The sequence below is a fragment of the Musicola paradisiaca NCPPB 2511 genome (genome assembly GCF_000400505.1).
GTDB classification, from domain to species: domain Bacteria; phylum Pseudomonadota; class Gammaproteobacteria; order Enterobacterales; family Enterobacteriaceae; genus Musicola; species Musicola paradisiaca.
Genome location: NZ_CM001857.1, coordinates 4463608 through 4521278, shown reverse-complemented (window position 1 = coordinate 4521278; position 57671 = coordinate 4463608). Strand labels below are relative to the sequence as shown.

Genomic DNA, 57671 nt, shown 5'->3' with positions numbered 1-57671 from the left:
ATGCGTAAAAAACGCTCGCCAGACTGATTGTTGCGCCAACGTTCGAAAATCAGGCTGCCTGCCGGCGGAATATTGCCGCGCGGATATTCCGCCTGTTTCCAGGTGAACCCCAACAGGGTGCGTAACTGGGCGATATTGGTGTCGTGCGCCACGAACAACAGCCATTTGGCGGCGGGCGGGGCGTCCGGCTGCGGTTGTGTCGACAGTGAGAGCGCGATCTGGTTGAGCACATTGGAGGCGCCGCGACGGGCGACATAGGGCAGATCGTTGGTGAAATCATAATTGACGGTCAGCAGCGACATCAGCGCGCCGACGTCGACCGCACTGCGGGCATTGCCGAAAGCTACCTGGCTGAGCGGCGCGTTGTTGCTGTACGCCAGACGGATGGTTTCCGCCATGTTGGCCAACGCCGCCGGGCCATTCAGCACCGGATAACCTTTCTTGCCGTCTTTAACGTCCCATTGGGCGCTAAAGGCCGGGCAGGGTTTATTGTCGGTCTGGCAAACCGCGCGTTGCAGGCGTTCGATATCCGGTTTGAAACCGGTCTGAAGCTGGGCTGCGGTTTTGTTCTGCATCGCTTTTTGCAAATCGGCGCGAACCTGCTCGGCATCCAGCGTGACACCGGCGTCGTCGGCGTGGAACAACGTGTCCTGTTCTTCGCTTGCCGCGCCGCGGATAGTGATGCCGCAGCCGGGGAAGACACCGTCCATCAGCGCCATGGCGGTTTCCTGCGTGCGTTGCAACGGGCTGGCCCAGACAAATACTTCGCCGGAGGCTGGGCAAGCGCCGGTCAGCAGCGCATTTTCGCGCAGATAACTGCCTTCATACTGGCCTTTCAGCACTGCGGCAGCGTAGCCGTGACCGGTCAACTCGCCATAGCGGGTCAGCCAGGTCGGCCATTCCCGACCGGTACCTTCCTGAATGGTTTTGATATTGCCTTCCGTCGGCGGGCGTACACCGTGGCGGCTGATTTCCACCACTTTTTCCAGGCTCCATGATGTGGAGGCAGCCTGGGTGGCCAGTAGCGGCAACGAGGCCAGCAGCAGACCGGTTAATACTTTGCGCGTAAGTGACATAGTGGATCCTCAGTCAACAAATTCAGTGTTGCTATAAAAAGTAAGCGAGCTCGAATCATGGATGAATGTTTTTTCTGTATAAGAGGCGCGGGATGTTTTTCATTCTGTAAGCAATATGGCGCCCGGGGCCAAGCATGACGTGGATGTTTTACGTCCGTCAATGAAAAAACAAGATATTCGCCAATGGGCGAGACGGAGCGCCTGACGCCGTCGGTGGTGCGCGGTCGGGATTGATGGCATAGTCGGGAGCATTTCTCTCATTCAGTTAACCTCGGATGCCGATATTACCGACTTCTGCGTGGAGCGGCTGGTTGGATCGCCGACAAACCGCCCTTTATTTGTCCTCCATGATCGCCGCCGCGCTGTTGGCCTGGATCTGGCCGCCCGCAGACGGGCTGGCGCAGGCCATCAATCCCGCGCTGGCGCTGATGCTGTTTGCAACCTTTCTGTCATTGCCGTTGTCCCGGCTGCGGCAAGCGCTGCGACATCGCCGTTTTTTGCTGGCGCTGTGCGTCGCCAATTTCCTTGCCGTGCCGTTGCTGGTGGCCGGATTGTTGCACTGGGCGGCGTTGACGCCGGTGGTCGCGATCGGCGTGGCGATGGTACTGCTGTGCCCCTGTGTGGATTACGTGGTGACTTTTTCCGGGCTGGGCGGCGCGGATTCGCGTTTGCTATTGGCCGCTACGCCGTTGTTGCTGTTGTTGCAAATGCTGTTGCTGCCGCTGTGGTTGACGCTGCTGTTTCATGATGCGGCGATTGCCGTCAGCGGCGCGCCGTTTCTGGCGGCGTTTCTGACGCTGATCGCGCTGCCCCTGGGGCTGGCCGGGTTGTGCCAGCGCTGGGGCGCCCGTTCGCCGACCGGCGCGCGCGTCAACATCTGGCTCGGCATGCTGCCGGTGCCCGCCACGGCCGTCGTGCTGGCGCTGGTGACAGCGTCTGTGACACCGCAGTTGGCGATGGCGGGGCAAACCGTGCGGCAGGTGCTGCCGGTCTATCTGCTGTTTGCCGTGGCGATGCCGGCGGTGGGATGGATGGTGGCGCGGGGGTTCGGCCTGGATGCGCCCGCCGGTCGCGCGGTAGTGTTCAGCGCATCGACCCGCAATGCGCTGGTGATTTTGCCGTTGGCGTTGACGGTGCCGGGGGCGATGCCGCTGATGCCTGCGGTGGTAGTGACGCAGACGCTGGTCGAGTTGCTGGCGGAGCTGGTGTATATCCGCTGGACGCCGCGGATGCGTTTTGAACGATAAAAACTGATTGGTGAGAATAACCCATGCGAGCATTTAAACCGTTACGCGGGCCGGAGCGCCTGATCCGATTGGGACAATGGGGAGTGGCGCTGCTGTTTGCCTATTTCCTGATCATGATTAGCTCCGGTGTGCTGGAAGATTTGCCGTCGCTGAACGATGAGCCGGTGCGCAGCAGCTTTGTCGATCAGGCGGCGGTTGACGTACAGAATCAGCGGATGGCGCCGTTGCAGGAGGCGCGTCAGAAGCTGGATGCCGCGCTGTCGGAAAAACAGGACGAGCGTGAAACGGCCGGCAATGATTATGCCAAGGCTCGCGCCAGTTTTGACAACTGGCGTGTGACGCGCAGCAGCACTGAGCTGACCGACCAAAACCCGGAGGTGATCAAGCGTACCCGCGAGCTTGATCGGCTGTTGGCGTTGCAAAAACAGCTTGATGGACAGCTTGGCGATTTACAGAAGCAGAAACGGCAATTGCAGGCGCAAATCAGCCCCGTGACCCAGGCGCTGGCCCAACTGCAGCAGGACGCGGACGCCCGTTATATCCAGGCGATAGATCGCGCCGCATTGCAGGCCTTTTTTATCCGGCTGGCGTTTGTCGGCCCACTGCTGGCGGCGGCGATCCTGCTGTTTCGCCGTTATCGCCGCAGCAATCAATGGCCGTTTGTCTGGGGGTTCATGCTGTTTGCGCTGTTCGGCTTTTTCGTCGAATTGGTGCCTTATTTGCCCAGCTTTGGCGGCTATATCCGCTATGGCGTCGGCGTCGTGCTGACGTTTTTCGGCGGCCGGGCGTTGTTGCACCGGTTGCAGCTTTATCTGGAGCAGAAACGGCAGGAGCAGACGGCCTCGCAGGAGGAGCGCAAGGAGTCCATCCATTACGAGGCCGCGTTGTCGGCGCTGGCGCGCAATCAGTGCCCCGGCTGCGATCGCCCTCTGATTTTGCAGAACGGCAATACGCCGACGTTTTGTATGCATTGCGGTTTGCAGTTGTTGTCGCAATGTACCGGCTGCGGTTTGAAAAAGAATGCGTTTTTCCACTTCTGCCCGGATTGCGGCACGCCGGCGAACACGGACGCTTAGCGTCTGTGAGGTAATAGCGCTCAGCACGTTGCGCGTTTGCGCATGGACGGATTCGACTCGGCGGACGATGGCGCTCAGCCGGCCCGGGCTCAGAGCGTCAGGCGCATTCTGGCCAGTTCCAGCGCATGGCCGTCGAACTGGCGGGTGGATTGTTCGACCATGTAGGTTTTAAAACCCAGCGAGCGGTAGCAATGCAGTGCGGCGTGGTTGTGGGTGAACACCGCCAGAGAAATGACGCGGGCGCCGAAGCGCTGCGCGGCCTGGCGGATCGCTTCCTGCAACATGACGCGGGCCAGACCGCGGCCGCGGTGCGCCGGGTCGATGAATACCCGGCAGAGCCGACAGTGTCTGGGCTCGACCCGGCTGATTTCGATAAAACCAACAAGTTGCCTGTGGTGTTTGAACAGGTAGGGGACAAACTGCGGGTTGGCCAGATGCGCTGCGATCTGCGCTTCCGTCAGCGGGAAATCGTAGGTCGGCCCACCCCACAGCATGTTGAGCTCGGGAGTGTTTATCCAGCGCGGCAGCCGGTAATAATCCTGGGGCGTGAAGGCCAGCAGAGGCATGATTATTTCCCGTAACAGGCGGCGCCGGCCGCCAGATACGCCGCCATTTCTTCCACCGGCACCATGCCGCCGCCGGTCGCCCAAATCACATGCGTTCCCTGCTGACAGCGCTGCGGCGTTAACGGTGATCGTTGCCGGTATCCTTGAGTTTCCTGCAGTAGCCGCACAAATCCCGGCGCGCCGGCTAGCGCCGAGGGTTCCAGCCGGATGCCCTGCGTGATGTCCATCAGATGCAGCAGCGCGTACATCTCTTCATCCGTCAGCGTGTAATAGCCATCGATCAAGTGCTGCATGGTTCGGCCGACAAAGCCGGACGGCCGACCGACCGCCAGTCCATCCGCCGCGGTGTGGTTGCTGATGCCGAAATCCTGTACCGACAGCCGGTCGTGCTGCCCGGTGTAGACGCCCAGCAGCATGCAGGGCGACTCGGTGGGTTCGGCGAAAATGCAGTGCGCATGGTCGCCGAATGCCAGCTTCAGGCCGAACGCGATACCACCGGGCGCGCCGCCTACGCCGCAAGGCAGATAAACGAACAACGGGTGCTCCTCGTCCACGACCCGTCCTTGCGCGTCAAACTGGGCTTTCAATCGTTCACCCGCGACGGCATAGCCGAGGAACAATGCGGTGGAGTTTTCATCGTCCACGAAATAGCAGGTAGGGTCGCTCTCGGCTTCACGGCGCCCCTGCGCGACGGCCTGGCCGTAGTCGCCGGCGTATTCCATAACGCGCACGCCGTGGGCGCGCAGGCGATCCTTTTTCCACTGCCGGGCATCGGCGGACATATGTACCGTGGTGTCAAAGCCGAGACGCGCGCTGGCGATACCGATTGATAACCCCAGATTGCCGGTTGAGCCAACCGCGACCCGGTGGCGACGAAACAGTTGCTGGCAGTCGGAGTCCAGCAGGCGGCGGTAGTCGTCGCTTTCGCGCAGTAAACCTTGTTGCATCGCCAGCCGCTCGGCATGAAACAGTACCTCGTAGATACCTCCGCGGGCTTTGACCGAACCGGAAACCGGCAGGTGACTGTCTTTTTTCAGTAAAACGTCAGGCGGCGTCAGCCCGTATTGCCCGGCGAGCGCATAGGCAAATGCCGGAATCGGCATCAGTTCGGATTCGATAATACCCTGGCTTGCTTCCAGCTCCGGGAACGCCTGCATGAGAAAAGGCGCAAAACGGTGCAGCCGTCGACTGGCATCGGCCACCTCCGCGGCGCTTAGCGGAATATCTTGCAACGCAACGTTCAGACGGCGCGTTGCCGGATTGAACCAATTCACCGGTTGTTTATTGATAAGGTCGGTCAGCAACGGGAAATCGGTTTTCCACTGCGTCAGCGTTTTGCCATGAATAGTGTGGGACATGATATGCATCTCGTTGTTTTTGCAGATTTCGTTTTCTGATGGATGAGCTGTTCGGCGCCAGTGTTTCATCATGCCAGCGTCGCTGGTTTTTTGCCTATAGGCGGTTGTATTGTTCGAAGAACTTTCAGTCGATTGATGAGTCTTTTTAATCTAATTAAATCAATGAATTAATTTGTTTATGGCGCAAATCTGTCAATGGATATGAAAATTTTATGTCTGAAATGGTTAATTTAACGATGGGTTTAGGGGGTGTAATGGAAGTGAGGTAGCTGAAAATTTTTCCGCATCAGCAATTAGCGCGAGTTAAAAATATTTTTGGCTGGAATTTGATTTATTACTGCTTCTCGTTAATTATTCCCTTTCTATAGGTTATACCGATCGATAAGAATTTATTGTTCAATTAAGACGATTATTTTTTAGCAATAATTACGGGTATCCTGTTTGGAATATAAAGATAACTCCCGTTTTATGGGTTTATTTTTGCGGCAGTGCCGATGGCCGGTTAAGTGTGATGAATAAATATCTGCAAACAAGAATTCATCGCCGTCTGGTATAGGGGTTTTTGTCGATTATCATGATTGTCATATCGGTTATATCCGGCAAGTCGATGTACTGACCAGGCTGCATCCCACTGATATAGAGGGTGCCTTTGGGGGGAATAACAGTACCTTTTTCATGGTCGTTCGATCTTGCTGTTTTCTTATCGTCACTCATCACCGTCGTATTCCCGACAGATTTCCCACCATAGTTGTATGAATGCGGTGAGCGTGATTGAGCGTCGTTTTCCCTGCCTGGCGTCACAGGTTGTTTTCCCTTGGTTTATAGTGAAAAGAATGATAAGGAAAACATGTTGTTAATGTGAAACGTCAAACAAAATAAGCAGAAGAAACGGTATTATCTTATGTGTTGGCGTCAATTGGGTGGTGATGTAGTGTTCGTTTTTACAGCGATAATCTCCGGTGGAGATAAGAGAGATATTCCGGCATTATTTCCAGCTCTCGGGATAAGCGGGTGATGTCGGATGCGGAGTTTTCTTATTTCGGCAGTGAACAGATTATCGATAAATGATTTTGCCTACATGGTATTTTTATAAAACACAAATAAATATTACTGATTATTAGCTATTGTTCTTATTCGGTAAGCATCATGACAAAAGCGTGATAAGTATCCAGGCAAAGAAATGAGGTCTTATTTAATCGGCCGGGACGTGGATGTATTTATCAGAATGATGGCGAATTAAACGTCTTTAGCTCAATATTGTTCATTTTTTTTTATGTTTTTAAGAGATTTTCAGACGTTAAGAGCCACAATCTATTGTGAAATAAGGATCTCACTATTAGTGGAGTGGAGGCGAAAGAATGGAATACTTAACGATTCCTGATAGTGAGCAGGTGTTACTGTCAGCGCTGGAACAGTCGATAGTCGCCGTTGTCCTTATTAATGATGCTGGCTGCGTATTGCTGTTTAATCGCGCTGCGGAAATCCTCTGGGGGTACGAGCGTCAGGAAATGCGGGGTCGTCCCGTGGTGTCTTTGCTGGCACCGGTTTGTCGTCCGGCCTACCTGGATGCTATCCGCAGTAATCAGGCCGATTCGACGGCTGGGGCGAAGACGAAGTGTGAGTGGTTGCTCGAGCGCAAAGACGGCGGCCAGTTCTGGGGCCGGCTGCCGCTGTCGAAGGTCGAGGTTAATGGCCGGACGTATCGTATGCTGATGGCCTGGGATGTTTCCCTGGATGTGGAAGCGCGTTGGCAAAATCGCCTGACTATGTTGGCGATCGATAATGCCGAACGTCCGGTGGTGCTTTTGGATAACGCCTGCCGGGTGATCAGAGTCAATTATTCGTTCAGCAGGTTGTACGGTTACGCGCTTGAAGACATCGTCGGCAACACGTTGGACGGCATCATGTCATATTCCCTGGATAGTCAGGATAGTGCCGGGAAAAAGATGTCTGTCATGTGGGGGCGGTCGAGGGTTCAGGCCGAGGTGGCGATCCGCTGTCGGGATGGCCGGGAGGCTTTTGGGCGAATGGCGAGTTCGCCGCTGATCGACGACGAAAACGACGAATTCTACGGGTATTCGATCAACGTTATCTCCGATATCACCGAGGAACAGCAGTTCCGCAGTCTGGAGCGCGATATTCTTGGTGCGCTGGTGAGTAGCCTGTCGTTTGCCGAACTGGGCGATTACATCTGTCAGCAGGTATCGGAGATTGTGCCGGATGTCATACCGTCCATCATGACTGTCGATCATCGCGGCATTCTACGGCATTGGTCGGCTCCGCAATTACCCGATGCCTACAATCAGCAGGTTTCCGGCATGGCGATCGGCGATGGCGTCGGCAGTTGCGGTACGGCCGCCTGGCGCGGCGAACCGGTCGTGGCCGCCGATATCGAGCATGATGCGAGTTGGGCGATGTTTTCCCAGATACCGCTGGCGTATGGTTTACGCGCCTGTTGGTCCTATCCGATACGGCGGCGCGACCGCAGCGTGGCGGGAACGGTTGCATTCTATTCCCGCGAACTGCGGCAGCCGACGTTGTTTCATGAACGCATCATTGATGCCTGCACGCACCTGTGCTCGCTGGCGATAGAGCAGGAAGAGAATCGACAGCGTATGGTTCAACTGGTGCAATACGACCCGCTGACCGGCCTGCCCAATCAATACCATCTGCAACGTTATCTCGATGACATCCTTTCCCAGCAGCCAACAAGAGAAGTCACCCTGTTTTCCGTCGGTCTGGATCGGTTCAAGGATATCAATGAAGCCTTTGGTCATGCCGCCGGCGATAGGGTGCTGGTGGCGGTAACACATCGTCTGCAGGCTTTTCTGCGTGCAGGCGAGTGGCTGAGCCGGCCGGAAGGCGATCGTTTCGTGATCGTGGCGCCGGACTGTTCAGCGCACCGGGCATCGCTGATGACGGAGCAGTTACGTGAAACCATCAGCCAGCCGGTCGAATTGGACGGGCACCGGTTGAGCCTGTCGGCCAGCGTGGGGATCAGCCACTATCTGGAGGGAGGGAGTAACCGCGAGACGCTGCTGGATAACGCGAAAGTCGCGATGTATCGCGCCAAAGAAGCCGGCGGCGGTTATCAGTTTTTCAGCGCCGACATGAATGTGGCCGCTAGCGAGCGGCTGCTATTGGGCGGTGCGCTTAAACGCGCCATCAATAATGGCGAGCTGGAGCTTTATTATCAGCCCCAGATTCGGTTGGACAGTGGCGAGTTGTACGGTATGGAGGCGTTAGCCCGCTGGTACGACCCCGTCTTCGGCAATGTCCCGACCAGTAAATTCATTGCGCTGGCGGAAGATATCGGCGAGATCGAAGCCCTGAGCTATTGGGCGTTGTGCGAGGCGTGCCGTCAGCTGTCGTTGTGGGATCTGGCCGGGGCGAGGGTGCCGGTGGTCTCGGTGAATTTTTCTCCGCTCTGTTTTCATCGCGATCTGCCGGAGACGATCACCACAATCCTGCAGAGTTTTTCCCTGACCGGCGAGCGCCTTACTATCGAGATTACCGAGAGCGCCGCGATGGCGCTGACGCCGGATATGTTGGCCGTGGTGCATCGTATCCGCGGCAACGGCATTGGTGTTTCGATTGATGATTTCGGTACCGGTTTTTCCAATCTCTCTAATCTGGTGAACCTGCCGGTGACTGAAGTCAAAATCGACCGTAGTTTTATCGACAAGTGTGAGTCCGAAGAGCGTCTCCAGGCGTTGGTTGAAGCGGTGGTCGGCATTGGCCGCAGCCTGAAACTGGAGGTGGTGGCGGAAGGGGTGGAAACCGAAGGACAAAGCGCGTTGATCGGCAAACTGGGCGGCCGTATTGCACAAGGTTATCTGTTCGCCCGCCCGATGAAAGCGTCGGATGTGCCGGGGTGGCTGCAGGAATATCAGGCGGGAAAACATCGCCCGGATGCCGTGCAACCCTCTGATGCGGATGCTTAAGAACAGTGGGCCGGTGGATATTTACCTTGGCGGTATCAATGCCTGCGCGCATGCCCAGGCGGAGCTCCAGGCCCACTGAAAGTTGTAGCCGCCGAGCCAGCCAGTGACGTCCACCACTTCACCAATAAAGTAGAGGCCTGGCACGTTGTTGACTTCCATGGTTTTTGACGACAGTTCGCGGGTATCCACGCCGCCCAACGTCACTTCCGCCGTCCGGTAGCCCTCGGTGCCATTGGGTTGGAACCGCCACTGTTGCAGCGTGGTTTCCACCTGCGTCAATTGCGGTTTGTTGAGCTGTTTCAATGTGATATCCGGTAGTTGCTCCAGTGCTTGCAGGCTTTCCACCAGCCGTTTGGGCAACCACTGCGCCAGGGTGTTTTTCAGGCTCTGGTTGGGATGCGCCTGGCGTTCCGCGTCCAGCAGAGCAGCTACATCCTGCCCGGGCAACAGATTAAGCGTGATGAACTCGCCCGGTTGCCAGTAACTGGAGAGTTGCAAAATGGCCGGGCCAGACAACCCGCGATGCGTGAACAGCAGGTTTTCACGGAATATTGTGCCGTCTTCGGCGCTCGCCACGGTAGGTACGGATACGCCGGAAAGCGCCTGAAGCTGCTGCAACAACGGTTTGTGCAGGGTTAACGGCACCAGCGCGGCGCGGGTTGGCAGGACATTCAATCCAAACTGCGCCGCCAGCTGATAACCGAATGGCGATGCGCCCAGCCCCGGCATAGAAAGCCCGCCGGTGGCGACAACCAGTGAAGGCGCCGCGACTTGTCCGCCGTTCAGCCCGATAAGAAATTGATCGGTTTTTTCCACCGACAGCACGTCGCTGCGCATGCGCAGCGTCACCTTGCCGACTTCGCATTCCTTTATCAACATATCGACAATTTGCTGCGCGTAGTCGTCGCAAAACAGCTGACCGAGGGTTTTTTCGTGGTAAGCGATACCGTGCCGATTCACCAGATCGATAAAATCCCACTGGGTGTAACGCGCCAACGCGGATTTGCAGAAATGCGGATTCTGCGACAGATAGGCGGCGGGTTCCGTATGGAGGTTGGTGAAGTTGCAGCGCCCGCCGCCGGACATCAGGATTTTGCGGCCCGGTTTTTACCGTTGTCGACCAGCAGTACCCGCAAACCGCGCTGGCCCGCTTGCGCCGCACAGAAAAGCCCGGCTGCGCCCGCGCCGATGACGACGACGTCGAACTGTTCCACTTCACTTCTCCCGTTGGTTGATTTTTGGCCGAACCCCGCGGTCGGCGGCCGGCCATTATAGGCGCTGTTGCGGCATTATGCGCGGCCAAACGCGCCGGGAAGCGGGCGACGCCGCGTTATGGCGCAGGCATCGGCGGGTGGTTACAAAATGCAGAATTTGGTAATAAAGAATAATGCGTTGATTTTCATTAAGTAACGAAAAGACGTTCGCGAAAATGACGTAAATTAAGTCAAAATAATGTCATATTTTGCTTTTCCAGACCCCCGCTTGTCGCGGATAATGCGCCGCGTTCATGACCACTAACTGGCCTAACACTTATGCTACATTTATTTGCCGGACTTGATTTCCACACCGGCCTGATGTTGATCCTTGCCTTGCTGTTCGTGCTGTTCTACGAAGCGATTAATGGTTTCCACGACACCGCCAACGCGGTAGCGACCGTCATTTATACCCGAGCTATGCGTGCTCAATTGGCGGTTGTCATGGCGGGGCTGTTTAATTTTCTGGGCGTATTGCTGGGTGGGTTAAGCGTTGCTTACGCCATCGTCCATCTGCTCCCCACCGATCTGCTGCTGAATGTCAGCTCCGCACATGGACTGGCGATGGTGTTTTCCATGCTGCTGGCGGCGATCCTCTGGAATCTCGGTACCTGGTATTGCGGGCTACCGGCATCCAGTTCCCACACGTTGATCGGCGCCATTATCGGCATCGGTCTGACCAACGCGCTGGTTAACCACACCTCAGTGGTGGATGCGCTCAATATTCCCAAAATGGTGAGCATTTTCCTGTCGCTGATTATTTCACCGATTGTCGGGATGATCCTGGCCGGATTGATGGTGTTTGTGTTGCGCCGTTACTGGAGCAATACCAGGAAGCGTCAGCGTATTCACCTGACGCCGGAAGAGCGTGAGAAGCAAGACGGCAAGCGTAAACCGCCGTTCTGGACACGTACCGGGCTTATCCTGTCGGCGGTGGGGGTCAGTTTTTCCCACGGCGCGAATGATGGTCAGAAAGGTATCGGCCTTATCATGCTGGTGTTGATTGGCGTGGCGCCGGCTGGGTTTGCCCTGAATATGAGTGCTTCCGGCTATGACATCAGCCGTACCCGCGATGCCGTGATCAACCTGCAAGAGTATTATCAGGCGCATGCGTCGGCGTTATCGCATGTTATCGACTTGTCTGTGCCCGCAGCGCCGGGAACGGCAACGGTAGCCGGCGCGGCGCCGGTTGTCGGCACGCCGGATTTCCATTGCGATAGTGCTCGCGTCATGGTTGCCATTGAACGCACAATGGGCCTGCTGGGCGGCATCAAAAGCTATGACGATCTTTCCGGCGACGACCGTGCGCGCTCCCGTCGACTGTTGATGTGCATCTCTGACAGCGTTGATAAAATCGCCAAACTGCCGGAAACCAACACGGACGACAAACGTCTGCTGAAAAACCTGCGCGACGATTTACTCAATACGGTGGAATACGCGCCATTATGGATTATCGTGGCTGTGGCGCTGGCTCTGTCGCTGGGCACGATGGTGGGCTGGAAACGTGTCGCCATCACCATCGGCGAGAAGATCGGCAAGAAAGGCATGACCTATGCGCAGGGCGGTGCCGCGCAGGTAACGGCGGCATTGTCCATCGGTATTGCCAGCTATACCGGCATGCCGGTATCCACAACGCACGTACTCTCCTCTGCGGTAGCCGGCACCATGATTGTTGATGGCGGTGGCGTGCAAGGGAAAACCGTAAAAAGCATTCTGCTGGCGTGGGTATTCACGCTGCCGGTTTCCATGGTGCTTTCCGGGGTACTGTACTGGATAGCCCTGAAGCTAATCTGACGTAGGTCGTGCTGTAGCGAACAAAGAAGAAAAGGCGACCTTGCGGTCGCCTTTGGCGTTTTTACAGTTATCTACGATAGAAGGCTAATGAAGGGAATCACGCCTGAATTCTGACGTCGAAGCCGTGTCATCAGTGCCAGATCGCCATAGCGATGAGACTGATAACAATCAACCCGCAAAGGGCTGAGGTCAGAATGAACTGACCGCGCACCCGTTCGCAACGGCGGATGAATTCCGGGTCGTGATGGTCAAGGTAACGTTGTGTGTAGATGTACCGCACCAGTCGAAGCTGTTTGCTGGGTTGACCGTGAGAGGTAAAGAAGCCACCACCATCGACATACTGGTACAGCAGTGGGTCACAGTCTCGCAGCACCGTGAGCAGTACGCGCAACGAAGAGTAATATCGCGCCATGTTGATGACACAGACGACACATAAGGCCCAGAAAAGCGCAAATGTATTAATCATCATGCTCCCCTCCCGGTTTTTATCCATTAGGCACATGGATGTGTCGGATCCCGTCGACAATATGCCTGTGGATATTTATGCCACACGTTGTTTACGCGATGTTATCCGGCTGTCGCCTCACGAAGGGCGAGGACGCATGCCTTATTCTCTTACCTGTATCTTCCCTTTTCCTGAAGCGTTCTGCCGGTAACGGCAGGGAAGCGCCCCAATCTTCATTGTAGAAGAGCCACGCGCCTTTTTTCCATTCAATCATCAAGGTTCGTGCAGAACTCGTTGCCTGAAGCCGGGGACGTCCTTATGCCGCATTGCCGAACTGGCGTCCCGTATTTTTCAACTACACTAATAAGACTCGCATCCGGCAATGACTGTTTCATCGAGTGATTGCGGGAGTGCGGTCTTCAGGCGGAGAATCCGTGTCGATAATGTTTTTATCGGCGCAGTATGACGGTAGCTTAAGGTTGTTGACGGCGGATACCGACGCCTTCCGGGCCAATCGCGAATATGTGCGGCGTTGTGATCTGCTGAACATAACCCTGAATTTTATGGGTGTTATGATAATTCCACCATTCGGTGTCAGATTGGCAATATGAATATCTGCTGACCCTACCAGTTAGTCGTTACAGAAGGAGCTTAACTATGGCTTACAAACACATCCTTATTGCGGTTGATCTGTCGCCGGAAAGTAAGGTGTTGGTTGAGAAGGCGGTCTCCCTGGCACGGCCATATGATGCAAAAATCTCTTTAATTCACGTGGATGTGAATTATTCGGATCTTTATACCGGGCTGATCGATGTCAATTTGGGCGATATGCAGCAACGTATTTCCGAGGAAACGCATAATGCCCTGAAAGAGCTTTCCGACAATGCCGGCTATCCGATAGCGGAAACGCTGAGTGGCAGCGGTGATTTGGGGCAGGTTCTGGTAGACGCGATCCGCAAGTATGGCGTCGATTTGGTTCTGTGCGGCCATCATCAGGATTTCTGGAGCAAGCTGATGTCTTCCGCCCGCCAGCTCATCAACACCGTACATGTTGATATGCTGATCGTTCCGTTGCGGGATGATGAGGAATAACGCTCTCAAATTGTAGACGCAGTCTCAATAATTAAAAAAGCATGGCGTAAGTCATGCTTTTTTATTGTCAGCGTCAAACCACCTCCTCGGGAGGTGGTGATGGTTGATGCCGTCGGGCGATGGTGGTGAGCCGCCGCGCGAATACCGGCGCGGCGGCTTTCCCTCATGATAGCCGGAAAACCTGCACTAACCGGGTCAACTGCCCGGCCTGATCTTCCAGCGAGGCGGCGGCGGCAGTGGCTTCCTGTACGAGCGCGGCGTTCTGCTGGGTCACGCCGTCCATTTCGTGAACCGCTTGCGTAACCTGGCTGATGCCGCGGGATTGTTCGTCGGACGCCGCGACGATCTCTTCCATAATGTCTTTAACCGATGTCACTGCCGCGAGCATGTCGCGCATAGTGACGCCAGCATTTTCCACCAGGCCGACGCCTTGCTCGACGCGCGATGCCGATTCGCTGATCAGCGTGGTGATGTCTTTCACCGCATCGGCGCTGCGCTGCGCCAGATTGCGGACTTCGCCGGCGACTACCGCAAAACCGCGTCCCTGTTCGCCGGCGCGGGCGGCTTCTACGGCAGCGTTCAGCGCCAGAATATTGGTTTGGAACGCGATACTGCTGATGATACCGGTGATTTCACTGATTTTCCGCGAGCTTTCGTTGATGCCGCCCATGATGTTGACCACCTGAGAGACGATTTCATCGCCGCGCTGGGCAATTTGCTCTGCATTATGGGTCAGACGGGTGGCGTTGTGCGCGTTGTCGGCATTTTGTTTTACCGTGGCAGTAATTTGTTCCATGCTGGCGGCGGTCTCTTCCAGCGCGGCCGCCTGCTGCTCCGTCCGGGCGGCGAGATCGACGTTACCGGCGGAAATCTCCGCCGCGCCGTGGCTGACCGATTCGCTGGAGTTAAGCAACTGCCCGGCAATCTCCTGCAACTGCTGCTGCATTACCGCCATAGCATAGAAAATGCTGCGTGTATCGCCGGGTTGTACCGGGATGGCGTGGGTCAGATCGCCTTGGGATACTCTTAGCGCGATTTCCGCCGCCAGCACTGGCTCTCCCCCCACTGGGCGCAGCACTTTGCGGGTAAAAACGAGGGAAATGACCAGCGATACCGCCACAATGCTCAGCACTGCCATGATCAACGCAATATTGCGCTGTTTGATGGCGTTCGCCATCACGACATCCACCGGTACGGTAATTCCTAACATCCAGGGCGTTCCGGTATTGCCGATATTGACCGGGCTGTAAGCGTTCATCATCCAGGTGTTGGTGAACGAGTTGAAGTGCTCGCTGTTATAGGCTTTGCCCGACGTAATGCTCTCCATCAGCGGCTGATTGCCTTCCAGTTTTTTGGTGATCCGGGTTTTGTCCGGGTGGGACAAATAGGCGCCGGAAGGGGAGAACAGGGTGGCGTAGCCCGTACCGTTAAACGGTTTGAAGTTGCCGACCATCTGTTGCAGCGTTTCCAGCGAGAAATCGGCGGTGGCGGAACCGTAGAATTTGCCGTTAATCATGATCGGCACCGCGATAGAGGTCAGCAGCACGTTAACGCCGTTGTAAGGATAGCTGTATGGCTCAAGCACCACTTCTTTTTGCAGCTTGCGCGGCAACAGATAGTAATCGCCGCTGCCTGGGGTTTCGTAATCGGTCAGATTGTGGATCGCGATGTTTCCTGCGTTGTCGCGGTCGACATATTTAACGAACCGACCTTTGGGGTCTTGATCCGGCTGTGCGGCGTATTGCTGGTCTTTACCATCAAATGCATCGGGTTCCCACGCGAGTGACATCGACAGCAGCGATGGATTGTTTTTGAGCGCATTTTTCAGCAAATTTTCGGCGGTAGCGCGGTCTGGCGATCCTTCACTGCGTAAAGTCGTCACACTTTGAACCAGGTTGCGAGCAGTGAACAAGGCGACGTCAATCTGGCCCTGTACCGCATATGCATTGGTTTTTGACATCTGTTCCAGCAGTTGTTGGACGCTGGCTTTTTGCTGCTGGCTGCTCTGCCAAATGAGAAAACCAAGCACCACGGCGAAACCGCACACGATGGTGAATATTGTGGTAATCAGCACCAGCGCTCGGGTCGAGAGCTTTTTCCTGTTGGCGGCAGATATCGACGCGGTTGCGCCGGCAGAGTAGTGGGTCAAGGCATTGGACATAAATACACTCCCGTAAGGAAGACGATTCAAATAAAGCGGCGAGTTGCGATGCAATATAACGATGTTTTATTGAAGTAATTTTAATATGTGAAATAAATCACACTTCAAGGCATCGGCATTTTGGAGGGTTTCTTTAACCAATAACTGAAATTGGTTAATCGGGTTTTTTATGGAGTTCGGCGGCGAAACTGCGCTAGCATGCGGTAAATTCATCGGGGAATGGTAAAAACGATGGCAATAAAACTGATTGCAATTGATATGGACGGCACCTTACTCACACCACAGAATCAGATATCGCCGGCGGTGAAGCACGCGATTACTGCCGCCAGGGAAAAAGGGGTGTACGTTGCGTTGGCGACCGGTCGCCCTTTCATCGGGGTCAAGCGCTACCTGAGCGAACTGGCGCTGAGACAAGACGGGCACTATTGCATCACCAATAACGGTGCGCTGGTTCAGCGTACTCTGAACGGCGACTGCATCGCGCAGACCACCCTCAACTTTAACGACTATCTCTATTTTGAAGCCATGTCCCGCGAGTTGAACGTCCATTTCCATGCGCTGGATTTCGATTACGTTTACACCGCCAACAAAGACATCAGCGCTTATACCGTATACGAATCACACCTGACCGGCATGTCGCTGAAATACCGGGCCGTTGAGGAAATGAACCCTGGCCTGCGTTTTCCCAAAGTGATGATGATTGATGAGCCTGAACGGCTGGATGCTGCCATCGCCCGCATTCCACAGCAGGCATTCGAACGCTATACCATCATGAAAAGCGCCGCTTATTACCTGGAGATTCTCGATAAGCGGGTCAACAAGGGGGAAGGCGTCAAAATGTTGGCGGAGCACCTGAACCTGAACCGCGACGAGGTCATGACGCTGGGCGATCAGGAAAATGATCTGGCGATGATTGAGTATGCCGGGTTGGGGGTTGCGATGGGGAACGCCATCGAATCGGTCAAGGCGGCCAGTCAGTTTGTGACCCGTTCCAACAGTGAAGACGGCGTAGCCTATGCGATTGAAAAGTTCGTATTGAATGCGGAGTAACCTGCTGTGCCTTTCCTCTTTGCGATAGCTCGCCGTTAGCTGGCAAACCACGGGGTTCGTGCCTCCCGTCGCCACGCTTCACATCATACAGAAATAAAAAACCCCGGTTTCGGACACAGGAAAACCGGGGTGAGGGTTGAAGCGCCGGGCGATTATTTGTAGATCACCGCATTGCCGTGCAGGGTGTCGTCGCCGCCGGCATAGGTGATGCTGTAGGCGGATGCGCCGGCTTCGGTGGCTTTACTGGCCAGCTTAGTTTCCAGTGAGCTCAGATCGTGAGCGGTCGCTGAAACGGCGCCGATTTTCTGTAATTGCTCAGCCTGTTCGTAATTTACTGATTTCGCTGCGAATGATCCGAATGAAACGGTAGCAAGTACAGCGGCGATAGCGATAGTGTTTGCAGTTTTCATATTGTCTTTCCTCATAACCGGGTTGTCGGGTGAAAGGCGTTTGTCCTTTCGATGACGCAAAGATTACGCCTGACTGGCCTTCGTGGAAAACGGAGGTTGTTGAGGCTATCTTTCTATTTTTTTGAATGAAAATACAGTCAGGTTTTGTAAACAACTCAATGATTTTTATTATTTTTATCTTTTTTTGAGCGTTTTTTTATGATGTGCCAATTAATAACGTCATATTTGGGAATCTGTTATGAATAAAGAACAACAGTTAACGTTTGATACCGTTTCACATCAGTTAACCAATATTAATATCTGGACAACTGACGGTAACTGGGTGATTTACGATGTAAGGCCGCATGGATCTTTGTTTACAGGTTTGACCATTGAGAAAGTCCATGTAGAGACTGGCCAGCAAACGGTTATCTATCGCGCCGGACAGGGGGCGCATGTGGGAGTGGCGACCGGCAGCCCGGTACTGCCGCAGCGTTATGTATTTATTCATGGGCCGGCGCATCCGGATGAACACTGGCAGTACGATTTTCACCATCGCCGCGGCGTTATGGTGCAGGAAGAGACGCCTGAGCAGGCCGTGACGCTGGATGCCTGCGTGATTACCGCGCCTTATCCGGCCGGCGCATTGCGCGGCGGAACCCATGTACATGTTTTCAGCCCGGACGGCAGCCGGTTGAGTTTTACTTACAACGATCACGTCTTGCACGAGCGCGACCCGGCGCTGGATTTGCGCAACGTCGGCGTGGCGGTGCCGCTGCGGTCGGTTGCGGCCCCCGGACGGCATCCTCGCGAGCATGACGGCAGCCATTACTGCGTACTGGTCAGTCGGACGACGCCTAAGCCACACCCCGGCAGCGACGACATCAACCGCGCGTATGAAGAGGGTTGGGTGGGCGTGCAAGGCTATCTGCGGCCGGATGGCGTGCGTCAGCGCTGGGCGCTGGCATTTATCGGCGACACGCTGTCCGCCGACGGCGAGAAAGTACCGGAGGTGTTTATCGTCGATCTGCCGGAAAATCTGGATGATTATGCCATCGCCGGCGAACAACCGCTGGGCGGCACGGCAACCGCATTGCCCGCGCCGCCGGCCGGTGTGTGTCAGCGGCGTCTGACGTTCAGCGCCGGGCGCCGTTATCCCGGCGTCGTCAATCAGCCGCGCCACTGGTTGCGCGCAGCGCCGGACGGCAGTGCGATCGCGTTTCTGATGCGGGATGACGATGGCATCGTGCAGTTGTGGATCCTCTCGCCGAATGGCGGAGAGCCCCGTCAGGTGACGCAGAGCGCCTGGCCGGTGCAATCCGCTTTCAGCTGGCATCCCGGCGGCGAATATGTGGCGTTTGTTGGCGATAACAGCATCATGGTGTGCGAAATGGCAAGCGGTCGTGTGATCCGGCAGACGCCGCGCAGCGATATCCCGCCGGTTAGCGATGCCGTCGTATTTTCTCCGGAAGGTTCCCGTATCGCCTATTTGCGGGATATTGACGGCTGCAACCAGATTTTTGTGGTGGAAGTGGTGTGGTAACGTTTTTTCTTTCTGAAAAATCAAAGTGTTATTTTCTGATCGCCAGCATCAGAGCAGACGATTTGTCCAGATTATTTCCCTGATCCGGGAGCGTGTATTCTCGCCGGATCAGCGCGAAATAAACCCCTTCTGTTTCAATCGATTGTTTTTTATTCACCGATCATCCTCACAGTTCACATCAAAAAACATTGTCACCTTAATCCTGGTTTGAATACATTGCTAACTCGAATTAGCAAAGAGGTTTAATCATGAGTGACGATTGCTTCATCGGCGTGGATGTCGGGTCGGCTAGCGTCAGAGCCGGCATTTTTGACGGCAGCGGTCGGCGTCTGGCGTTCGCGGTGCGGCCGATAGAACAGTTTCATCCCCGTACCCATGTGGTGGAGCAATCTTCTACGGATATCTGGCGAGCGGCGGGCGAATGCGTGCGGGAAGCGTTGCGTTGTGCCGACATCGCGCCAGCTCGGGTGCGTTCCATCGGGTTTGACGCGACCTGCTCGCTGGTGGCGGTAGGCGCTGACGGCCAGCCGGTCTCTGTTGCGGAACAGGACGCCGCCGAGCGGGACATCATCATGTGGATGGATCATCGCGCCGCCGTCGAAACCGCCGACATCAACGCCACCGGCGATGACGCGCTGCGCTATGTGGGCGGCGAGGTCAGCATTGAAATGGAGCTGCCCAAGATCCTGTGGCTGAAGCGCCATTTCCCGGCGCGTTATCAACAAGTGCGGCGCTTTTTCGATCTGGCGGATTATCTGGTGTGGCGTGCCACCGGTACGGATGCGGCCAGTGTCTGCACCCTGACCTGCAAATGGAACTATCTGGCGCACGAAGCGCGCTTCAGCGACAGCCTGTTGCAGGCTATCGGTCTGACGGATCTGCGGGAAAAGATCCCGGCCCGCATTTTGCCGCTGGGGGCATGCGCCGGAACGCTGGCGAAATCGGTCGCCCGCGACTGGGGGTTGCCGGAAAACGTCGCGGTTGCCAGCGGTATCATCGATGCGCACGCCGGCGGGCTGGCGCTGGTGGGCAGCCAGCCGGAAGGCAGCCTGGCCATCATCAGCGGTACCTCCAACTGCCACATGCTGGTCAGCCGGGACGCGGTGGAGGTGCCCGGCGTGTGGGGGCCGTACTGGGGCGCGATGCTGCCGCAGTGGTGGCTGAACGAAGGCGGTCAGAGTGCGGCCGGTGCGCTGATGGAGTGGACGCTGCGCCAGCATGCGCAGTGGCCGGAACTGGCGGCGTGGGCTGAACGGCAACGGCGCAGCCCGTATGAGGTGCTGAATACGTGGGTGGCGGCGCTGGAACAGCGTGAACCGCAACCGACCCGTCATCTGCATGTCCTCGCCGATCATCACGGCAACCGTTCACCGCGCGCCAATCCCCACGCTCGCGGCATGGTAATGGGGCTGACGTTGGAGCAAGGGCCGGATGCGCTGGCTCGGTTATATCTGGCGACGCTGCAAGGGATCGCCTACGGCACCCGACACATTATCGATGCCCTGAATCAGGCCGGGCACCGCATTTCCCGGCTGGTGATGTGCGGCGGCGCCACCAAGAATCCGCTATGGCTACGGGAGTACGCCGCCATCACCGGCTGCGATATCCAATTGGTGGGGGAGGAGGATGCGGTGACGCTGGGGGCGGCGTTACTCGGCGCGGTGGCCTGCGGCGCCTACGCCTCGCTGCCGGACGCGGCGGCGGCGCTGGTGCGGCCCGGCGAACGAATCCTCGCTGATCGCACCATGCAACAGTTTCATGACGACAAGTACCGGATTTATTTGCAGATGTATGACTATCAGCAGTCGGCCTTACAGCTGATGGGGCGTAGCTGATAGCCGAATTTCCTCCGGCGCGGCCGGAACGGACACCAGGAGTAAACGATGTTGACACTGAATCTACCCGCTTCTCCCCGCAGGCTGAGCGCGGATACGCACGAGGTATTGCTGGTTACTAATGCGGATCTGCGGGAATCCGCCAATGTGACCTGTTGGCCGACCCAGCAGACGTTCGAAAGCCGCTTGCAGAGCGCGCTGGAGCAGTTGGGATACCGCATGAAACGCGCCCATCCGGTGCATGCCGAGCGGGGACACGGTTTCATCAGCAGCCAGAAAGAGGGCAGCGCCGTATTCGCCGCCATCGATCCGGATGCGCCGGTGATCGTGCTGTTGACCGCCTGGCAATATTCCCACCATTTGGCGCCATCGCTGGTACATCACCGCGGGCCGGTTCTGTTGCTGGCCAATTTCGACGGTACTTGGCCGGGGCTGGTGGGCATGCTGTGTATGGCCGGTTGCCTGACCAGTCTGGGTCGTCACTACTCTCGGTTGTGGTCGGAGACCTTTGAGGACGACACGTTTCGCCAAGGGCTTGCCACCTGGCTACGGGATGGTGCCGTCAACCATAAAACCGGCTATCTCCGCCCGGTGCCATCGGCTCATCCGGTGCTGGCGACGCCGGCCGGGCAGGTCGGCCGCGAGGTGGGGGAATACATTCTGCGCCACAAGGCGATCGTCGGTCTGTTCGATACCTTCTGTATGGGCATGATTAACGGCGTGTTTCCGCAGCAGGCGATGGTCGCTATCGGGATGCCGATCGAGTCCCTGTCGCAGTCGGCGCTGCTGGTTGAAATGGCGAAAGTGCCGCATGAACTGCGCGAGCGCTGCCTGCAGTGGTATGAAGAGCGCGGCATGCGTTTCGAATTTGGTGCGGACGGCAGCCGTCAGTTAACCCGCGATCAGGTACTGGAACAGTGCGCGATGATGATCGCCATGGCGCGTTTTAGCGAGCGTTTCGGGCTGTCGGCGGTCGGCGTGCAGTATCAACAGGGCTTGAAGGATAGCTGCGCCGCATCTGATTTCGCCGAGGGCGCCATCGGCAATGCGGAGCGTTTCCCGCTGCCGGACGAACAGGGCAACCCGATTCGTCCCGGCGTGGCGATCCCGTGCATCAATGAAGTGGACATGGGCAGCGCCATTCCGCAGGTGATGCTGTGGCGGTTGCTGCAAGGGCTGGGGCTGCCGGCGGAGACCACTCTGCACGATATCCGCTGGGGCAGCGAGTATCAGGGCGTTTTCTACTGGGATTTGGAAATTTCCGGCGCGGTGCCTTTCGCGCATCTGAAAGGCGGCATTGCGGGCTCCACCGGTTATCGCCAGCCGCCGATGTTCTTCCCGTATGGCGGCTCCACCATTGCCGGCCAGGGCAAGGCCGGGCGCTTTATCTGGGCGCGGGCGCATTACGAAGGCACGCAGGTCGTGATGCATATCGGCACCGGTACGGCGGTGGAATTGCCGGCGGCGGAGTTTGAACGCCGCCGTCGTGCCACCAACTATGAGTGGCCGTTGCTTAACGCGCAGCTGGACGGCGTAAACCGGGATGATTTGATGGCGGGCCATCAGAGTAATCACCTGACGGTGGCCTACGTGGCGCAAGACATGCTGGCGGAGGTGCTGAAAGCGTTTGTCGCCCAGGCGTTGACGCAGGGCATCAACGTCTGGACGGCGGGAGCCGCTCATCAACTGCTGGCGGAGTAAATCATGGGCTACGACAACCGTGAAGATAAATACACCGGCATCTGGCCGGTGATGCTGACCCCGTTCGACGATCGCGGCGAGATCGATTATCCGTCGCTGTCGCGGCTGGTGGAGTGGTATCTGAAGGCGGGCGTGCGCGGGCTGTTCGCCGCCTGCCAGTCCAGCGAAATGTTTTCTAAGCGACGCGGAAACCCGCCAACTGGTGCGTTTTATCGTCGAGCAGGTGGACGGCCGGGTGCCGGTCGTCGCCTCCGGCCATACCGCCAGCGCCGCCAGCCAGCAGGCGGATCAGCTGGGCGGGGTGGCGGAAACCGGCGTAGACGGCGTGATCCTGATCAGCAACCGGCTGGCGTTGGCCGGGGAGTCTGACGGCAAAGCGCTCGAACGCTTGCAGGCGCTGACGGCGCAACTGCCCGCGCAGGTGGATTTGGGGATTTACGAATGCCCTTACCCTTACAAACGGCTGTTGTCGGATGACACCGTGTCATGGTGCGCCGCCAGCGGGCGCTACACCTTTATCAAGGACACCTGTTGCGATCTGCCCACGCTGCAACGTCGCGTCGCGTTGACCCAAGGGTCGCGGCTGAATCTGGCCAACGCCAACAGCCAGACGCTGCTGGCGTCGTTGCAGGCCGGGGTCAAGGCGTACAGCGGCGTGATGGCGAACTTCCATCCGCAGTTGTACGTCTGGCTGTACGAGCACTGGCGCGAACAACCGGAATCAGCCCAACAGTTGGCGGATTATCTGGGAACGGCGGCGCTGGCGGAGTTTCTTGATTATCCGGCCTGCGCCAAGCACTTCCAGCAGCAATGTGGTAACTTCACGACCCATTTTTGCCGGGTGCGCAACAGCGCGGCCTATCGCGACGGCTTCTTTCCGGAAGCGATCCGCAGCATGGTTCGGCTCGGCCAGTCGATGGAAAACGCGCTCCCTCTGTCATCGTAAGGACGGTTTTTTATGATGCTGACAACCGTAAAACAGCAATTTGTACTGCCGACGGATCACCGTTATTTCGGCAATTGTCATGCCTCGACAATCGCAGCGCTGCCCGATGGGCGGCTGCGGGCGGCCTGGTTCGCCGGCGAAAAAGAAGGTAGCGGCGATACCGCTATTTGGCTGGCGAATTATCAGCAGGGGCAGTGGCACGCGCCGGTTCGTCTCGCCTGGGAGGACGGCTTGCCGCACTGGAACCCGGTGTTACATCGGCAGGACGGGGCGTTGTGGCTGTTTTACAAAGTCGGCGCGGACGTACACCACTGGCAAACCCGGGTGATGGTGTCCGGCGACGACGGTTTGAGCTGGTCCGCACCCCGGATGCTGGTGCCCGGCGACAGCGCGCCGCGCGGGCCGGTGAAGAACAAATTGCTGGTGATGTCCAACGGCGAGTGGCTGGCGCCCGGTTCCGTCGAGGACGATCGCGACTGGGATGCCTTCGTGGATATCAGCGGCGACCGGGGCGAGCACTGGCAGGCGACGCCGATCCCGCTGGCCCATCAGGCGCCCGGCGATGGACAGCACGACGCGCTCTGGCAGGGGCTGGAGCACGCCGCCCTGTGGGAAAACGACCTGACGCGCGTTTTTCAATGGGACGGCGTTATCCAGCCCTCGGCCTGGGAGTCTGCGCCTGGGCAGGTACATGTGCTGATGCGCAGTACCCGCGGGGCGATTTACCGCAGCGATTCACCAGACTATGGGCGCCGCTGGTGTGACGCCTATGCCACTGCGCTGCCCAACAACAACAGCGGTATCGATGTGGTTCATCTCGGCGCGGGGCGTCTGGTGCTGGTCTATAACCCAGTCACCGGTAACTGGCGCAGCCGTTATCCGTTGACGGCGGCTTATTCCGCCGATAACGGTGAGCATTGGGAAAACCTTATCGATCTTGAACAGGAGCCCGGAGAATTTTCTTACCCCGCCATCATTGCCGATGGCGACACCTTGCATGTGACCTACACCTGGAATCGAAAAAATATCGTTTACTGTGCGCTGAAATTCGGCAAACAGTCGTGATAACCCGGTAATAACCCGTGCTGCGTCGCACCCTAAGGCATTCCGTCTGGCGCAGCCCGAAAAAAACTGTACCCTACACCCTCCGCCAGCCTTGAGCCGGCGGCGTCCGGATGGTTTTGCCTGAAGGACGGTAAATTATAAAGCGAGGAATATCATGTCGATTTCCGTTGAATTATCCCGGCATCAGGCGCTTCACGATAAATCTAATATTCGCCGTGTGGTGATTTCGAGTTGGATAGGCAACACCATCGAGTTTTACGACTTTCTGCTCTACGGCCTCGCCAGCGCGCTGGTGTTCGGCAAACTGTTTTTCCCGACGGTCAGTCCAATGACGGCGATGCTGGCGTCGTTCGCCACCTTTGGCGTGGGCTTTGTGGCGCGTCCGCTGGGGGGGATTTTCTTCGGCCATATGGGGGATACCCTCGGACGTAAACTGACGCTGTTGATCACCCTTGGCGGCATGGGGATGGCGACGTTCCTGATCGGTTGTCTGCCGACCTATCACCAGATTGGCGTCTGGGCGCCGATCCTGTTGGTGGTGCTGCGTTTTGTTCAGGGCTTCCTGGTGGGCGGCGAATGGGGCGGCGCGATGTTGATGGTGGTGGAAAGCGCGCCGGCCAATCGGCGCGGCCTGCTGGGCTCCATCCCGCAGACCGGCGGTTTCTCCGGACAGCTGCTGGCGACCGCCGTGTTCGCCGCGGTGTCGGTACTGCCGGAGGATCAGCTGATGTCCTGGGGATGGCGCGTGCCGTTCATGCTCAGCGTGGCGCTGGTGCTGGTGGGCCTGTATATGCGCCGCAAGGTGGATGAGACGCCGGTGTTCCAGCAGGTTCAGCAGCAACAGGCGAAAAGCGCCGAGCCGGAGCGTCGGCAAAGCCCGGTGGTGGAAGTCTTGCGTAACCAGTGGCGCAGCGTCTGTCTGATTATGGTGTTGCGTTTTGCCGAAAGCGTGCCGTTCTTCCTGGCGACCGTGTTTGCCGTTTCCTATGCGACCGGCCAGCTCGGGGTGCCGAAGCAGACCATGCTGAATGTGATTATGGCGACCTGCGTACTGGCGTTTCCGATGCATGCGTTGTTCGGGGCGTTGTCTGACCGGGTCGGCCGTCGTCCCATCTACATCTTTGGCGCGCTGTGCGCCGCCGCGATGGCGTTCCCGTTCTTCTATCTGCTGGAAAGCGGTTCCTTCTGGCTGATGGTGTTGGGGTATGTGCTGCTGATTAACATCGCGCACAACTCCATCAATTCGGTACAGCCGGCGTTCTTTACCGAGCTGTTCGGCCCGAAAGTGCGCTATAGCGGCGCGTCTATCGGGGCTCAACTGGGCGCTATCGTGGCCGGGGGCTTCACGCCGTTCATCGCCAAGGGGCTGACTTCGCTGGATAACGAATCCTGGACGCTGGTGGCCACATACGTCACCGTCGCTGCGCTGGTGGCCGCCTTCGCCGCCTGGAAAGCGCCGGAAACCTCGCGGCGCGATATGACCAAAGACCTGTGATTTATTGATCGCGGCCAGGGAACGGCCCGCTTAAGCTGCGTCGAGTTAGTTAATCAGCTACACTGGAAATCTTTCCGTTTTCTTATGGATATCCTGTTTCATGGCGAAAACAGTTGAACAGATTGCCAGTGAGCTCAACCTCTCCATCACCACCGTTCGTCTGGTACTTAATGGAAAAGCTGAACGGTACCGCATCAGCGCCAAAACCCAGCAACGTATTCACCAGTATGTGACCGAACACGGTTACACCGTTAACCATGTGGCGCGCAGCCTGAAGTTGAACAAGACCGATACGCTGGGGCTGATTGTTCCCCGTCTTTCCAACCTGTTTTTTTCCACGCTGGCGGAAAAGCTGGAAACCCGCTGCCGTGAAGTCGGTTATCAATTGATGATCAGCTGTTCCTACAGCGATCCGCAGTATGAGAACAAACTGGTGGAGGCGTTGCTGCAGCGTAATGTGGACGGGTTGTTCGTCGTGCCTTCATCTTTGCAATCGGTGCAGCACCATGCGCGGGTCGTGAAGCGTCCGCTGGTGCTGATGGATCGCGATTTCGGCATTGAACATCTGCCGCTGGTGATGAGCGATAACCTGCAGGGTGGAGCGCAGCTCACGCAGGCGATGCTGGCGGAGCAGCCCGCCGCACCGCTGTTTTTTATGGCGGGCGATGCGCGGCAACCGGCGATCCGCGACCGTTTGCTGGGCTATCAGCAGTCGGTGCAGACGGCGGGGCTGACGCCTCAGGTGCTGGAAGCCAGTCATAACCGCCGTGAAGACGGTATGGTGATGATGGAACAGTTTCTGCAACAGTACGCGGCGCCGCCACCCGCGTTTATTGCGTCGTCGCTACCGGTATTGGAAGGGATGCTGAGCGTGGTGCGGGAGCGTTATGGCTATATTCCGGTGCACATCAATATCGGCACCTTTGACGAGCATGCCATGCTGGGATTCCTGTCGAATAAAATCTGGTCGATGCGGCAGAACGAGGATGCTTGGGCAGAACAGGCTTTCGCGGCGATGCAGCAGGCATTGAACGGCGAGATGTCACCGCATAAAGCGGTTATTCCCATGACGCTGATCCACCGCCAGCAGGCGCAGCATCACTGACCACGGACGTTCTGCGTATCCGGCGGCGTGGAGTGAGGGGCATTGGCGGCCTGGCGCTGACGTTCGTACTCATCCAGACGATCCCGCGCGGACGTGGTGTGTTGTTCCCGGTTGGTTCGGTAGTAATCGTAAGGCAGCAGCATGGTGTCCAGCATCGCGGAGAAAGGCAGGTCAATCGCCAGTACCGGTTTCATCACCCAGCCGGTGGTGTCGTCTTCCAGCATGGTCATGCTGGCCCGGGTGCCGGAGTAATAACCGTGTTCACCGCCAGTGTGGGTCATTACGCTGGAACAACCGCTACAGGCGATGCAAATGACGCTGAACAGTACGAACAACAGTGACACACGTTTCAGTATGGCCATCATGTTACCCTGAGAAAAGACGCGGCCGGTTATCTCCCGGCTATTTTGCAAAAAATGCTCTGCGTTCAGTGTATGTGATTATTGTCGCATTGGGGATAGCGACTGTCAGGAATCGTGCATTTTTATTTCTGGATATTGAAAGTCGGAAATACGACGCCATTTTGATTATCAGGCCGACAAAGAGATATGCCGCATGCGGGTATTTCTTCTGGCTGAGGGCCTGTCCCGATGGAAGGCTGTAATGACAACCTCGCTGATGTTCAGGAGATGTGTATGCGTAACCCCGATTTTTCCCCGCTGTATCGTTCCGCCATTGGTTTTGATCGTCTGTTCAACCTGCTGGAAACGGGTCAGAACCAGAGTAACGGCGGTTATCCTCCGTATAACGTCGAGCTGGTCGACGAAAATCTGTACCGCATCGCCATTGCCGTCGCCGGTTTCGCCGAGAGCGAGCTGGAGATCATCGCGCATGACAACATGTTGACGATCAAGGGCGCCCACAGCGGTGACGCCACGCCACGCAATTATCTTTATCAGGGCATCGCCGAGCGTAATTTCGAACGTAAATTTCAATTGGCAGAACACATTCATATCAAAGGCGCCAATCTGGAAAACGGACTGCTGTATATCGATTTAGCGCGCGTGGTTCCGGAAACGCTGAAACCGCGCCGTATCGCAATCAAATAATGGTTTTGCGCGGCCGACGGCTGCGCGACATGTCAACGTTCGCCTAACGGGGACGGGCCCGGCCATGCGCGTCGGGATGCTATCTCGCTTCCAAGAAGGAGTCATGATTATGCGTAATTACGATTTATCCCCGCTGCTGCGTCAGTGGATTGGTTTTGAAAAATTGGCCGGCGCCATGGGTAGCCAGGACGCGGTGGAATTCCCGCCGTACAACATCGAAAAGCTCGACGACAATCACTATCGCATTACGTTGGCGTTGGCCGGTTTCCGCCAGTCCGAACTGGATATCGAAGTGGAGGGCCAGCGGTTGACGATCAAGGGCACCCCGATCCTGCCGGAGAAGAAGGTGCAGTATCTGCATCAGGGGCTGGTGTTCAAGCCGTTTACGCTGGGCTTTACGTTGGCGGAGCATCTGCATGTCGCCGAAGCGCAGTTCCAGAATGGGCTGCTGCATATTGATCTGGTACGGGAAGTGCCGCAGGCGTTACAGCCGCAGCGTATCGCTATCGGTAGCCGTTCACCCGAACAGGAAACGGTGGTGGATGCCGGGCAGGCATAATGTCTGAAACGAAAAACGGGTAGCGACTGCGCTACCCGTTTTTTATTGCCTCGCGACCGGAGCCGCTTTAGCCGATGAGAGCATCACCGGTTAGAACATCATCAGCATCCACGGATAACCGATAACGATCAGCAGTACCAGGAACAAGGTTCCGAAGATGCCGCCAAGGCGCCAGTAGTCTTTGGCCGGCAGGTAGCCACTACCGTAGTAGATCGGGCTTGGGCCGGTGCCGTAAGGGGTGATGATCCCCATCACGCCCAGCGACGTCAGCAGCATCATGCAGAAGACGGTCATGTTCATGCCGGGGATAGCGGAACCGATGGCCAGCATGGCGGGCAGCAGCGCCGTGGTGTGCGCCGTGGTGCTGGCGAACAGATAGTGCATGGCGTAGAACGCGATCAGCAGCGCAATGGTCGCGACGCTTGGGCTGATGCCGCCCAGCAGAGACGCGCCCAGTTTGCCCAGCCAAGCGATGAAGCCGACGTCGGTCAGACCGGCGGCCAGCGCAACCAGCGTGGCGAACCATACAAAGGTGTTCCAGGCCGCTTTGTTGCCGGTGATGTCTTTCCATTCCAGCACGCCGGTGAACAACATCAGCGTGATGACCAGCAGCGCCGCCATTGCTGGTTCAATCCAGGCGGTAGCAAAGATCCACAGCACCAGTGCCAGGCAGACGAAAGCCAGCAGCAGGATTTCGTTGCGGGAAAGCTTGCCCAGTTTTTCCAGCTCATTCTGCGCCCAACGCGGTACTTCATCGTTGACTTTAACTTCAGGCGGATAGAGCCAGTAAGCCAGTAAAGGTACAGTCAGAATCAGCAATACGCCCAGCGGCAGGAAAGCGATGAACCAGTTGGTCCAGGAGATGTTCATGCCGATGGAACTTTTTACCAGCGCCAGCGCCAGCAGGTTCGGCGCCAGTGCGGACAGGAACATGGAACTGGTCACGCAAGTCGCGGTGATGGCGACCCACATCAGGTAGGAACCGATCTTGCGCGCGCTGGGGTCGTTCGGCTTGGAGCCATACAGCGGCGGCAGGTTGGAGATGATCGGGTAGATGGTGCCGCCGCTACGTGCGGTGTTGGACGGCGTAAACGGCGCCAGCAGCAGGTCGGCGAAGGTAATCGCGTAGCCCAGCGTCAGTGTCCGGCGGCCGAGGTATTTCACCAGAATCAGCGCCAGACGACGGCCGAACTGGGTTTTTTCGTAACCGGCGGCAAACATGAAGGCACCGAAGATCAGCCATACGGTGGAGTTGCTAAAACCGGCGACAGCCCATTTGAACGATTGCGACGCCATCTGAAACTTGGGCGAAGCCACCTGTTCAGGGCTGAAAAGCACCCACGGGCTGAACAGAGAGATGATAACCACCGAGGCGATACCGATAACGGCGCCAGGCAGCGGTTCCAGAATTAACCCCACTATCGCGCCGACAAAGATGGCAAAGAATCGCCAGGCGTGTGGTGCCAGACCTTCTGGCGTGGGAATCAATAACAGGATAACTGCCACGATGATGGGCAGCAGTAGAGATATCCCGCGTTTCATATTGCCTCCTGATGAACGAGTCCAAAATCAGTGAAAGATTTTTGCCTTAAGATCCTGTCTCTGATTCAGATGAAACCAGTATGGATGATGTTATTCTCGATACGGAATGGTGGTTGGATGTCGTCTATTTGCATCGTTTCCGCCGTCTGAGAATAAATAATTCATAATTAATTCAATTGAATCAGAAAATTAACTAACGAATTGGTTTTGATTTACAGAAAATCGAATAAACCAATCGTATTTATTAATTACTTTTTAGTTTTTTAAGTTAAAAAACATTCCGGAGCATTTTTCGGTTTAATCAGTATTATTTTACTGTTATCTCTCGATATTCCCGACGTATTACTCCTTTTAGGTCATTATGATGCTATTTTCCCGTTGGCTACCGTTGATCTCGATCAAGGAAGCCCCAACGAGCCGTGATGAGTTATTTAAAATGGAGGTGATTCGTCATTTATTGGATAACGGATGAGCGGGTACTGATAATAGTTCATCGTTCGTATCCATCGGCTTGATATTGCCGTCGGTTTTTTCATAAACGATGACGGGATTGTGGTTAATCTCAGCGAAGCGGACGAATGAAAAGGTTAATATAGCGGGATAATAATACTATTCCGGAGCGCAACATGAGTAAGAAGAAGGCACCGCTGAAACTGGGTACTTCGATTATTCTGATGGTATCGGCCGTGATCGGTTCGGTTCTGCTGGTGGTTTATGCCCTGCTGTTTTTCCGTATCAGTGAACTGACGGAAACCCATCTCAAAGCCCGTGCTTTCGCCATTGCCCGCACGGTGGCGATGGCGCCCGTGGTGATCAATGACCTGAAGGATATCGGCGACCCGATGCGGGTTCAGCGGTTTTCGGAAGAGGTGCGGCGTCGCAACCATCTGCTGTTTGTCATCGTCACGGATATGGGTGGGATCCGGCATTCTCATCCCGAACCGGATTTGATCGGGCGTCATTTCATTGGCGACGATCTTTATCCCGCTTTGCTGGGGCTGGAGAATACGGCGGTGAACCGTGGCGTGCTGGATCCGGCGTTGCGCGTGTTCACGCCGGTGCTGGATGAGAACGGCAAACAAATCGGCGTGGTTGCCGTGGGTATTTCGTTGTCCAGCGTGCAATCGGTGATTGATGAAAACCGCTGGATCATCCCCTGGACCATCCTGTTCGGTGCGCTGGTCGGTCTGTTGGGCACCTATTTTCTGGTTAAGGCGCTCAAGCGCATCATGCTGGGGTTTGAGCCGTTTGAAATTTCGAATTTGTTTGAGCAGCGTAATGCCATGCTCAAGCAAATCAAGGAAGGGGTGGTGGCGGTGGATACCGATTTACGCATTACCATCATCAATGATGAAGCCAAACGATTGTTTAATCAGCATGATGGCGGAGAACGACTGGCGATAGGCAAAGATATCAGTCACTGGCCGGCGTTGATGAATCTGGAAAAAGTGGTGAAAGCCGGCAACCCGCAGCAAGATGAAGAGATCAATTTCAATGGCAATTTACTGCTGACCAACACCGTACCGGTGGTGGTTAATGGGGATATTATCGGCGCTATCGCCACCTTCCGCGATAAAACCGAGGTGGGGCAGCTAATACAACGCCTGACCGGCATTTCCTATTACGCGGACGCGCTGCGGGCGCAGTCCCATGAGTTCATGAATAAGTTGCATGTGATACTTGGCATGCTGCATTTAAAATATTACCCGCAGTTGGAAGAATATATTCTGAAAACCGCCAATAATTATCAGACGGAAATCGGTTCAATCATTCGCAAAGTGAAATCCCCGGTGATTGCGGGCTTTCTGTTAGGTAAAATCAACCGCGCCAGGGATCTGGGTATTACGTTGTCCATCAGTGAGGATAGCCTGCTGCCTGATACGGATGACGCGCAGGTGACGAATGAATTGATTACCGTACTGGGCAATCTGATCGAGAATGCGATGGATGCCATGGCTGGCCTGGAAAATCGGGAAATCGTCGTGACATTCCACCATCGCAATAATTGTCTGCATTGTTCGGTCAGCGATGATGGCCCCGGCATTCCATGGGATGTACAGCAGCATATTTATCAGGAAGGTTTTTCGACCAAAGGCAGCGGACGCGGTATCGGCCTGCATCTGACCAAGCAGAGTCTGGAGAAAATAGGCGGTACCATTGATTTTGAATCCGAACCGGATGTTTATACTCAGTTTTTCGTAATTATTCCTTATCAGGCAAGGCAGTTTGACCATGATTAATGTACTGATCGTAGACGATGACGCTATGGTGGCGGAGTTGAACAAGTGTTACCTGAGCCAGATCTCGGGGTTTAGCTGCTATGCGACGGTGCCCACGCTGCAGCAAGCGCGGAATCTGCTGATGCAGCCGGATTGCGAGATAGACTTGGTTCTGCTGGATATTTATATGCAGCAGGACAACGGTCTGGATCTGTTGCCGACCATCCGTGAATTCAGCGAACACACGGATGTGATCATCATTTCGTCGGCCAGCGATGTGTACACCATCAAAAAAGCGCTGCATTACGGCGTGGTGGATTATCTGATCAAGCCTTTCCAGTTCGCCCGTTTTGAACAGGCGCTGACCGCTTACCGCGAAGAAGCTAATCTGTTCAAACACCGGGACTTCGTGGCGCAGGCGGATATCGATAACCTGATCCGCCGCACCAGCGGCAGCCCGGTAGCGGAGCGCAAGAAATTACCCAAAGGGCTGACCAGCCTGACGTTGCGCACGGTATGCGAGTGGATCGAGGGCAACCAGAACACCGAGTTTTCGACCGAAATGCTGGCCAATGCGATCGGCATTTCTCGCGTGTCCTGCCGTAAATATCTGATCTATCTCGCTGAAACCGGTGTTTTGGCAACCAACATTCTCTACGGTTCCACCGGTCGCCCGGTTTATCTTTACCGGTTGCTGCCGGAAAAACAGGATGCGCTGCGCCAGTATTGCGAATAATCCCGGGGCCACGTCGCAGTGGCCCTAAAACCGTGGTTTATCCCTTCTTTGATGTCATCACCGGCGGTTACGCCGTGTTATCCGAACGCCCGTTCGGCCTGACTTTCTCGCATCTAAAAACGCGCATCGGTGTGGAACCGAAACATAGTCATCCCGGTGTTTTTCTGTCTCATCGGGCTTATGCGCCCGGCATTAAAGCCCATCCCATGCGTTGCCCCTGAATCTCCCACACGGCGTGTACGCTCCGGCTTTCGCGTGGTTCGTGTCCACCCGACGGCATCCATGGTGCTTATTGGACCGGCTCTGAGAGCAAGAACGATAGCTAATATAAATGGTTACGGTGCGGCGGAGGGTGTCGACAAGCGATGTGCGGAATGACGGTACGAGGGCTGGGAAAGGGAGGAACGTTGACGGCGGCGGTCGCCGTCAACGGGCGCGGAATCAGCGCATGATCCAGCTCATCAGCAGGGTGGCGCAGATAACGGTGGATGCACCGCCGATGCGAGTTGCGATTTGTGCAAACGGCATCAGGGACATGCGGTTGGACGCGGACAGAATCGCGACGTCGCCGGTGCCGCCCAAACCGCTGTGGCAGCTGGTGACGATAGAGGCTTCGATCGGGTACATCTTCAGGTAGGGTGCGATAAAGAAGCTAATCAGCGCCATGGACATCACGACGGACGCGCAGACTACCACATAACCGACGGAGAACACGGCCACCACACTTTCCAGCGGCACGTAAAGCATGCCGAGGCCAATCATCAGCGGCCACACCAGTGAGCTGGAAACGAATTTGTAGAAGCTGTTGGCGCCGGTTTCCATACTTTCCGGAATCACACGACCGTATTTGCACATGACCGCGATCAGGATCATCAGAACCGGGCCGGGGATGTGCACAACCTTCTCGAACAAGCCGCCGACGATGAAGAAGGTGCAGATCAACAGCAGGCCGCCGCCCATCAGGTGGAAATCGATGACTTTAGGCGCTTCTTTCACGGAGAAAATGGCGTTATCGTCGGCGTTGCGCACCAGATTGCCGTTGCCGTTCAGGTCGCGGCGTACCGTACCGAGGCGAGCCAGTACGCCCGCGCAGATGATGGCGAAAATATTACCGACAACCGCAGCCGGTGCGAGCTGGGCCACGTACACATCCGGCGTCTGGCCGAGAATGGACGAGTAAGCCAGCGAAAGCGGCAGAATGCCTTCGCCGATGCCGCCGCCGATGATCGGAACGATGATGAAGAAGAAGGTGTGGTAGAAGGTATAGCCGAACAGTTTACCGACCAGCAGGCCGGTGACGACGGCGGTAAAGGTGCCGATGACCAACGGAATGAACATACGCACCATACCCTGAATCAGGATGACGCGATTCATACCGAGAATACTGCCCACGACCAGACTGGCGATGACGAAATACAGGAAATTGGCATCCTTCATCAGTAGCTTAACCGTATCCAGCGTATTCGCATTGAACATGTGGAAATAAACCAGCACGGAAGGAACCATCAGACAAAGAATGGCTGGGCCGCCAACATCTTTAAGTACGGGAATTAACCGGCCGATGTGAGCCAGTAAAAAACCCATCGTCATAATTACGGCAAATCCGCCGATCATATTTTTAGGCAGATATCCGGCATAGGCGGCAATAAACACGACGACGCCGATAGCCAGAAAAAGAATAAACGGTACAGACCCAATCTGGATCTTATTTAGGCTAAAGCCTGTTGGTGCGGAAGCGGCGAGCATATTTTCGCTCATCATTTCAGCTTTTGCATTTTTCATTATATTCACCCTGTTGTAGCGGCATGGTACAGAGAAAAGCGATCGTCCCGGCAAGCCGTTTCATCGCGTTTACGAGCGCATAGCACAAGCAATAGAAACACAACCAATAATGAGGAATTATTTATTTTTCTATATAAAATCCATGGGTAATCTAACATGATCAAATGTTAAAAATAATAGTCATAGAATACGTAAATGAGAGATTTGTGAACCCATCGGCAATTCGTTTTTAAATAACTTAATTGCCTTTTTTCTAATTAAAGTTAATTGATTGGTTCGACGAAGAGTTATTTAAATAAAGGCGGTGTCCTGAAAGTGAGTAAGCAATACCTTAGCAAGGTAATTATCCGAATTAATTGAAACTTAAAAAACTTAATTAAATATTTTACTTGTTATTATCCCCTATTTTTTATCCTTATTTTCTTCCAATCGTTTATACCCAAAATAAAATGTACCCCACCCATTCGTCCCGTTGTTTGTTAATCCGATAACATGCGGTGACAAGGATTCACTTCATCAGCAGACCCTGGCTACGGAAATGTCTTGCTGCCATCCACTATCGGGTTTTTTTATGATGCGTAAATAGTGAGGAGGGTGTGACACGCATGGTAGAAATACATCATGAAAAAACCAATTTTGTCAGTATTTTCACCCGATTTTAACCTTTTTAACAATCAATAATGTTCATTAAATAACCGTTCAAGACAATTTTCGTATGGTTTTTTTAGGGTAGTAATCGTAATTTTTATGTGTTTTTTGGATTTTTATATCAATAAAACTTATTTTTTGGTTTTAATTTTAACTTAATGTGTTTTTTTGCCTGATTTTCCTTCTGTTTTTTTGTGATTTCGGTTTGTAAATCCTAACATGTAATATTGACGGCTTTGTGATCTGTTGACACATTGATGGCGTTTACAGGGAGGAGATTGGCGGAGTACCTGGAGTGAAAATGATTACCCAGGGACAAGGCGGCGGTCTTTTTCCACGTTGCTGCGTGTCATTCCCTCTTTCGTTATCCGCGCCTTCGGGCCGATATAAGTACAGGCCGCCTCGATAAGAACAACAGGTCTGGCTAACACACAACATCCACAATGGAGCTAACGTAGATGGCTAACTCCCTGATTAAATCAAGGGTATTGAAATTCAGCCTTGGTCTGCTGGCGCTGTCCGTAGCCGCTGGCGTACAGGCGAAAACACTGGTGTATTGCTCGGAAGGTTCGCCGGAAGGGTTTAATCCGCAGTTGTTTACTTCCGGCACCACGTTTGATGCCAGCTCGCTTCCTATTTACAACCGTTTGGTGGAATTCAAAAGCGGCACCACGGAGATTGAGCCGGGTCTGGCCGAGAAGTGGGACATCAGTGCAGATGGCAAAACCTATACTTTTCACCTGCGTAAAGGTGTGAAGTGGCAGGACGGCAAAGAATTTAAACCGAGCCGCACGCTTAACGCGGACGATGTACTGTTCTCCTTCCAGCGTCAGCTGGACGCCAACCACCCGTATCACAAGGTATCCGGCGGCAGTTACGAATACTTTGAAGGCATGGGGATGCCGGAACTGATCAGCAAGATCGAAAAAGTGGACGATGACACGGTTCGCTTCCAGCTGACCCGCGCTGAAGCGCCGTTCCTGGCCGATTTGGCGATGGACTTCGCTTCCATTCTGTCCGCTGAGTACGCCGACAAGATGCTCAAAGCCGGCACGCCGGAAAAAATCGACCTGGATCCGATCGGTACCGGCCCGTTCCAGTTGCAGCAGTACCAGAAAGATTCCCGTATCCTCTACAAGCGTTTCGACGATTTCTGGGGCACCAAACCGGGTATCGATCGTCTGGTTTTCTCCATCACGCCTGACGCCTCTGTCCGTTATGCCAAGTTGCAGAAAAACGAATGTCAGATCATGCCGTATCCGAATCCGGCGGATCTGGCCAGCATGAAGCAGGATAAAAACATCAACCTGCTGCAGAAACCGGGGCTGAACGTCGGTTATCTGTCCTACAACGTCGAGAAGAAACCGCTGGACAACGTGAAAGTGCGTCAGGCGCTGACTTACGCGGTCAACAAGCAGGCCATCATCGACGCGGTGTATCAGGGCGCCGGCCAGGCGGCCAAGAACCTGATTCCGCCGACGATGTGGGGTTATAACGACGATGTGAAGGACTACGTTTACGATCCGGTCAAGGCGAAAGCGTTGCTGAAGGAAGCCGGTCTGGAAAACGGTTTCGAGATCGACCTGTGGGCGATGCCGGTACAGCGTCCGTACAACCCGAACGCCCGTCGTATGGCGGAGATGATTCAGGCTGACTGGGCGAAAGTCGGCGTGAAAGCCACCATCGTCACCTACGAATGGGGTGAGTACCTGAAACGCGCCAAAGCCGGCGAACACCAGACCGTGCTGATGGGCTGGACGGGCGACAACGGGGATCCGGATAACTTCCTGGCCACCCTGTTCAGCTGCGACGCGGCGAAGAAAGGTTCCAACTACTCCAAGTGGTGCTACAAGCCGTTTGAGGATTTGATTCAACCGGCGCGTGCAACTTCCGATCAGGCTAAACGTATCGAGCTGTACAAACAGGCTCAGGTGGTGATGCACGATCAGGCGCCTGCGCTGATTGTGGCTCACTCCACTGTGTACGAACCGATCCGTCAAAACGTGAAGGGCTATGTCATCGAGCCGCGCGGCGTGCATAGCTTCAACCACGTATCATTAGATTAATCATCCGTCACGTTACGTTCATGGGCGATAGCCGTTGTGCTATCGCCCCTGTTGTTTCCTGAGAGCTGCGGTTTTCAGCCAATCAACGGGGGTGGTTCCTTCGCCCGATTAAGCCTTGTTTCGCAACGGCGTCTATGCAGGCAAAGACCTGCGGGCGTCGAAGAAAGCGCCGAACCAGGCTTGCCATGATGAGCAATGACAAGCCCGATGGTGTATGCCATCGGGCGTTTTATACAGAGAGTTCGGGATATGTTGCAGTTCATACTCCGACGTTTGGGGTTGGTTATCCCAACGTTTATCGGCATCACCTTGCTGACTTTCGCTTTCGTGCATCTGATCCCCGGCGACCCGGTAACGATCATGGCGGGAGAGCGCGGAATTTCGCCTGAGCGTCACGCCCAATTAATGGCGGAGCTGGGCCTGGATAAACCGCTGTGGGAACAGTATCTCCATTACATCAATGGCGTACTGCACGGCGATCTGGGGATGTCGCTCAAAAGCCGCATGCCGGTATGGGACGAGTTTGTGCCGCGTTTCAAAGCCACGCTGGAACTGGGCGTCTGCGCCATGATTTTCGCGGTGATCGTCGGGATTCCGGTCGGTGTGCTGGCGGCGGTCAAGCGTGGTTCCATTTTCGATCATACTGCGGTCAGCGTGGCGCTGACCGGCTACTCCATGCCGATTTTCTGGTGGGGCATGATGCTGATCATGCTGATGTCGGTACACTTCAACCTGACGCCGGTGTCCGGCCGTATGGGCGATACCGTGTTTTTGGACGACTCCCTGCCGCTGACCGGCTTCGTACTGGTTGATACCCTGATCTGGGGCGCTGAGGGTGATTTCAAGGACGCCGTCATGCACATGATTTTGCCGGCGATAGTGTTGGGCACCATTCCACTGGCGGTGATCGTGCGTATGACCCGTTCCGCCATGCTGGAAGTGCTGGGGGAAGACTACATTCGCACCGCCCGCGCCAAAGGGTTGAGCCGCCTGAGGGTGATCGTGGTGCATGCGCTGCGCAATGCCATGCTGCCGGTCGTGACGGTGATCGGCCTGCAGGTGGGCACCATGCTGGCGGGCGCTATTCTGACCGAAACCATTTTCTCCTGGCCGGGCTTGGGGCGCTGGCTGATCGACGCGCTGCAACGCCGTGATTACCCGGTGGTACAAGGCGGGGTGCTGCTGGTCGCCACCATGATCATCATGGTGAACCTGCTGGTTGACCTGCTGTACGGCGTGGTCAACCCGCGCATCCGGCACAAGAAATAAGGGGAGAGACGGAAATGAGTCAAGTTACAGAGCCGGTGGCCAATGCCCCGGCGCCGATGACCCCGTTGCAGGAATTCTGGCACTACTTTAAACGCAACAAAGGCGCGGTAGTCGGTCTGGTTTATGTGGCGATCATGCTGGTTTTAGCGCTGGGCGCCGGCGTGCTGGCGCCGCATTCGCCGGCCGAGCAGTTTCGTGAAGCGTTGCTGCACCCGCCGGTATGGCAGGACGGCGGCAGCTGGCAGTTTCTTCTGGGAACCGACGATGTCGGCCGCGATATTCTGTCGCGCCTGATGTACGGCGCGCGCCTGTCGCTGTTGGTCGGCTGCCTGGTGGTGGTGATGTCGTTGATCCTCGGCATCGTCTTCGGGCTGGTGGCCGGTTACTTCGGCGGCGCCGTTGACGCGGCCATTATGCGTCTGGTGGATATCATGCTGGCGTTGCCCAGCCTGTTGCTGGCGCTGGTGCTGGTGGCGATTTTCGGGCCGTCCATCGTCAATGCTTCGCTGGCGTTGACCTTCGTCTCTTTACCGCATTATGTGCGCCTGACGCGCGCGGCGGTGCTGGTGGAAGTCAATCGCGATTATGTGGTGGCATCCCGTGTGGCGGGCGCCGGCGCATTGCGCCAGATGTTCGTCAACATTTTCCCCAACTGCCTGGCGCCGCTGATCGTGCAGGCATCAATGGGCTTTTCCAACGCCATTCTCGACATGGCTGCGCTTGGGTTCCTCGGTATGGGCGCACAGCCGCCGACGCCGGAGTGGGGCACCATGCTGTCCGACGTGCTGCAGTTTGCGCAGAGCGCCTGGTGGGTGGTGACGTTCCCCGGCCTTGCCATTCTGCTGACAGTATTGGCATTCAACCTGATGGGGGATGGCTTGCGTGATGCCCTCGACCCCAAACTCAAGCAGTAACAGAGGTGGAGCGATGGCGTTACTCAATGTAGAACAATTGTCGGTGCATTTTGGCGACGACAAACTGCCGTTCAAGGCGGTGGATCGCATCAGTTATCAGGTCGAGCAGGGGCAGGTGGTCGGCATCGTCGGCGAATCCGGTTCCGGCAAATCCGTCAGTTCGCTGGCGATCATGGGGCTGATTGATTTCCCCGGCAAGGTGATGGCCGACCGGCTGGAATTTGACCGGCGCGATTTACAGACGCTGTCTGAAAAAGAGCGGCGTCAATTGGTCGGGTCGGAAGTGGCGATGATTTTCCAGGATCCGATGACCAGCCTTAACCCGTGTTACACCGTGGGCTACCAGATCATGGAAGCCATCAAGGTACATCAGGGCGGCAACCGTAAAACCCGCCGTCAACGGGCTATCGATCTGTTGAATCAGGTCGGTATCCCTGATCCGGAATCGCGGCTGGATGTGTTTCCGCATCAGCTGTCCGGGGGGATGAGCCAGCGCGTGATGATCGCCATGGCGATCGCCTGCCGGCCCAAGCTGTTGATCGCCGACGAGCCGACGACGGCGCTGGACGTGACCATTCAGGCGCAGATCATCGAACTGCTGCTGGACTTGCAGCAGAAAGAGAACATGGCGCTGATCCTGATTACCCACGATCTGGCGCTGGTGGCGGAAGCGGCGCAGCACATCATCGTGATGTACGCCGGTCAGGTGGTGGAATCGGGCCGGGCGGAGGATATTTTCCATGCGCCGCGTCACCCTTACACCCAGGCGTTATTGCGCGCATTGCCGGAGTTTGCGGTGGATAAATCCCGTCTGGCGTCGCTGCCGGGCGTGGTGCCGGGCAAGTATGACCGGCCGAACGGCTGCCTGCTGAATCCACGCTGTCCGTATGCCAGCGATCGTTGCCGTCAGGAAGAACCTGCGCTGCGGGATATCCCCGGTCGTCAGGTGAAATGTCACACACCGCTGGATGATGCGGGGAGGCCAACCGTATGAGCCAGACCATGAATGACGCCGGGCAGCCCTGGTTGCTGCAGGCGATTGATTTAAAGAAATATTACCCGGTTAAAAAGGGCATGTTCGCCCCGGAGCGGCTGGTGAAGGCGCTGGACGGCGTGTCTTTCACGCTTGAGCGCGGCAAAACGCTGGCGGTGGTGGGGGAATCCGGTTGCGGCAAATCGACGCTCGGCCGTTTGTTGACCATGATCGAAACCCCGACGCACGGCGAGCTGTACTACAAGGGACAGGATCTGCTAATACCGGATCCAGCGGCGCAGAAGCTGCGGCGGCAGAAGATCCAGATCGTGTTCCAGAACCCTTATGCGTCGCTCAATCCACGCAAAAAGGTCGGGCAGATTCTGGAAGAGCCGCTGGTGATCAATACCGATCTCAGCAGGGCGGAGCGTCGTGAAAAAGCGCTGGCGATGATGGCGAAAGTCGGTTTGAAAACCGAACACTACGATCGCTACCCGCATATGTTCTCCGGCGGCCAGCGTCAGCGTATTGCCATCGCTCGCGGCCTGATGCTCGAGCCGGATGTGGTGATTGCCGACGAGCCGGTGTCGGCGCTGGACGTCTCGGTGCGCGCGCAGGTGCTGAACCTGATGATGGATTTGCAGCAGGAGATGGGGCTGTCCTATGTGTTCATTTCCCATGACCTGTCGGTGGTGGAGCATATCGCCGACGAAGTGATGGTAATGTACCTCGGACGCTGCGTGGAGAAAGGCAGCAAGGCGCAGATTTTCGACAATCCGCGTCACCCTTATACGCAGGCGCTGTTGTCGGCGACGCCACGCCTGAACCCGACGGCCCGCCGTGAGCGCATCAAGCTGACCGGCGAGCTGCCGAGCCCGCTTAATCCGCCGCCGGGATGCGCGTTCAGCGCCCGCTGCCAGCACCGTTTCGGCACCTGCACCCAGTTGCAGCCGCCGCTGAAAAGCTACGGCGAACAGCTGGTGGCCTGCTTTGCGGTTGAGCAGGAAGAAGAGCGGAACGCAACATCGGTCGAATAATCCCCGCCTGGAAATCCTGTCTGGCGGCCGGGCTTGATCACGCAAGCCCGGCCGCGTGGGAACCGTGGGGATGTCTTATTTCCGCCGTCGCCCGCCGACACAAATCTGGCGCCGACCGGACGGTTTCGAGCATTTCCCTCGTCGAACCACACCCGTCGTGTTAGCGCTCGCTTACCCACTGCGCCAGCAGCCTGATGGCCTGATGCACCTCTTCGTTCCAGCCGAAACCGGCATTCAAGCGTAAACACCGCGCATAGCGATTGTCGCTGGCGAAAATATGCCCCGGCGCAATACCGATGCCTTCCTGGCGTGCCCGGGAGAAGAGCTCGCGGGATGAGGCCGAACCGGGCGGTAACGTCACCCAGATGACATAACCGCCTTCCGGCTGCGAGACGACGGTGCCGGCCGGGAAATAACGTAACACGGCGTGGCGTAAATGGGCGATCTGGCGCTCCAGCTCGCGCCGCAGCCGACGCAGATGCGCATCGTAACCGCCGTTGCGCAGCAGTTCCGCCAGCGCGACCTGCGGTGTCAGGGAGGTGCCCATGGTGGAGGTGAACTTCAGCGCGGCGATTTTGCGCTGCCAGCGCACGCTGCTGACCCAACCGATGCGGATGCCGGGGCCGACGGTTTTGGAAAACCCGTTGCACAGCAGCACATTCTGGCTGTAGGCCCGCAGCGGAAACGGGCGTCGATCGCCGAAGGCGGTATCGGCAAAGGTATCGTCTTCAATCAGCGCGATATCATGGCGGTCTGCGGCGGCGGCGATACGGCGTTTTTTCTCTTCCGGCAGGCTGGTGCCGAGCGGATTATTGATATTGGTCAGGGAGATAAACGCACTGACCTGCCGTTTGGCGAACAGCGATTCCAGTTGTTCCACATCCACATGGCCGTTGGCGTCCGGGCCGACTTCGACCACCCGCAGCGCCAGATTGCGTAACATCTGCAACAGTACGAAATAGCACGGCGATTGTACGGCGACGGCGTCGCCCGCCTGAGTAACCGCCCGCAGCGAGAGTGACAGCGCTTCGATACAACCGTTGGTGATCAGCATGTCTTCCGGCGCCAGATGGCAGCCGTAGTCGAGCGCCCGACGGGCAATTTCTATTTTTAGCGGCAGATAGCCGCTGCCTTTGACGTCATTGCCCAGCAACATCGGATCCGCGTAGCTGATCTGGCGGATGAGTCGTCCCATTTTTTTCAATGGATAGAGCGCGTTATCGCCGTTGGCGAGATCGAGACGTACCCGGCATTCCGTGCCTACCAGCGAGAGATGCAACGCCATCTGTTCGTCCAGCGCCGGTAACGCTACCGGCTGCGGCGGTGTCGTTATGCAAACAGTGCTAGTGGTCGCCGCGACAAAAAATCCGGATTTGGGACGGGCGACGGCGAAATGTTCGTCCTCCAGCGTTCGTAACACCTTCATGGCGGTGGTGGCGCTGGTCCCGTGCTGTTGCGCCAGCGCCCTAACCGACGGCAGACGGTGATTGGCGGGCAGTGTGCCTGAGCGGATGGCCTGAATGAAATGATCGGCTATCTGTCGATAACGGGGCATAGCGGACATGAAAACAACCTAAAGGCAACGGCATTGAGGTGGACAGAGTACGTTGAACACCGCGCCGCGTGCAATGCCGCCCGCCGACGGGGCGACCCCGCCGACAAGGCATTGGCATCAGCCGGGGTTATTCCAGATAGGTGAATACGCGCAACCGGTGGCCGTCCGGATCCTGCGCGGTGAAGGTATAACCGAAATCCATCTCCAGCGGTGTTTGGATAATGGTCACTGTCTGCTCGATCCAACGGGCGTAGCAGGCATCGACATCGGCCCGGGTTTTCAGGCGAAACGCCAGCTCGCCGGAGAAACCCTCCTGCCGGATGGCTGGCTGAACGGTGTGTTTTGACCACAGCCCCAGCAAAGTATCCGTTGTGAGTGCAAACAGGGCAAAGGTGGGAGATTGCTCCAGCGGCGTTTGTTCCAGTAATTGGCGGTAAAAGTGAGCGCTGTGAGCCGGATTATCAACATAGAGCAGGATGTAGTGCGCTTCGGTCATGGTGAACTCCTTGAGCGTTGAGGAATGTGTCGAGCCCAAACCTTAGCGTGAAGCGCTGACAGTTTTTGTCAGCAGTGTCGGGAACGGTCTGTATTGAGATAGATGGGATCAACGGGTTAGAACGGCAGGCTGATCCCCTCCTGTTCGCTCCATTGCTTGAGCAGACGGCGCCGGGATACCGGGTAGGTCTGTTCTTCCACCCGTAGCGCAAGGATGCTGTCGGTGCGGAAATGGCGGAAAGCCTGGCGTGTTTCGCACCAGGCGCCGACCAGGCGTACCTGTTCAAAATAGCCGAGCACAAAGGGCCAGATGCAACGTTCCGACTCCTGTCCCTGACGATCCCGGTAGCGTACCGTCACTTTGCGTCCGCGGCGGATGGCCCGGCGTAACAACGGGATATCGACGGTATCCGTGGTATTTTCGCGCGGCGTGGCGACCAGCAAGGCGGTGGCGTCCAGCGTTTCCCGCAGCGTATCCGGCAAGATGGCGGCTATCTTCATCAATGCGCTGCGGGCGCCTTCCTGCAAACGGGGATCCGCCTGTCTGGCGACCCAGCGCGAACCCAGCACCAGCGCTTCGATCTCCTCTTCGCTGAACATCAGCGGCGGCAGGGTAAAACCGGGCAACAACACATAACCCAGGCCGGCCTCGCCGACGATGGTTGCGCCCTGCTCCTGCAATGTGGCGATATCGCGATAAAGCGTGCGCAGACTGACGCCCAGTTGCTCCGCCAGCTGCGGGCCGGGGACGGCAAACCGGTGATTTCGCAGCAGTTGAACCAGAGTCAGTAGTCGCTGGGTTCGGGACATAGGCGCCTCATCGTCGCGTCGTGATGGCTGGAGCACATATTCTATACCGGTCATACGCCACGTTGCAGGGGCGAGGCGCAACCCATGCGCCGCAATCTATCCGCCCGTCTGTATTACCTGTTATTGCCGGCGTCTGTGTCTGTCGGCCGGCCTGTTTTATCAGTAACGTTGCTAAAACGCGGCGTGGGTGAGCGCTTCATGAAGAGCAGGAAAAGACGATGACGATAAAAGACAGGTTGCTGGCGCTTTGCGTGGTGGTGATATGGGGCGTGAATTTTGTGGTGATAAAAGTCGGGTTGCAGCATATGCCGCCATTGTTGCTGGCGGGGTTGCGTTTTTTGCTGGTGGCGTTCCCGGCCATTTTGCTGGTGCCTCGTCCCCGTCTGCCTGTGCGCTGGTTGGCCGCCTATGGTATGACCATCAGTTTCGGTCAGTTCGCCTTTCTGTTCAGCGCCATCAAGTTGGGCATGCCGGCGGGACTCGCCTCGCTGATCTTGCAGGCGCAGGCGTTTTTCACGCTGATGATCGGCGGTCTGTGTTTTGGTGAACGGTTACGCTGGAATCAATATGTCGGCATGGCTGCCGCCGCCGGAGGAGTTTTGGTACTGGCGGAGGGCAGCACGATTTCGGTGTCCGGCATTACGCTGACCGCGTTGTTGCTGACGCTGGCGGCTGCATTTTCCTGGGCCTGCGGCAACCATTGCAACCGGCAGATTATGCAGCGGTATGCGGTAAACGCCATGTCGCTGGTGATTTGGAGCGCGTTGATTCCAGCCGGGTTGTTTTTGCTGTGTTCATGGTGGTTTGAAAGCGGAGAACGGGTAACGGCAAGTTTGGCAACCATCAGCCTGTCTACGGTGCTGGCGTTGATGTATCTGTCTTTTCTGTCAACCATCATTGGGTATGGGCTGTGGGGCCGATTGCTGGCACGTTATGACACCTGGCGCGTGGCGCCGCTGTCGTTGCTGGTGCCGATCGTCGGGCTGTTGAGCGCCATGTTGTTGCTGGGCGAGACGTTATCCTGGGTGCAACTGGCCGGTATTTTGCTGGTGATGCTGGGATTGTTGATCAATCTGTTCGGTTCGCGGCTTATTTTTTTGAAGCGAGTTCGATATTCATAGTAAATTCATATTCTCGCTAATAGTGTCTCCTTCTGTTTCAGAAGGAGATTTTTTTTATGGAAATTATGGCACTATTTAAATTTATTTATGTGTCATAACCAAGAGTTTTTTATTTGTATTATTGCTTTTATTAGAGCATTCAACGAATTATTAAGGAGGAGGTAAACAAGTTCTCATGAAAAAAACGAATATTCATTAGAATATGACGCGGTATTTTATGGACGTTATATATCATTTTTTATTATTAAATTGTTGTTTATGTAATTTTCAATACTGAAAAATGAATTTGATGTTGCTGGGTTTTGTTTTTTATCAAAAGGTAATTTACCTCATGTCTAAATATGGGTATAAATAATAGACTCATGGCCTGTATTTCGCCCTGTGATCCAGTGCTTCATTCGTCAATTATCCTTTTGAGGATATTTCAATAACATGAAAAATTATGATGATATGCAGCGCTTTAAGGACAAAGCCCGTATAAAAGATATCACGTTCAGGGATATGTCCGGTCCGATATCGCAGCCGGAAACGGCGGTCTGGCCGGTTGTCAGGTCATTGCTAAAAATCCAAGAACCTCAAGATGTTGCACTGGGTGGTGAACCCGCCAATGCCGCGCATGCGGAGCGTGTCAGGTTTGAGCACCTTGCTACGCCGATGATGCCGGCCAGGGTGAGTGACGCGACTGTCAGGACGTCCGGCGCCGTTGAGTCCTCCCGCTCATTGATCGGCGAGATTGATGCTTTGCTGGTATCGCATGATGCGCCCTTGCCTGAACCGGAAAGGATCGTGAGTGCGGTCTTGCCGTCGGTTGACCCCGCGCCAGTGATACCGACAAGCCCCCCGTTCATGTCGACTGCGCCGGCCCCTACGCCCGTTTCTTTGCCGGAACAGCCGCTATTCCAAAACGCGCGCCATGACGTACCGCCAGAACCCCCCCGTTTTCGGAGTCTGTTCAGCGCCTATAATAAGCCAACAAGTTCGGTGGTATCGAAAGATATGCCGCTGGAACCACTACTGAAGAAGATTGCATCATGCCGTTGATTTGTATTTGTTCCCCTAAAGGTGGCGTTGGTAAGACGACTGTCGCAGCCAATCTGGCTTATACGCTGGCGCGTAGCGGTAGCAAAGTGTTGGCGATTGATTTTGATCCGCAAAACGCGCTGCGGCTACATTTCGGCGTCGCGCTGACCGATGCCCGCGGCTATGTCGCCAAATCGGGCGATGTGGCGGACTGGAGTCAATCGATCCTGACGACGGACGAGAACATTTTCCTGCTGCCATACGGCGACGTGACGGAAGAACAGCGTCTGGCGTTTGAACACAGTCTGGAAACCGATCCGCTATTTCTGCAACGAGGGCTCAGCACGGTGATGAATTATCCGGGGCTGGTGGTGGTGGCGGATTTTCCTCCTGGCCCAGGCCCCGCGCTGAAGGCGATGACGAATCTGGCCGACCTGCATCTGGTGGTCATGCTGGCGGATACCGCCTCGCTCTCGGTATTTCCGCACATTGAAGGGAATAAACTCACCGGTGAAGAGTTGAACCACAAAAAAGGCTATTACCTGTTGTTGAATCAGACCGATAACCGTCGTTCGGTCAGCAGTCAGGTGACGTCGTTCGTGCAACAGCGGATGGCGGACAAGTTGATTGGCTGCGTTCATCGCGATGAAAGCGTCGCAGAGGCCAACGCATCACAACGATCTATTTTCGATTTCAATCCGGTATCGGCGGCGGCATTCGATATTGAGCTGATCGGTAAACGGGTTGCGTCCGTGCTGGATATTAAAATAGGTAATGGCGAAGTCCACGCCGATTTTAAAACCGGCTAAAAAGTCGAATTAATGACCTTTTCTTTGACTTTATTGTAACCATCTGTTTTAACAGACTTTTTTCATTAAATCTCTGTCAGGATAATCTATGAAAAAGATCCTGTTTTATGTGCTGTTGTTGGTACTTTTGCCTGCAGCGATCGTGATTGTCATTACGCCGATGGACAGCCAGAAACAATATATTTTTGGTCTGGTCAGTATGGCGATCATGTTTTTGTTGGGGTTCAGCAAGCGCCGTGAAATTTCGGTTGTGCTGGTTATTTTGTCGGTGCTGATGTCCACCCGCTATATTTATTGGCGCGCCACCGAAACCCTGCATTTCAATTCTGAAATCGAAGCGTTGCTCGGTATTGGGCTGTTTGCCGCCGAGCTGTATGTCTGGGTGGTATTGATGCTCGGCTTCCTGCAGACCACCTGGCCGCTGGAGCGCACCATCGAGCCGTTGCCGGAAGATTCCAGCCTGTGGCCGACGGTGGACGTCTATATTCCCACCTATAACGAAAGTCTGGACGTGGTGAGAGACACGGTGCTGGCTGCCCAATGTATCGACTACCCGCGCGACAAAATGAAGGTTTATCTGCTGGACGACGGCAAACGCGACGAGTTCGCGGTATTCGCCGCGCAGGCGGGGGTGGGGTATATCACCCGCAACAATAACGCTCACGCCAAAGCGGGCAACCTCAACCATGCGATGACGCTGACTCAGGGCGAGTTGATTTGCGTGTTTGACTGTGACCACGTCGCGAAGCGCATTTTCCTACAGGCGACGGTCGGCCCGTTCCTGTCGGATCCCAAACTGGCGTTGCTGCAAACGCCGCACTATTTCTATTCGCCGGATCCGTTTGAGCGCAACCTGCGTCTGGCGAGCAATATGCCGAACGAGGGCTCGTTGTTCTACGGCCCGGTACAACAGGGCAACGATACCTGGAACGCCACCTTCTTCTGTGGTTCCTGCGCGGTGATTCGCCGCGCGGCGCTGGATGAAATCGGCGGTTTTGCGGTGGAAACCGTGACGGAAGATGCCCATACCGCCATGAAATTACAGCGCCGCGGTTGGAAATCCGCCTTCCTGTCGATCCCGCTGGCGGCCGGTCTGGCGACCGAGCGTCTGGTGTTGCATGTGATCCAGCGTACCCGCTGGGCGCGCGGCATGACGCAGATTTTCCGTATGGATAACCCGTTGCTGGGGCGCGGTCTGACCTGGCAGCAGCGCCTGTGTTATCTCAACGCTATGCTCCATTTCCTGTTCGGCTTGCCGCGCGTGGTGTTTTTGACGGCGCCGTTGGCGTACCTGCTCTTCAATCTCAACATCATCCATTCATCGGCAGAAATGATTTTCGCCTATGTTTTACCGCATCTGGTGATGTCCATTTATGTCAACTCCCGCATGAATGGCCGTTATCGCTACAGCTTCTGGGGCGAAATCTATGAAGCGGTGATGTCGTTCCATCTGGTCATTCCCACGTTGGTTACACTGATTTCGCCGAAACACGGCAAGTTTAACGTGACCGACAAAGGCGGCCTGCTGGATGAAGGATTCTTTGACTTCCGTATTGTGCGGCCTCACATCATCACCGCTTTCCTGCTGGTGGCTGGGCTGGCGGCAGGGATTACGCGCATGCTCGCCCACGAGTATTTCAATGTTGACCCGTATGTCGTGGCGTTGAATATGGGATGGGCGGCGTTCTGCTTGCTGATTCTGCTGGCGGCCATCGCCGTAGCGCGTGAAACCAAACAGGTACGCAAAACCATCCGTATCGATGTGGATATGCCGGTCATTATCCATTACGCCAGTGGTATCGCTTCCCGTTCCAAAACCATCAACCTGTCGATGGGCGGCGCGCAGATTAAAGCGCCGGATCTGCGCCACAAGCATGACGAGATCGAAGCCATCGAACTGTTGGTGCAGTCCAGCGAGATTTGTATTCCGGTGCAATCCGTGGCGACGGATGACGAAATCATCCGCCTGCGGTTTGACGATATTCCGCTGAGCCATCGTCGGGCATTGGTGCGCGTGGTGTTGTCGCGCGCCGATGCGTGGATGAACACGCCGTGGCCGAAGGATAACCCGCTGCGCTCGTTGTGGGCGATTGTGTGTACCGTTTACGACTTTTTCGGCGCATTGCTGACTTTCCGGCGGAAAAAAGCCGCTTCCGAGAAGGCATCGGTGGCTAATGAGGGAGATATGCCGGTATGAGACCACGTATTCTCAACACCCTATTGTCAGTGTGCGTCGGCAGCGTATTGACGCTGGCGACCGGTTGGGCGCTGGCGGCGGGCGAAGGCGATGCGCAGGAACGGTTGCCGGAGATGCTGAGCCCAGGCGGCGACAGCGCCCACGGTTCGGCGGCCGCCTCTGCCGCCGTGCCGACGAACGCGCCTGCGGCTTCATCCTTGTCGACTGTGCCGTCGAACACGTCGGCTGTTTCATCCTTGCCGACGATGCCGGCGTTGACGCCGGTACCGGCGCCGACAGCGGCGTCAGGTTCGGCACCCGCCGCCGAGGCTACGCCAGCGACGACCACGCCGACGGTCATTGTCCCCTGGCTGGCGTTACAGAGCAGCGGAGCAGGCGCTTACCAACCGCTGGCCAGTGCGATTACCGTTGCGCAGATGGGGCAACTGGACGGGATCACGCTGGCGGGCGGGCAAGCGCAGGCTGGGATCGTCTTTACGCTTCCGGCTGATCAGGTCATCACTAACGCCCGGCTGGATCTTTCCCTGCGTGTTTCTCCCGAGCTGGCGGCGCTGAATACCTCCATGCAGATGATGCTGAACGGGCAACCGCTGGGCACCATTCCTCTCAATAGCGCCAGCGGCGGCGAAACCGCCAATTACCAGCTGGATATCCCGGCGGCGATGGTGGTATCCAGCAATAACCTCAGTTTTCGCGTTAATGACGCCGAGCGCCTGCTGTGCGAACGCGACAGCGCCGCCCGCTATAACGTGACCATCCTGCCGACGACATCGTTGCAGCTGGAAGGCCAACAATTGAACATCGGTACCCGGCTGGCGAATTTCCCCCGTCCGTTTATCGATAACATGCAGATGACGCCGGCCATTGTACCGATGGTGTTCCCGGCGAATGTCTCGCCGGCGCAGGTCAGCGCGGCGATGCTGGTGGCGTCCTGGATGGGGATTCAGCGCGATGGATATGGCGTGTCCTTCCCGGCGTTGCACGATGCTTTACCGGAGAAAAACGGCATCGTTTTCGGGATGCCGGGGCAGAAAATCGGCAGTCTGACGCTGCCGGACGCCGCCGGGCCGACGCTCAAGTTGATCGATAATCCGGATAACCCGGTCTACAAGCTGATGCTGGTGCTGGGACGCGATGAGGGGCAATTGCGTCAGGCAGCGTACCGTTTGGTTAGCCAGACGCTGGATCTGGATGATTCCACGCTGGCGGTAGCGCCGCAGACCATTCCGTTTCGCAAGGCTTACGACGCGCCGACCTGGATTACCACTGATCGTCCGGTACACCTGAGCGAGCTGTTACGCAAAGACCAAAGCATGACCACCAGCGGCATCTGGCATGATCCGTTGCGTATTAACTTCCGCGCGGCGCCGGATCTGTTCTTGTGGGACGGGGGAACGGTGCCGGTGCAGATTGATTACCGTTTTCCTGCGGAAAGCTGGATTGATGAAGACCGCTCGCAGTTGAACGTGACCCTGAACGGCACTTTTCTGCGCAATCTGACGGTGAATAAGATCGGGGCTTTGCAGCATCTATGGCGCCAGATTGGCGGCGATAGCCGTCAGGAAAGTTATCTGCTGAAGGTCGAGCCGTACCTGATTTACGGTTATAACCAGTTTCAGCTCTATTTCGATATTCGTGCCCGCGAAGATGCGCCCTGCAACGTGTTGCTCAACAACAATATCAAAAGCCAGATTAAGGACAGCGCATCCATCGATCTGACCGATACGCGGCATTTCACGCTGTTGCCGAATCTGTCCTATTTCGTGGGGGCGGCGTTCCCGTTCTCCCGGCTGGCGGACTACGCCCAGACAGTGATCATGCTGCCGGAGAAACCCTCCGATGCGGAAATCAGTCTGGCGCTGGATCTGGCGGGACGCGCCGGGGACAGCACCGGCGTTACCCTGAACCATAATCGCGTTATCTTCGGTTTGCCCAATTCGGATGCGGATCGCGAGAAACTGCGCAACAGCGATGTGCTGGTGGTGTCCTCGTTGCAGCAGTCGGGCTTCCCCCAATCGCTGCTGGACGGTTCGCCGTTTCGTATCAGCGGGCACACGCTGGGCGCTAATACGCTGGGCACCTGGCCGAAATTAATGACCTTGCTGACGGGGGATTGGGAGCGTTCACCGATGGATGCCGATCGTTATTTTTCCTCCAATGAAGCCTGGCGTGGTTTTATCAGTTATCGCTCGCCGTGGAGCTCGGATCGCGTGGTGGTGATGGCGACGGCCAGCAATGACGAGCAATTGTTGCGTCTGCACAGCGATTTGAACGTCAGCGCGTTGAATGCCGGTATCCGCGGCGACGCGGCCATCATTACCGATGAGAATGGCGTGCACAGTTTTCGGGTCGGTCCGCAGTTCCCACGCGGTGAAATGCCCTGGTACATGATGCTGGTCTGGTACGCCAATCAGCATGCGGTACTGTTGGCGCTGTCCGCATTGGCGCTGGCGTTGGTTTTAGGGTTGGGGTTGGCTGGCGTATTGAAGCGTCAGATTCATCGTCGGTTGAATACCCGGCAGCGGTATTCGGGGTCGGAAAAATAAGCGAATCTCCTATGAAAATCACAACATTCAATACCAGGGTACGACGGTTGGGGTATTTGACCAGTGTGATGGTGTCCGGCGCGTTGGCTCTGCCTGCGCTGGCGGCCGACCCCAATCCGGCGGTACAGGCGCTGTTCGACCAGGCCGACTATTGGCACCAGCGCTCGCATGACGAGCTGGCGCGGGATGCATTGCAGAAAATCCTGATGGTGGACGCCAATAACCCGCAGGCGCTGTACCTGATGGCGCTATACGCCCAGAACGCGGGCAATAACGCGGAGGCGACGAAGTGGCGCGATCGTTTAAGCAAAGTATCGCCGCAAGATCCCCGACTGACGGCACTGGATAACGCCAGACAGGCGGCGACTATTCCTCAGGCGCAGTTAACGCTGGCGCGCCAGCAGGCGCGCAGCGGCAATATTACGGCGTCGTTGCAGACCTGGCGCAATCTGTTTGTCGGAAATCAACCGCCCGCCAGCGTGGCGGCGGAATACTACCTGACCATGGCGGGCGACCGGACATTGCTGCCGCAAGCGATCGACCATCTGCGGGAGTTTTCGGCGTCTCACCCGCAGGATACCAACGCCACGCTGGCGTTGGGTAAAGCGCTAACCTATCAGGAGCCGACGCGACGCGAGGGCCTGCAAATCCTCAGCGGGTTGGCATCAGGCAATGACGACGCGGATCGCGCCATGCGGCAAGCGTTGCTGTGGCTCGGGCCGAAATCGGAAGACGCTTCGCTGTATCAGGTCTATCAACAGCGTCATCCGCAGGATTCAGCGGTGATGGATTATTACCGCAAGAACATCGGCGGTAACGAGAAGGACAAAGGGTTTACCGCACTCAATAACGGCGACCTGCAAACCGCACAGGAGGCGTTCAGCCAGGCGTTGAAGTCCAACCCCGACGACGCCGATGCGCTGGCGGGGATGGGGTATGTCTCCCAGCGTCGCGGCGACTTTAAGGCCTCGGCGGATTATCTGGCTCGCGCCGCCCGTCAGGGTGGGCAGAGCAGCACGCAACGCCAGCAGCAGGCTGACGATGCCCGTTTTTATTCACAGTTGAATAGCGCACAACAGGCGATGAAGTCCGGTGATGCCGCGCAGGCATTGACGATCAGCGAACCATTGACGCAAGAGTCCGGCGAGAAGGGCATTTCGGCGAAGTTGTTCCGTGCCGACGTATTGCGGCGCAGCAACCGGTTTACCGAAGCGGAAGAGATGTACCGCAGCGTGCTGCAAAGCGATGCGGAAAACCGTAATGCCAAAGAAGGGTTGTATTACGTGCTGCGCCAGCAAAACCGCGGTGCGGAGGCCAATGCCTATCTGGCGGCGCTGCCGGCAAGCGTGCGTCAAAGCGTGACGCCGAAGCCGGTGGACGTCAGCGATCCGCTGCGTGCGCAGGCGAAACAGGAACTGGCGGCGGGGAATACGGCCCGGGCAATCGGTTTACTCCAGCAGGGAATGCAGCGTTTTCCGAACGATGGCTGGGTGCGGCTCGATCTGGCGCGTATTTATCGGCAACAGGGAGATACCGCGTCGGCTGCGACGTTGATGCAACCCCTACAGCGGCCCAATGCGACCCCGGACGATCTGTATGCCGCCGCGCTGTTCGCCAGCGAGAGCGAGGCCTGGCAGCAGTCCAGTTCCCTGTTGACGCGCATTCCGCCGCGTAATCAGAACCAGGCGGTGCGCGATTTGTCGCAGCGGGTCAATTTCAATTTGCAGATGGCGACGGCGCAGGTTTATCTGTCCCGCGGCGAAAATGCCGCCGCAGCCAATACGCTGCGGGCGTTGACGGTTGCGCCGCCGGAAAACCCGGTGGATGCCGGTAAGCTGGCGCAGGCGCTGGCGGCGGCCGGTGAAACCGGCGCGGCGATTTCGGTGGTGCGCAGCAACATGCAGCGTGGGGTGCAGGGCGGCGCGGGTGAATACGCCGCGCAGATCGGCGTGCTGAATCAGGCCGGGCTGGTGAATGAAGCGCAAGCGTGGCTGAACAAGCCGGAGCTGATAGCGCGCAGTACGCCGACGCAGCTGGAAGGTTTGCGCAATGGCAATGTTATCCGCGAGGCGGATCGTCTGCGTGAGGATCAACAGTACGCGGCGGCTTACGATATGTTGGCTCGCGCGTTGCAGCGCGATCCGAAGAATACCGATCTGATGTTCGCGATGGCGCGTCTCTACCAGTCCGGCAAGATGACGAAAGAGGCGGGAGAGGTTTATAGCTATCTGATAGCGAATGACACGCCGACCCAGGATGCGCGCGTCGGCGCCATCAACGTGGCGCTGGCGCAGAATGATACGCAGCGAGCCCGTTCGTTGGCGAATGGCCTGCAGGGTGAACAGACGCCGGAACGCTTGTTGTTGTTAGCGCGGGTGGCCGACGCCGAAGGCGATAAAGACAAAGCGATGTCCTATCTGCGTACCGCCAGAGCGAAGGCGGTCGGGCTGGATAATGCGGCGGTATCGGGCGACGATTGGCGGCCTGGCGGCCTGGCGGTGGCGGACAACCCCTTTATTTATCGATCATCGTCGGAAAGCAGCCGTGCTGCGGCCACCGCCGCCAGCCGGACACCGACGACGTCGTCCTATGGCAACGTGATGCCGTGGCAGCGCTCCAGCGGCGTCGCGACCGGGGATACTCAACTGGCCTCCACCTCCGTATCCTCCCAGCAGGAAGAGACGCTGAACCAGATCACCCGCATGATGGACGATATCGATCGCGATACCGGCGGCTGGGCGCAGGCCGGGGTGCAGATGCGTAGCCGCGATGGCGAATCCGGCCTGAGCCGGTTGAATGAAATCAAAGCGCCGTTGACCTGGTCGAGCGGGACTTTCGGCGATGCGCGCATCAACTTTACCGCGACGCCGATGACCATGAGTTCGGGCAGCGCCAGCGGGGACGCTTACCGGCGTTATGGCGCGGGCGCCGGAGCGGTTGCGGTACAAAATATCGTCGATACCATCAATGGATTGCAGACGACGAATGCGACGTTGTATCAAAACATTCTTAGCACTCTTGGGCTTTCCAGCGTCAGTTTCAATGACCTGAATCCGCTTACCGCCAGCGGGCGTAACAACATTAATTCGATAGTCGGCTCGCTGTCGTCCGCCACTAGACCTGACGTGAATACGGCGACCACCAGTTCGACGGATTCCCAGAAAGCGACCGGGACGGAGCTGAACTTCGCGCTGATCGGCAAGAACTACAAGCTGGATTTGGGCAGTACGCCGTTGGGGCAGGAGTTGACCACGATTGTCGGCGGCGTGCAGTGGTCGCCCAAGCTGTCGGACTTCCTGACTTTGGTGTTGACCGGGGAGCGTCGGGCCGTTACCGACAGCCTGCTTTCCTATGTCGGTCAGAAAGAGGCGTTTACCGGCCGGTATTGGGGGCAGGTCACTAAAAAACGGCGGCAATGCGTTGCTGAGTTATGACAATGGCGATGCGGGTTTCTACGGCGGTATCGGCGCCTATAGCTATCTGGGCGAGAATGTGAAAAGTAACCGTGCGTTGATGGCCAATGCCGGCGCCTATGTTCGCCCGGTGCATGAGCGCGATCGCGAGCTGAAAACCGGTATCAGCCTGAGCTGGATGGATTTCGATAAGAACCTGAGTTACTACAGCTATGGTCAGGGCGGTTATTTCAGCCCGCAGAACTATGTGTCGGTCTCGTTCCCGATTGAGTGGAGCCAGCGATATGACAACCTGAACCTCAAGGCGGGTGTTTCCGTAGGGTATCAGTCCTATACCCGCGATAAGAGCGATTACTTCCCCAATAATCCGGAATGGCAGACGTTCCTTGACGACGCAGTGACCAACGGTTTCGCCAGGGAATCCCATTATGCCGGTGATAGCAAAAACGGTATTGGTTACAACGTGCATCTCGGCGCCGACTATCGCGTCACCAAAGACGTTACCGTCGGCGGGCAACTGGGTTATGACACGTTCGGCAATTACAACGAAACATCGGCCCTGCTCTATTTCCGTTATGGGCTTGGGGGTAAATAAGCATGAGTGAGTTACAGGTGCATGCCATGAACTACTATCTCCAGCAGCAGCGTCAGGCGGGATGGACCGATCTGTTCGATATCATCGTTAACGGCATGATGGCGAACGCCGGCGAGCAGGAGAGCCAACTGTTTTTGTCCCAAATGGGGGCGCAGTTGGCGGAGCGTTACCCTCTGCCCATCGTGGAAACCGTCGCCGAGCTGGAGCAAGCCATCAACAGCGTGCTGGCGGAATTCCACTGGGGGTGCGTGGATCTTCGTCCGTATGATAACCGGCTGGAGATTCTCCATATCGCGTTGCCTGCCGCCGGACAATCGTCCAGCGGCAACCGTTGGCGTCTGGCGATGGGCGCGGTGCTGCAAGGGATGTATTCCCGGTGGTTACGCTTGCAGGGGGGGGCGAACAGGTTCCAATGGCTTACCAGGAAACAGAGGACGGCGCCGTTCTGCTGTTTCGTTATCAAAATCGGACAAGAGGCGAGTCATGATCAAGCCGGTATGGCGTGTTGGCATGGTGTTACTGATGATGTGGTTCAGTATGGCGGCGTCGGCGGCAAGCGGGTGGGACAGCTACAAAAGTCGTTTTATGACTCAGGACGGCCGGATTTTGGATACCGGCAACAAGAATATCAGTCACACGGAAGGGCAAGGGTTCGCCATGCTCATGGCGGTGTATTTTAATGATCGGAGTGCGTTTGACGGCCTGTGGACTTGGACGCAAACACATTTGCAGGATAACAAGAGCGGTCTGTTTTACTGGCGTTACAATCCGATGGACAGTAATCCGGTGGTGGATCGCAACAATGCTGCGGATGGTGACGTATTGATTGCCTGGGCTTTACTGAAAGCCGGGGAGAAATGGCAGGAGAACCGTTATCTGCTGGCCTCGGATGTCATTCAAAAAGCGATCCTGGCCCGTAACGTGGTGCAATTTGCCGGGCGTACCGTGATGTTGCCGGGGGCCAACGGTTTTAACAAGAACAGCTATGTCATTCTCAATCCATCCTATTTTTTGTTCCCGGCCTGGCAGGATTTCGCGCGCCACAGCCATCTTCAGGCCTGGCGTCAGCTGATTGACGATGGGCTGGCGTTGTTGGGCGAAATGCGTTTCGGCAAGGTGGAACTGCCGGTGGACTGGGTAGCGCTGAATGCGGATGGCACCATGGCGCCCGCAAC

At 56.4% G+C, this 57671-nt stretch carries 43 protein-coding genes and 3 pseudogenes (2 of these 46 only partly in view); 31 read left to right on the top strand and 15 right to left on the bottom strand.

Features of this window, described 5'->3' with window-relative positions:
- Positions 1-1076: the 5' portion of a histidine-type phosphatase gene (locus tag DPA2511_RS20245; RefSeq protein ID WP_015855583.1), read on the bottom strand. It extends 202 nt beyond the left edge of the window; 1076 of the gene's 1278 nt are visible here — the first part of the coding sequence; its start codon is at positions 1074-1076; its stop codon lies off the left edge, out of view.
- A gap of 275 nt (positions 1077-1351) precedes the next feature.
- Between DPA2511_RS20245 and DPA2511_RS20240 the strand changes: the two genes are divergently transcribed.
- Positions 1352-2323: a bile acid:sodium symporter gene (locus DPA2511_RS20240; RefSeq protein ID WP_015855582.1), complete on the top strand. Its 972-nt coding sequence runs from the start codon at positions 1352-1354 to the stop codon at positions 2321-2323.
- Positions 2324-2346: 23 nt separating this feature from the next.
- Positions 2347-3399 carry a zinc ribbon domain-containing protein gene (locus tag DPA2511_RS20235; protein ID WP_015855581.1) on the top strand — a complete coding sequence of 351 codons (1053 nt, stop codon included), beginning with the start codon at positions 2347-2349 and terminating at the stop codon, positions 3397-3399.
- Between the two features lie 89 nt (positions 3400-3488).
- On the opposite strand, the gene DPA2511_RS22235 is transcribed toward DPA2511_RS20235, so the two are convergent.
- From DPA2511_RS22235 to DPA2511_RS23615, 3 genes are all read right to left on the bottom strand, one after another.
- Positions 3489-3965, bottom strand: a complete 477-nt coding sequence (locus DPA2511_RS22235) for a GNAT family N-acetyltransferase (RefSeq protein ID WP_015855580.1) — start codon at positions 3963-3965, stop codon at positions 3489-3491.
- 2 nt (positions 3966-3967) lie between these two features.
- On the bottom strand, positions 3968-5323 hold the full coding sequence (gene dsdA, locus DPA2511_RS20225) for a D-serine ammonia-lyase (protein ID WP_015855579.1): 1356 nt from the start codon (positions 5321-5323) through the stop codon (positions 3968-3970).
- A gap of 537 nt (positions 5324-5860) precedes the next feature.
- A complete protein-coding gene (locus DPA2511_RS23615; protein ID WP_015855578.1) occupies positions 5861-6037 on the bottom strand; it encodes a hypothetical protein in 177 nt (58 codons plus the stop codon).
- A 644-nt stretch (positions 6038-6681) separates the two neighbouring features.
- Here DPA2511_RS23615 and dosP point away from each other — a divergent pair.
- The gene (gene dosP, locus DPA2511_RS20215; protein WP_015855577.1) at positions 6682-9267 is read left to right on the top strand and encodes an oxygen-sensing cyclic-di-GMP phosphodiesterase DosP; all 2586 of its coding nucleotides are present in this window, start codon (positions 6682-6684) and stop codon (positions 9265-9267) included.
- 21 nt (positions 9268-9288) lie between these two features.
- On the opposite strand, the pseudogene DPA2511_RS22230 reads toward dosP, so the two are convergent.
- Positions 9289-10481: pseudogene (locus DPA2511_RS22230) on the bottom strand (NAD(P)/FAD-dependent oxidoreductase).
- A gap of 318 nt (positions 10482-10799) precedes the next feature.
- On the opposite strand from DPA2511_RS22230, the gene pitA reads away from it, so the two are divergent.
- The gene (gene pitA, locus DPA2511_RS20205) at positions 10800-12314 is read left to right on the top strand and encodes an inorganic phosphate transporter PitA (protein WP_015855575.1); all 1515 of its coding nucleotides are present in this window, start codon (positions 10800-10802) and stop codon (positions 12312-12314) included.
- Positions 12315-12444: 130 nt separating this feature from the next.
- Here the strand turns inward: pitA and uspB are convergent, their stop codons facing one another.
- Positions 12445-12780, bottom strand: coding sequence for a universal stress protein UspB (uspB, locus tag DPA2511_RS20200; protein WP_023638531.1), 336 nt, complete (start codon positions 12778-12780; stop codon positions 12445-12447).
- Between the two features lie 636 nt (positions 12781-13416).
- Between uspB and uspA the strand changes: the two genes are divergently transcribed.
- The gene (gene uspA / locus DPA2511_RS20195) at positions 13417-13851 is read left to right on the top strand and encodes a universal stress protein UspA (protein ID WP_015855572.1); all 435 of its coding nucleotides are present in this window, start codon (positions 13417-13419) and stop codon (positions 13849-13851) included.
- A 163-nt stretch (positions 13852-14014) separates the two neighbouring features.
- Here uspA and DPA2511_RS20190 read toward each other — a convergent pair whose 3' ends face one another.
- The gene (locus DPA2511_RS20190; RefSeq protein ID WP_015855571.1) at positions 14015-16012 is read right to left on the bottom strand and encodes a methyl-accepting chemotaxis protein; all 1998 of its coding nucleotides are present in this window, start codon (positions 16010-16012) and stop codon (positions 14015-14017) included.
- 231 nt (positions 16013-16243) lie between these two features.
- Here DPA2511_RS20190 and yidA point away from each other — a divergent pair, with 231 nt between their 5' ends.
- Positions 16244-17062, top strand: coding sequence for a sugar-phosphatase (gene yidA / locus DPA2511_RS20185; protein WP_015855570.1), 819 nt, complete (start codon positions 16244-16246; stop codon positions 17060-17062).
- A gap of 152 nt (positions 17063-17214) precedes the next feature.
- Here yidA and bhsA read toward each other — a convergent pair whose 3' ends face one another.
- The gene (bhsA, locus tag DPA2511_RS20180; RefSeq protein ID WP_015855569.1) at positions 17215-17472 is read right to left on the bottom strand and encodes a multiple stress resistance protein BhsA; all 258 of its coding nucleotides are present in this window, start codon (positions 17470-17472) and stop codon (positions 17215-17217) included.
- Positions 17473-17710: 238 nt separating this feature from the next.
- On the opposite strand from bhsA, the gene DPA2511_RS20175 reads away from it, so the two are divergent.
- Positions 17711-18994: a DUF3748 domain-containing protein gene (locus DPA2511_RS20175; RefSeq protein WP_015855568.1), complete on the top strand. Its 1284-nt coding sequence runs from the start codon at positions 17711-17713 to the stop codon at positions 18992-18994.
- 28 nt (positions 18995-19022) lie between these two features.
- Here DPA2511_RS20175 and DPA2511_RS24125 read toward each other — a convergent pair whose 3' ends face one another.
- Positions 19023-19151, bottom strand: coding sequence for a hypothetical protein (locus tag DPA2511_RS24125; protein WP_015855567.1), 129 nt, complete (start codon positions 19149-19151; stop codon positions 19023-19025).
- 91 nt (positions 19152-19242) lie between these two features.
- Here DPA2511_RS24125 and DPA2511_RS20165 point away from each other — a divergent pair, with 91 nt between their 5' ends.
- The 6 genes and pseudogenes from DPA2511_RS20165 (at position 19243) to DPA2511_RS20140 (ending at position 27141) form a co-directional block, all read left to right on the top strand.
- Positions 19243-20829 carry an FGGY-family carbohydrate kinase gene (locus DPA2511_RS20165; RefSeq protein WP_015855566.1) on the top strand — a complete coding sequence of 529 codons (1587 nt, stop codon included), beginning with the start codon at positions 19243-19245 and terminating at the stop codon, positions 20827-20829.
- A gap of 48 nt (positions 20830-20877) precedes the next feature.
- Positions 20878-22530, top strand: a complete 1653-nt coding sequence (locus tag DPA2511_RS20160; RefSeq protein ID WP_015855565.1) for a signal transduction protein — start codon at positions 20878-20880, stop codon at positions 22528-22530.
- A gap of 3 nt (positions 22531-22533) precedes the next feature.
- Positions 22534-23476: pseudogene (locus tag DPA2511_RS22225) on the top strand (dihydrodipicolinate synthase family protein).
- Between the two features lie 12 nt (positions 23477-23488).
- Positions 23489-24541 (top strand): sialidase family protein, encoded by a 1053-nt coding sequence (locus DPA2511_RS20150; RefSeq protein ID WP_015855563.1) that lies wholly within the window; start codon positions 23489-23491, stop codon positions 24539-24541.
- A 154-nt stretch (positions 24542-24695) separates the two neighbouring features.
- Positions 24696-26036 (top strand): MFS transporter, encoded by a 1341-nt coding sequence (locus DPA2511_RS20145; protein WP_015855562.1) that lies wholly within the window; start codon positions 24696-24698, stop codon positions 26034-26036.
- A 100-nt stretch (positions 26037-26136) separates the two neighbouring features.
- The gene (locus tag DPA2511_RS20140) at positions 26137-27141 is read left to right on the top strand and encodes a LacI family DNA-binding transcriptional regulator (protein WP_015855561.1); all 1005 of its coding nucleotides are present in this window, start codon (positions 26137-26139) and stop codon (positions 27139-27141) included.
- Here the strand turns inward: DPA2511_RS20140 and DPA2511_RS20135 are convergent.
- Positions 27135-27506: a YceK/YidQ family lipoprotein gene (locus DPA2511_RS20135; RefSeq protein ID WP_015855560.1), complete on the bottom strand. Its 372-nt coding sequence runs from the start codon at positions 27504-27506 to the stop codon at positions 27135-27137. The two genes, DPA2511_RS20140 and DPA2511_RS20135, sit on opposite strands and share 7 nt — an antisense overlap.
- Positions 27507-27776: 270 nt before the next feature.
- On the opposite strand from DPA2511_RS20135, the gene ibpA reads away from it, so the two are divergent.
- Complete coding sequence (gene ibpA / locus DPA2511_RS20130) at positions 27777-28190, top strand: small heat shock chaperone IbpA (RefSeq protein ID WP_015855559.1); 414 nt, start codon at positions 27777-27779, stop codon at positions 28188-28190.
- A gap of 109 nt (positions 28191-28299) precedes the next feature.
- The gene (ibpB, locus tag DPA2511_RS20125; RefSeq protein ID WP_015855558.1) at positions 28300-28749 is read left to right on the top strand and encodes a small heat shock chaperone IbpB; all 450 of its coding nucleotides are present in this window, start codon (positions 28300-28302) and stop codon (positions 28747-28749) included.
- Between the two features lie 90 nt (positions 28750-28839).
- Here the strand turns inward: ibpB and DPA2511_RS20120 are convergent, their stop codons facing one another.
- Positions 28840-30291, bottom strand: a complete 1452-nt coding sequence (locus DPA2511_RS20120) for an anion permease (RefSeq protein WP_015855557.1) — start codon at positions 30289-30291, stop codon at positions 28840-28842.
- Positions 30292-30917: 626 nt separating this feature from the next.
- Between DPA2511_RS20120 and DPA2511_RS20115 the strand changes: the two genes are divergently transcribed.
- Together DPA2511_RS20115 and dcuR are read left to right on the top strand one after the other, a co-directional pair.
- Positions 30918-32531 (top strand): sensor histidine kinase, encoded by a 1614-nt coding sequence (locus tag DPA2511_RS20115; protein WP_015855555.1) that lies wholly within the window; start codon positions 30918-30920, stop codon positions 32529-32531.
- On the top strand, positions 32524-33246 hold the full coding sequence (dcuR, locus tag DPA2511_RS20110; protein ID WP_015855554.1) for a two-component system response regulator DcuR: 723 nt from the start codon (positions 32524-32526) through the stop codon (positions 33244-33246). The genes DPA2511_RS20115 and dcuR overlap by 8 nt, the downstream gene beginning before the upstream one ends.
- 441 nt (positions 33247-33687) lie before the next feature.
- Here dcuR and DPA2511_RS20100 read toward each other — a convergent pair whose 3' ends face one another.
- Entirely contained in the window at positions 33688-35028 is a 1341-nt protein-coding gene (locus DPA2511_RS20100; protein WP_015855553.1) for a 2-hydroxycarboxylate transporter family protein, read from the bottom strand.
- Between the two features lie 1106 nt (positions 35029-36134).
- On the opposite strand from DPA2511_RS20100, the gene dppA reads away from it, so the two are divergent.
- From dppA to dppF, 5 genes are all read left to right on the top strand, one after another.
- The gene (gene dppA / locus DPA2511_RS20095) at positions 36135-37742 is read left to right on the top strand and encodes a dipeptide ABC transporter periplasmic-binding protein DppA (protein WP_015855552.1); all 1608 of its coding nucleotides are present in this window, start codon (positions 36135-36137) and stop codon (positions 37740-37742) included.
- A 249-nt stretch (positions 37743-37991) separates the two neighbouring features.
- The gene (dppB, locus tag DPA2511_RS20090) at positions 37992-39011 is read left to right on the top strand and encodes a dipeptide ABC transporter permease DppB (RefSeq protein WP_015855551.1); all 1020 of its coding nucleotides are present in this window, start codon (positions 37992-37994) and stop codon (positions 39009-39011) included.
- A 14-nt stretch (positions 39012-39025) separates the two neighbouring features.
- Entirely contained in the window at positions 39026-39925 is a 900-nt protein-coding gene (gene dppC, locus DPA2511_RS20085; protein WP_015855550.1) for a dipeptide ABC transporter permease DppC, read from the top strand.
- 13 nt (positions 39926-39938) lie between these two features.
- Positions 39939-40919: a dipeptide ABC transporter ATP-binding protein gene (gene dppD / locus DPA2511_RS20080; RefSeq protein WP_015855549.1), complete on the top strand. Its 981-nt coding sequence runs from the start codon at positions 39939-39941 to the stop codon at positions 40917-40919.
- On the top strand, positions 40916-41935 hold the full coding sequence (gene dppF / locus DPA2511_RS20075; protein ID WP_015855548.1) for a dipeptide ABC transporter ATP-binding subunit DppF: 1020 nt from the start codon (positions 40916-40918) through the stop codon (positions 41933-41935). The genes dppD and dppF overlap by 4 nt, the downstream gene beginning before the upstream one ends.
- Positions 41936-42095: 160 nt before the next feature.
- Here dppF and DPA2511_RS20070 read toward each other — a convergent pair whose 3' ends face one another.
- The 3 genes from DPA2511_RS20070 to DPA2511_RS20060 form a co-directional block, all read right to left on the bottom strand.
- Entirely contained in the window at positions 42096-43499 is a 1404-nt protein-coding gene (locus DPA2511_RS20070) for an aminotransferase-like domain-containing protein (protein ID WP_015855547.1), read from the bottom strand.
- Between the two features lie 118 nt (positions 43500-43617).
- On the bottom strand, positions 43618-43986 hold the full coding sequence (locus DPA2511_RS20065) for a VOC family protein (RefSeq protein WP_015855546.1): 369 nt from the start codon (positions 43984-43986) through the stop codon (positions 43618-43620).
- A 116-nt stretch (positions 43987-44102) separates the two neighbouring features.
- On the bottom strand, positions 44103-44795 hold the full coding sequence (locus DPA2511_RS20060; protein WP_015855545.1) for a helix-turn-helix transcriptional regulator: 693 nt from the start codon (positions 44793-44795) through the stop codon (positions 44103-44105).
- Between the two features lie 218 nt (positions 44796-45013).
- Between DPA2511_RS20060 and DPA2511_RS20055 the strand changes: the two genes are divergently transcribed.
- The 9 genes and pseudogenes from DPA2511_RS20055 to DPA2511_RS20020 all read left to right on the top strand — a co-directional run.
- Positions 45014-45916 (top strand): EamA family transporter, encoded by a 903-nt coding sequence (locus DPA2511_RS20055; protein WP_015855543.1) that lies wholly within the window; start codon positions 45014-45016, stop codon positions 45914-45916.
- Between the two features lie 432 nt (positions 45917-46348).
- Positions 46349-46957, top strand: coding sequence for a cellulose biosynthesis protein BcsO (gene bcsO, locus DPA2511_RS20050; protein ID WP_015855542.1), 609 nt, complete (start codon positions 46349-46351; stop codon positions 46955-46957).
- Positions 46948-47745, top strand: a complete 798-nt coding sequence (gene bcsQ / locus DPA2511_RS20045; protein ID WP_015855541.1) for a cellulose biosynthesis protein BcsQ — start codon at positions 46948-46950, stop codon at positions 47743-47745. The genes bcsO and bcsQ overlap by 10 nt, the downstream gene beginning before the upstream one ends.
- Positions 47746-47833: 88 nt before the next feature.
- Positions 47834-49942: a UDP-forming cellulose synthase catalytic subunit gene (gene bcsA, locus DPA2511_RS20040; protein WP_015855540.1), complete on the top strand. Its 2109-nt coding sequence runs from the start codon at positions 47834-47836 to the stop codon at positions 49940-49942.
- On the top strand, positions 49939-52488 hold the full coding sequence (gene bcsB / locus DPA2511_RS20035) for a cellulose biosynthesis cyclic di-GMP-binding regulatory protein BcsB (RefSeq protein ID WP_015855539.1): 2550 nt from the start codon (positions 49939-49941) through the stop codon (positions 52486-52488). The genes bcsA and bcsB overlap by 4 nt, the downstream gene beginning before the upstream one ends.
- A gap of 11 nt (positions 52489-52499) precedes the next feature.
- Positions 52500-55922: a tetratricopeptide repeat protein gene (locus tag DPA2511_RS22220; RefSeq protein ID WP_404821608.1), complete on the top strand. Its 3423-nt coding sequence runs from the start codon at positions 52500-52502 to the stop codon at positions 55920-55922.
- Positions 55909-56496, top strand: coding sequence for a cellulose synthase subunit BcsC-related outer membrane protein (locus DPA2511_RS24325; protein ID WP_035049900.1), 588 nt, complete (start codon positions 55909-55911; stop codon positions 56494-56496). Before DPA2511_RS22220 ends, DPA2511_RS24325 begins: the two co-directional genes overlap by 14 nt.
- A 2-nt stretch (positions 56497-56498) precedes the next feature.
- A pseudogene (gene bcsD, locus DPA2511_RS22210) lies at positions 56499-56983 on the top strand (cellulose biosynthesis protein BcsD).
- Positions 56980-57671 carry the 5' portion of a glycosyl hydrolase family 8 gene (locus tag DPA2511_RS20020; RefSeq protein WP_015855536.1) on the top strand. The gene runs 307 nt beyond the window's last position, so only the first 692 of its 999 coding nucleotides appear in the window; it begins with the start codon at positions 56980-56982; its stop codon lies beyond the right edge, outside the window. Before bcsD ends, DPA2511_RS20020 begins: the two are co-directional and overlap by 4 nt.

Excerpts from the sequence above, each read along its gene's own strand:
- DPA2511_RS20240 (WP_015855582.1), top strand. The coding sequence starts at position 1,352 with ATGCCGATATTACCGACTTCTGCGTGGAGCGGCTGGTTGGATCGCCGA.
- DPA2511_RS20235 (WP_015855581.1), top strand. The coding sequence starts at position 2,347 with ATGCGAGCATTTAAACCGTTACGCGGGCCGGAGCGCCTGATCCGATTG.
- DPA2511_RS22235 (WP_015855580.1), bottom strand. The coding sequence starts at position 3,965 with ATGCCTCTGCTGGCCTTCACGCCCCAGGATTATTACCGGCTGCCGCGC.
- dsdA (WP_015855579.1), bottom strand. The coding sequence starts at position 5,323 with ATGTCCCACACTATTCATGGCAAAACGCTGACGCAGTGGAAAACCGAT.
- DPA2511_RS23615 (WP_015855578.1), bottom strand. The coding sequence starts at position 6,037 with ATGAGTGACGATAAGAAAACAGCAAGATCGAACGACCATGAAAAAGGT.
- dosP (WP_015855577.1), top strand. The coding sequence starts at position 6,682 with ATGGAATACTTAACGATTCCTGATAGTGAGCAGGTGTTACTGTCAGCG.
- pitA (WP_015855575.1), top strand. The coding sequence starts at position 10,800 with ATGCTACATTTATTTGCCGGACTTGATTTCCACACCGGCCTGATGTTG.
- uspB (WP_023638531.1), bottom strand. The coding sequence starts at position 12,780 with ATGATTAATACATTTGCGCTTTTCTGGGCCTTATGTGTCGTCTGTGTC.
- uspA (WP_015855572.1), top strand. The coding sequence starts at position 13,417 with ATGGCTTACAAACACATCCTTATTGCGGTTGATCTGTCGCCGGAAAGT.
- DPA2511_RS20190 (WP_015855571.1), bottom strand. The coding sequence starts at position 16,012 with ATGTCCAATGCCTTGACCCACTACTCTGCCGGCGCAACCGCGTCGATA.
- yidA (WP_015855570.1), top strand. The coding sequence starts at position 16,244 with ATGGCAATAAAACTGATTGCAATTGATATGGACGGCACCTTACTCACA.
- bhsA (WP_015855569.1), bottom strand. The coding sequence starts at position 17,472 with ATGAAAACTGCAAACACTATCGCTATCGCCGCTGTACTTGCTACCGTT.
- DPA2511_RS20175 (WP_015855568.1), top strand. The coding sequence starts at position 17,711 with ATGAATAAAGAACAACAGTTAACGTTTGATACCGTTTCACATCAGTTA.
- DPA2511_RS20165 (WP_015855566.1), top strand. The coding sequence starts at position 19,243 with ATGAGTGACGATTGCTTCATCGGCGTGGATGTCGGGTCGGCTAGCGTC.
- DPA2511_RS20160 (WP_015855565.1), top strand. The coding sequence starts at position 20,878 with ATGTTGACACTGAATCTACCCGCTTCTCCCCGCAGGCTGAGCGCGGAT.
- DPA2511_RS20150 (WP_015855563.1), top strand. The coding sequence starts at position 23,489 with ATGATGCTGACAACCGTAAAACAGCAATTTGTACTGCCGACGGATCAC.
- DPA2511_RS20145 (WP_015855562.1), top strand. The coding sequence starts at position 24,696 with ATGTCGATTTCCGTTGAATTATCCCGGCATCAGGCGCTTCACGATAAA.
- DPA2511_RS20140 (WP_015855561.1), top strand. The coding sequence starts at position 26,137 with ATGGCGAAAACAGTTGAACAGATTGCCAGTGAGCTCAACCTCTCCATC.
- DPA2511_RS20135 (WP_015855560.1), bottom strand. The coding sequence starts at position 27,506 with ATGATGGCCATACTGAAACGTGTGTCACTGTTGTTCGTACTGTTCAGC.
- ibpA (WP_015855559.1), top strand. The coding sequence starts at position 27,777 with ATGCGTAACCCCGATTTTTCCCCGCTGTATCGTTCCGCCATTGGTTTT.
- ibpB (WP_015855558.1), top strand. The coding sequence starts at position 28,300 with ATGCGTAATTACGATTTATCCCCGCTGCTGCGTCAGTGGATTGGTTTT.
- DPA2511_RS20120 (WP_015855557.1), bottom strand. The coding sequence starts at position 30,291 with ATGAAACGCGGGATATCTCTACTGCTGCCCATCATCGTGGCAGTTATC.
- DPA2511_RS20115 (WP_015855555.1), top strand. The coding sequence starts at position 30,918 with ATGAGTAAGAAGAAGGCACCGCTGAAACTGGGTACTTCGATTATTCTG.
- dcuR (WP_015855554.1), top strand. The coding sequence starts at position 32,524 with ATGATTAATGTACTGATCGTAGACGATGACGCTATGGTGGCGGAGTTG.
- DPA2511_RS20100 (WP_015855553.1), bottom strand. The coding sequence starts at position 35,028 with ATGAAAAATGCAAAAGCTGAAATGATGAGCGAAAATATGCTCGCCGCT.
- dppA (WP_015855552.1), top strand. The coding sequence starts at position 36,135 with ATGGCTAACTCCCTGATTAAATCAAGGGTATTGAAATTCAGCCTTGGT.
- dppB (WP_015855551.1), top strand. The coding sequence starts at position 37,992 with ATGTTGCAGTTCATACTCCGACGTTTGGGGTTGGTTATCCCAACGTTT.
- dppC (WP_015855550.1), top strand. The coding sequence starts at position 39,026 with ATGAGTCAAGTTACAGAGCCGGTGGCCAATGCCCCGGCGCCGATGACC.
- dppD (WP_015855549.1), top strand. The coding sequence starts at position 39,939 with ATGGCGTTACTCAATGTAGAACAATTGTCGGTGCATTTTGGCGACGAC.
- dppF (WP_015855548.1), top strand. The coding sequence starts at position 40,916 with ATGAGCCAGACCATGAATGACGCCGGGCAGCCCTGGTTGCTGCAGGCG.
- DPA2511_RS20070 (WP_015855547.1), bottom strand. The coding sequence starts at position 43,499 with ATGTCCGCTATGCCCCGTTATCGACAGATAGCCGATCATTTCATTCAG.
- DPA2511_RS20065 (WP_015855546.1), bottom strand. The coding sequence starts at position 43,986 with ATGACCGAAGCGCACTACATCCTGCTCTATGTTGATAATCCGGCTCAC.
- DPA2511_RS20060 (WP_015855545.1), bottom strand. The coding sequence starts at position 44,795 with ATGTCCCGAACCCAGCGACTACTGACTCTGGTTCAACTGCTGCGAAAT.
- DPA2511_RS20055 (WP_015855543.1), top strand. The coding sequence starts at position 45,014 with ATGACGATAAAAGACAGGTTGCTGGCGCTTTGCGTGGTGGTGATATGG.
- bcsO (WP_015855542.1), top strand. The coding sequence starts at position 46,349 with ATGAAAAATTATGATGATATGCAGCGCTTTAAGGACAAAGCCCGTATA.
- bcsQ (WP_015855541.1), top strand. The coding sequence starts at position 46,948 with ATGCCGTTGATTTGTATTTGTTCCCCTAAAGGTGGCGTTGGTAAGACG.
- bcsA (WP_015855540.1), top strand. The coding sequence starts at position 47,834 with ATGAAAAAGATCCTGTTTTATGTGCTGTTGTTGGTACTTTTGCCTGCA.
- bcsB (WP_015855539.1), top strand. The coding sequence starts at position 49,939 with ATGAGACCACGTATTCTCAACACCCTATTGTCAGTGTGCGTCGGCAGC.
- DPA2511_RS22220 (WP_404821608.1), top strand. The coding sequence starts at position 52,500 with ATGAAAATCACAACATTCAATACCAGGGTACGACGGTTGGGGTATTTG.